Here is a 57,671-nt window from a genome sequence, read left to right on the forward strand (position 1 = left end):
GGACCCCATGAACTCCAACTTCCCCTGCAATCACGGACTCCACGCTACGAGGGGAGGGACAAGCTCTACTTCCTGCAGACGCGGTTCGCCTCGATCAAGGAGGCGTACAAGCGGGGCGACAACGTCCTGGACCGGTCCATCTACGAGGACTGGTACTTCGCCAAGGTCAACCACGACCTCGGCCGCATCAGCTCCCTCGAGATGCGGGTGTACGAGGGGCTGCTCGACGAGATGATGCGCGAGATCGACGGCCTGCCCTACCGCAAGGCACCGGACCTCATGGTCTACCTCAAGGCGGACTTCGAGACGGTGCTGCACCGGATCGGCCTGCGCGGACGCGATTTCGAACAGGACGAGGGCCTCGTCGAGTACTACCGGACGCTGTGGTCCGGCTACGACGACTGGGTGCACAAGCACTACTCCGCCAGCGAGGTTCTCGTCATCAACATGAACCGCACAGACGTGGTGAACAATCCCCAGGACGCTGCCCGCGTGGTGCAGGAGATCAGGGACGCCCTGACGGAGGCCCGCCTGCGGGCCTAAAGGCCGTCTCCGAGTGCGCCCCCCGTCTGGCACGTACTCAACGTCATCGGAGTAAGCGAACTCTTCGCCGGAGCACAGGAGCCGGACAAGCCGCAGCGCCACCAGCACGATGACCCAGCGGACACGCCCTAACACTTCGAGCGGGAAGCCAGGGTTGTCTCATGACCCCTTGCGGGCCACGACCGTGATCCGCTCGCCAAGAGCCTTGGTGAGCTGTCCCGAGTCCGCGGTCAGTCCCAACTGAACAGCGAGGGCAGCGCCGTGGAGATCGACTGCTGCCTCCGTCAGCATGGCGAGCGACGCCACAGCAAGGCGCCCGCGCCGGCATGCGGCGAGCAGGGTCGCCGCACCGATGAGGGCGGCCGGCCACCACAAGATCCCGATGGCCATGTAGCAGAGTCCCCAGCCTGCCAGGGCCGTCGCGGAGTTGAAGGTCCCCCGCACAGTGTCCAGTTCGGCCCGTGCCGAGTCTGGCAGGGTCAGCCACAGGCGGGGCCAGACGAAGGGAAGGTCCACGCCGTACTCCACGCGCACACGTGTCTCCACCGCCGCGAGCCTGTCGCCCATCCATGTCCCGTGGCACGGCTCCGCGAGACCGATGCGGTTGCGCGTCGCGGCATGGCGAACGAGCACCGCTTCGTCCCGTTCGAACGGCGGCTTGGCCGCCTCTGCCTCATAGTTCTGAGTTGCTCTCAGCCAGCGTTCTCTCCGGTGGGACGCCTTGAGGGCGCACGCCGTGAGGCGGCGGGGCCACTCGCCGACCCACACGGACGTCACCATTGCCGCGACGGCCTTGGCCAGCAGTCCCGCCGCCGCGGCAGCCAGCACAAGAGCCGCAGTGGCAAGGGCGACTTCAGCCGCCGGGCGAGAGGCGGCCGTGTCCAGGCGCTTGAGAGCGGAGCGCAGTTTTGCGAGGTCATGCCAGTGCCCGTGGCCGAGGGTCAGCCCCATCATCAGCGTGCCGAGGAATAGGGCTCCAGGCAGTACGAGCACGGAGAGCCACTTGTCCGCGAGCTTCTTGCCGAGTTCGGTCAGGAACGCCGTCATGCTGTCGGGCTCCGTTCAACGAGCGGGCAGCCGTCGACCTGGCACACCGGTATGTTCTTTCCGGGCCGTCGTACCCACAGGCGCGTACAGCCGCGTGCGGGGCAGCCGAAGACCTGCGGCAGGGGCTCCCCCACCGAGGTGCCCGGCCAGGTGGGGCCCTCGGAACGGATCGTAGGGCGGAAAGGGATCTCCGCTTGACGCAGCAGTTCGGTGAGCAGGTAGGCCGAAGAGGCATCCTGGTCCAGGGAGTCGGGTGGCACCACCGTGCCAAGGATGCGGCGGAGTGGTTGCGTGAAGTCATCCCCGCTCCTCGCGGCGGCGAGCACCTCGCCCAACGCGGCCCGCTGCTCCGGGCGCACCAGTTTCCGGGCCAGCACCTCGTAATACGTACAGAACGTTTCCAGGTCTTCCGGCTCGTTCATAGGTAGTTCATTCCCCATGCCGTGTATGCCCCGAACACCGTCACACCGGTGGGAGAGTGGATATCCTGGACAGGGATGATGCGGCACCGCGGTGTCAGGGGGCTTCCATGGACGTTCACGAGGCGTGCGAGCGCCTGGAGCGGCGTGTAAGGGACTGCAGCGAGGGCGCCGACGCGGACCTCTCCTCGGACGCGGCCACCGAGGAACTGGAGACGCTGTGCCGTCACATCCAACTGAACTTGGCGACCCCGTCGGTAGAACAGCCCTTGGATCAAGTCCAGGTGGCCGGCTGGGCACACTGGTATCGCCATCTGGCGGCGGCCGCCGGGTCCCGTGCCAAGACTGAGGAGCTGCAGGAGGCGCTGTGGCTGCTCGACTTCGTCTACGACTACGACCCGGTGCACGTGCCACGGGACGCGAGGGTCTTCTTGGAACGGCGCGCACAGATGGGCGAACTGCGGCTGATCCTGGCGGACGAGAGCGAGGAGACACACGCGCGCACAGTGCAAGCGCTTCTGCCGCTGATCCAGCTCCTGGAAGATGAATTGGCCACGTACGTGATGGAGGACACTCTCGCCGAATACGTGGAGCGCCATGAACAGTGGGCGGCCTTGACATCCCATGCCATGGCGCTCATGGGCTGGGGCAATGCCCTGTTGATGCAGTTCCTCGAATTCAGCGGAGAGACGGAAACGCTCGACAAGGCCGTCTCCTACCTCCAGCAGGCCGTTGCCCGTGCAGCAGAGGGAGCCGAACACGACCTGGCTGCCTCGACCTTGGCGCGCGCGCTGGGCAAGCGCAACGCGTTGCACCGCGCGCTCGTCATGGAGGCCCATGACAGAGAAGAAGGAGCAGCAGGCGACCGGACAGCTGAGACCGCAGAGGGGGACGAGAGCAGGGGCTCGCGCGAGGACCACCCAACGCTGAGGACCGAGGACCTGGCTGCCCGCGGCCGCCAGCTGCGCAGAGCCTATGAACACACCGGAGATCCGCAGCGTTGGACCGGGCCGTCGAGCTGCTGCGGCAGGCCGCTGCAGCACCCTCGGACGATGGGTGCGCGTCGGCCGAGCTCGGCATCGCCCTGCGCTGTGTCTTCGAGCGACGTCGAGACCGGTCGTTCCTCGATGAGGCCGAGGAAGCCGGCCGACGGGCCGTGGCGAGGGCAACGGGACACCTTCGCCAATATGCCCTGGACGCGTTAGGGGCCACGCTCCTCGCCCGTTGCTCTCTCGACGAGGACCGGGCGGTCCTGGACGAGGCGATCACGACGCTGCGGTCCGCCGTCGCGCTGCTGACCGAGGATTCCGGCAACTGGGCCGGCGCGCTGACGAACCTGGGTAGTGCACTCGCGCAAAAGGCGCTTCTCAGCGATGACGACGTCCTGTTGGACGAGGCTATCGAGCTGCTGCGGTCGGCCTGTTCCAGTTCACCGCCGAATGACCCCTATCTGGCGGTTGTTCTTGGAAACCTGAGCCGTGCACTCCGATCCCGCGCGGCCTGCTTGGGCGGTGACACAGCCGACCTGCGGGAAGCGATAGAGCTTGGATGGCAGGCCGTCGCGCATCCGGGCGGCCGCGCAGTGTGGGCCGCACAGGTCGCGGGCCTAGCGGACGCCCTCGTGTCCTGGTTCTCGGTACGCGGCGAGCCGGCCGCGTTGGACCAGGCCGTGGAACTGCTCCGCCAAGCCCTCGACAGCGAGGACATCGACCCCGATTTGCGCGGCGAGATGGGCTTCACCTTGGCCTATTGCCTGGTGGCTCGGTGGCCCGCCGCGCGGAGCCCGGACGACCTGGCCGAGGCCATCGACATCTTGGAGGGGAAGCGAGCATCAGCCCCCATGTCCACGCGCACACCAGCGGTGGACGGCCTCTTGGGAGGCGCACTGTGTTCCCGGAGCGAGCTGAACGATGATCTCGATGATCTGGACCGGGCCGTCGAGCATCTGGAGGCCGCCGTGGCCGGAGCACAGGCACACGGGGAGGACGCCTCCACGCACGAGGCGTCACTGGGCCGGATGCTGGGAATCCGTCACATGCGGCAGCGCCGCGCCAACGACTGCACCGGAGAGCACGCGAGCGAGCGTGGGGAATCCGGCGACGGACGGCGTGCGATCAGCCTCCTGTCCGCGGTAGCACGACGCAGCAGGGTCCCGCCTTCCCTGCGGAGGCTTGCCGGCCAAGGATGGGTGGTCACCGCGCTGAACATCGGTCGGCTGGATGAGGCCCTGGCGGGGTACGAGGTGCTGTTTGACCTGCTGGAAATGTCCGGGCCGCGCCAGCTGTTCCGGCAAGACCAAGAGCACCAATTCCAGCTCATGGCAGGGATGGTCTGTGACGCCGCTGAGTGCGCGCTCGCGGTGAACCAGGTGCCGGCGGCGCTGGCGTTCTTGGAATGCGGGCGCGGCGTGCTGATCAGGGACGCGCTGAATCGGCGTCTTGACCTCGACGATCTCCGCCGCCATTCCTCGGACCTGGCCGATGCGTTGGCACGGGTCAACACGGACTTGGACGGCTACCCGGCGGACCTGCCACTGGGGATTCCCGGCGAAGTGTTCAGACGCTGGACGACCGACCGACGGCACCGGCTGCTGACCACGCGACAAGAACTGGTCCACCGCATACGGAAATCAACCCCGCTCAAGCGCTTCGAACTTCCAGCAGAGCTAGAAGAGTTGTCGCCCCTCGCCGCCGAGGGACCCATCGTGGTGGTCAATCTCGGAGCGGGGCGCAGCGACGCCGTGATCCTGGTGGACGGCGGTCCCGAGGTAGTGCGCCTTCCTGGCCTCTCCCTCACCGAGACAGAAGACCGTGTGGCCGCCTTCCACCGCGATCCAGGAGTCCTCGAACCGCTCGGCCGACCCGGAAGAGCAGGAGGAGGCAGAGGCCACCGTCGTCGCGACGCTGGCCTGGCTGTGGTCGGTCCTGGCGGAACCCGTCCTCGACCGCCTCGGTCTCGGCCCGCGGCCCGACGGGGACACCGCCGCAGACCCGTGGCCGCGCCTGTGGTGGTCCCCCACGGGGCTGCTGAACTTCCTGCCGCTGCACGCAGCCGGCACCTTCGAGACAGGCGCATCAGCACTGGACCGCGTCGTGTCCTCCTACACCCCCACCCTGCGGATGCTGGGCGAGTCCCGCCGGCCTCGCGTCCCAGCGGCAACGGAGCCCCGTTTGCTGGTGGTCGCCCTGCCCAGGACCCCGGGCATGACGGCGCTCGACGGAGTCAGCCGCGAGGTGATGACGCTTGCCAAGCGCTTCGGCAAGCTGACGCCCCTGATCGGCCCGAACGCAACCACGGAGAACATCCTCCGCGTGTTGCCCAGGCACCCCTGGGTGCACATCGGCTGTCACGCACTGACGAACCTCGCGCAGCCTTCCGAGAGTCATCTCGTCGCCCACGACGGTCGCGTCAGCATCCGTGACCTCGCCGGGGTCCGTACGGAACAGGGCGAACTCGCCTTCCTCGCAGCATGCGACACGGTACGAGGCGCACCGGGAATCCCCGACGAGGCGATACACCTGGGGGCAGCATTCCAACTCGCCGGCTACCGCCATGTCATCGGCACCCTGTGGGAAGCAGCCGACGATGTAGCGGCCCGGATCGTCGAGGACGTCTACAAGGCGGTGCCACGGGACTCTCCGATCGCGTCCGGAATCCCGATCGCCCTCCACACGGCCGTCTGCGCGCTGCGCCAGCGCTACCCCCGCGTGCCGTCCCTGTGGTCGGGGTACGCACACTTCGGGCCGTAAGACAACGGCCCTCCTTCAGGCTCCAGCCGTCGTTGAACCAGCGCCAGGAGTGCCACCTGTCACGCCATCGGGGCTGGAGTTACGGGCCAGCAGTGCCCACCAGAGCCGCACACTCTTCTCCGGAGTGGCCCGGCCGGGCCTCATCCACGATCAGACCATCACGCGCACCGAGGGCATCGCCGAGCAGTTCCGCCTCTCTCCCCCCAATGTCAAGGCTCTGTCGCGCAGAGCCTTCCCTCGCTCACCGCCTCGAGCGAACTCCTGTGGGCGCCGATAATTCTGTCACCTACGCTGAGCTGCGGCTTAAGGGTCACGATGTGATCACGTCGAGGGTGTTCATGAGCCCGTCGGCGCACGCTGGGGAACCGTGACGTTCCGCCTGGTCTATCGATTCGGTTGCCTGCTGCTGGGCTGGCTGCGCCTGCTGGTGCGGTCCTCCGCGGCCAAGGATGTCGAGATACTGGTGCTCCGGCAGCAGTTGGCCGTCCTGCAGCGCAGCAGCCTCAAGCCCGCCTTCACGCGCGGGGACCGCGCGGTGCTCGCTTCCCTGCTCCGGCTTCTGAGCAAGCGTCACCGTTCAGCACTGAAGCTGCTGGTCACCCCGCGTACCGTGCTGGGCTGGCACGCGAGGCTGGTCGCGAAAAAGTGGACCTACCCGCCGCACCGACCGGGCCGTCCGGCCAAGCCCGAGGCGCTGCGTGCTCTGGTGCTGCGCCTGGCCCGCGAGAACGACGGATGGGGGTATCGCCGCATCCACGGCGAACTGCTCAACCTGGGCTGGACGGTCGCCGCCTCCACCGTCTGGGAGACCCTGCGCAAAGCCGGGGTCGATCCGGCGCCCCAGCGTGCCGACCGCTCCTGGGCGAAGTTCCTCACCGCCCAGGCCCAGGGGATCCTCGCCGTCGACGTCTTCCATGTCGACACCGTGTTCCTGCGGCGCCTGTTCGTCCTGTTCTTCATCGAGCACGGCACCCGGCGGGTGCACATCGCCGGGATCACCCGGCACGTCACCACCGAGTGGGCCACTCAGCAGGCCCGCAACCTCCTGATGAAGCTGGACGACACACGCACCGTCGGCATCCGGTACCTGATCCGCGACAACGCCGGCTACTTCACCGAGGCCTTCGACGCAGTCTTCACCACCGCCGGCGCCCGTGTGGTGCCCATCCTGCCGGGCGTGCCCCGGATGAACGCGATCGCCGAGCGGTGGGTCGGATCCTGCCGCCGCGAGGCCACCGACCGGGCCCTGATCACCGGCGAGCGGCACCTGCGCCTCGTCGTCGAGGAGTACGCCGGCCACCACAACGAGCATCGCCCTCACCGATCGCTAGGACAGCGATGCCCCGATGCTGTCGGCGCGCCCGAACCACCCGCCGTCGGTAACCCATCGGGTGTCATCCGACGCGACCGCCTCGGCGGTCTCATCCACGAATACACGCAGGTCGCATAGGGTGACGGAGGTTATCGGCACCCACAGGGCGCGGGTGAAGGAACTCGAGCTCGAGCGGGAGATCCTGCGGAGGGCCGCGAAGTATTTCGCGGCCGAGACCAGCTGGTGAGCAGCCGCTTCCAGTTCGTCGCCGACAACCGGGACGCCTTCGGCGTCAAGCGGCTGTGCCGGATGCTGCAGGTCTCGCGCTCCGGCTTCTACCGGCACCTGGCCGGCGAGGACGCGCGGGCCGGCCGGGCCCGGGCCGATGCCGAGCTCGCCGGGCGGATCACCGAGATCCATCAGGAATCGGACGGCACCTACGGGGCCCCGCGCGTCACCGCCGAACTCCGGGACGGCGGCGAGCGAGTCAATCACAAGCGGGTGGCACGCGTCATGCGCAAGTTCAACATCGTCGGTCTGCACCTGCGCAAGAAGGTCCGCACCACCATCCCCGAACCGGCGGCGACGCCGGTGCCGGACCTGCTGCAGCGCGACTTCACCGCGGCCGAGCCGAACACCCGCTATGTCGGCGACATAACCTACCTCCCGATCGGAAGCGGCCGATTCCTTTACCTGGCAACGGTGTTGGACCTCTGCTCGAAACGGCTGGCGGGCTGGTCGATCGCCGATCACATGCGGACCGAGCTGGTCACCGACGCGCTCAGGGCCGCGGCTGCCGCCCGGGGTGCCGGCGGCCTGCGCGGCGCGGTGTTCCACAGCGACAACGGGGCGCAATACGGCTCGAAGGAGTTCGCCCAGGTCTGCTCGGAGCTCGGCGTGATCAGATCGCGCGGCGCGGTGGGCACGAGCGCGGACAACGCTGCCGCGGAATCGCTGAACGCGACCATGAAACGCGAGACGCTCCAGGGACGGAAACAGTGGAACGGGGCCCGTGAGGCCCGGCTCGCGGTCTTCCGGTGGGCGACCCGCTACAACACCAGAAGAAGGCACTCCGGCCTCGGCCAGATCAGCCCGAACACTTACGAACAGCGATCAACTACGGTGATGGCCACCGCCGCATGACAACCGGTGTCCACGGTCAAGGGTGAAGCCCCCCTCTCAACGACGAGCGGCTACACCCAAATCGAGTCGAAGAAAGCGATGAAGGCCCGCGGGATGAAATCACCGGACCGCGCGGAGGCGATACTCCTTGCCCTGTACGAGCCTGAGCCCCTGCACAAGCCGCGCAGCCGTGGCCTTCTCAGCTGAACGGCCCGCACTGTGAGCAGCTGCGGCACCGAGTGGCAGGGCAGCAGGTGCGCGTTCACCACGCCGCGGGGAAGAGCCATCGACCCGACCCACCTCCCTGAGACCTCCACTGCGTCCCTCTGCAAGTTTGGTCTCCGCCGCATCCGCTTCCACAACCTCCGCCACTCGACCGCCGACCTCTACGCCCACATCTTGCTCCGCCTCCAGCACCAAGCCATCGACACCTTGGGGAATGCCCTCGGCACCGAGGACGATGGCTCTGACGACCCACCCGCCGCAATCGTTGTCCGCTGACGTTGCCATCAAGACACCCGAAGGCCCCACCGGCACCATCTTGCCGGTGCGGCTTTTGAATTCACACTTCCAGGCTATGCCCGTGGAATCAGAAGAACGTTCCGAGCGCTGCCTTCAGAGAGCCATTCCTCGGATTCATGGAACTCCACAAGTTCACGAACCGAGACCCGAACGTCCGGATCGGAAGCCTGAATAGCTTCATTGAAGGCATTCACTGCCGCAGGACCAGCATGGGTCAGGATTAGCAGGACGTTTCCACTCTGATCCTGGGGGATGGAAAGGAGTTCCCTGGACGCATCGGCCACTCCCTGACCGAGGTCCGAATTAGGAAAGCGACCCAAAGCCGCATGCGCCGCCTGGTAGGCCCCGTAATCCTCCTCAGCCTTCAGGGAGGAAACGATCGCAGCGACACCAGAGGGTCCTTCGCTTCCAGTCACCGAATCGGCCAGCTCGACATAACGATTCCAGCGGCGCTCAGCCTCGCCGGGCGGGGTGACCTCATCATCGTCTTGCACGAGGTCACCGCACTCCACAATCTCCACTTTCCAGTCTGACGACACGCGAGTCTCATTTCGTTCCGTGCGATTTCCCAGCTAGGGGTTTTGCCCTGCAGCCCACTTTCGAAGGGCCTTGTTCTGACTGAGGCTCATCCACATTTCCGTGATCGCCTCGTCGTACTTATTGCCGAACCGGGACCGAATATCGTTCACGTCCATCTGTATAGCCCCCCGGAAGTCACCACCGTCTATCAGCTCCTTCTGCCGCATGCGCCACGCCTTCGACTCAAGCGAGGATCCGGTGCTGTAGACGGCGCGGTGGTCGGCATAATCCATCCGAACTGACGGTCCGCTGTACTTGCTGAGAGGGCTGGACGAATTTGCAGGAACGTGATTGATCTCGTTTCCCGCACCCGCAGGTTGCAGATCTCCGTATTTCCCACCGTTCGCGACAGGGCAATTGTGAACCAGGACCGGCGTGGCCCCCGCAACCACATAGTACGTGTGGATGTGGTCAACCGTCAGGTTGTACGTCGTGATGGCACGGTGGTAGTTCCGCACGCTGACGACCGTGATCGAAGTGCCATCGGGCTGGCGGAGTTGTTCGCCCGGCTTCAGTTCGGCTGCGTCGACCCACTGCTTGCGGCTGGCGTCCCAGTACGGGTGGTGCTGGGTGGACGTGACCGTCTTGTCGCCGGTCTCGGTGTGGACCGTGGTGTCGGTGAAGTCCTTGTCCGTCAGCGTGACGACGACGTCGGTGACCTTCTCCGGCTTAGTCGTGTTGGTGAGCGGATCGGTGGCTTCAACCGTGTCGCCGACCTTGACCTCGTTGATCGGCCTCGATGAGCCGTCGGCGAAGAGGACAGTCGTCGCAGCCGGGAAGCTGTTGCATCCAGGCGAGGTACCCGATTCCGCCCCGCTACTGGCGGAGCTTGATTCCGCCCGACTGCTGGCAGTCGTCTCCGCCTTCGTGGCCGCCGTAGCTGCGGCTTCGGCCTCCGACCCACCACCTGACTTGGTGAAGGCTTTGGCCGCGCGGGCAGCACCGCCCACCACTGCGGCGCCTACCCCGGTGGCTAGTACCGCCTCTCCAGCTCCGGCGACCGCAGCGCTTGCCACGGACGCTGCGGCGCCTAGTGCCATGCTGTCTGCGAATCCGTTCACCCCGGCCATCACGATGCCGGCGCATGCAACCCCTGCGGGCGTCATGCACGCCGAGACGACTGCCACGACCACGACCGTGATCACCACGACGACGGCGACCACCTCAACCGTGTCGAGCACTTTGCTCCACAAGCTGTGATGCTTCTTCTTCGGCTTCGGCTTACTCACCGGCTTCGGCTTGTCGTTAGTCGTGCCACGGTTGCCGTCGTTGTTGGCCGTGCCGTCGTTGTTCCAGTCGTCGGCATAGCAGGCGGCGCCGCCCTCGCCGCACATCTGCATCAGGCCAGTCGGGTCGCTGCTGGTGACCGGGGTGTTGCCCGAGTAGGCGTAGCCGTTGATGGACTGCGGGTTGGTCGGGTCGAGGATCGGGTCGACGGAGAGGAAGCGGCCCAGGTTGGGGTCGTATTCGCGGGCGCCGAGGTTGGTGAGGCCGGTGTCGGTGTCCGTCGTTCCGCCGACGAAGCCCTTGTCGCCCGGCCAACTGGTAGGCACTGGTGCGCCGTTGCGGTTCTGACCGAAGGGGGTCATCGGTCGGCGCTGGACGGACAGCGTGGCTGAGTCGATCGCGACGTTGTCGGTGCCGTTCGGGTCGGAGGCCAGGTATGTCAGGTGGCCGCCGGTGCTGCGGGCGACGGTCAGCCCGCCAGGTGCGGTGTAGTAACGGGTGGCACTGGTGGTGTTGGCCGCCTTGTCGAGGACGACCTCGGTGCCGGCCAGATACAGCGTCGCCGTAGTTGGGTCGTGGCGGAGGAGTTGGTAACCGTCGGCGTCGTAGACGAAGTCGGTGCCCTTGTCCTGCTGGGTCTTTGTGATGGTGTCGAGCTTGTCTTCGTCGGTCCAGGTGAAGTTCTGGGTTCCGGCGCCGGTGGTGTGGGCGGTGGTGTTGCCTGATGCGTCGTAGGCGAAGGTGTCTGTGCTCGTCCCGGCTGCCTTGCTGCCCGTGGTCATGGACTGCACGGCGTGCGGGTGCGGCTGTCCGGCAGCGGGGTAGGTCTCGGTGTGTGTCGTGTCCTTGTCGGTGTTGCCCGTTACGTCGTGGTCGACTTCGCTGGTCCGGTTGCCGGTCAGGTCGTAGCCGAAGGACTGCCAGTACGGGTTCGGGCCACCCAGGTTCGCGGCGCTGGGCTTGGTGTTAGTGCAGCCTCCGATTCCGCCGGCCTTCGGGGCTGGTTCGGTGCTGGTACCGCCCTTGTCGGTCCAGGCCTCGGTCAGACGGTCAAGGTAGTCGTAACTGAAGCACTGGGTGTCGGTCTGGCCGGTGTCCTGGACGTCGGAGACGGACGTGACGGCTCCGGACGGGGTGTAGGTGTAGTTGGTGACGTCGACCGAGGAGGTGGTATTGGTCTCCTTGTCCAGGGTCGACTTCAGGACCCGCCCGGTGGCTGCGTCGTAACTGTTGGTCTGCACGACCTGGTTGGGGACGTCGCCGACGGTGCTCCGCTGGACCTGGCCGAGCGGGGTGTAGGTCATGCCGCTCAGGTAGTCGGCGTCACCACCGGCCAGGAGGAGCTGTCCCGCGAGGTTGTACGAGTAGTACACCGTCTCGCCGGTCAGGCCGCCCGCGGCCGGCATCGTCGTACTGTCGAGCAGTCCGACGTTGGGCGTGTACGCCATGCCCGTGTTGTAGGTGCCTGCCAGCTTCCCCTCGGAGGCGGGGATGGTGACCGACGATCCGGTCGGACGGTAACCAGTGTCGTAGCCGGTTACCGACGTCGTGTACGCGTTGCCATTGACGTAGTGAGTCGACGAGGTGGGGTAGCCCTTGGCCAGCGTGTCGTACGTCCACGATGCAAGCTGGGTACCCGTGGTCGACCCGGAGTACTCGGCGGTCTTTCGGCCGAGGGCGTCGTAGGTGTAGGCCAGGGTCTTGCTGCGGGCGTCCGTGGTTGAGGTGACCTGGTCGAGGTCGTTGTAGGTGTAGGTGGTGGTCCCGGTGTCCGGGTCCGTGGACGAGGCCTTGCGGCCGCGCAGGTCGTAACTAGTGCTCCACTTGTTGCCGGAGCTGTCGGTCACCAGGTCCTGCTGGCCTGCCACGTTGTAGTGGTACTGGGTGCTGTCGGCATCGCCGGTAGGCGTGGGGCCGTGGTACTGAAGGAGCGCGGTCGTGCGGCCACGCGCGTCCATGACCTTGCTGCTCGCGGATGCTCCGGACGGCGGGGTGACGTCGACCCGGTCGGCTCCGGGGTAGGTCGTGGTGCTGCGCCATTGTTCGACGGCGTAGCTGGAGAGCGCCTGGGCGACGGGTCGGCCCATTCCGTCGAAGTAGGTGCCGGTCTGTGAGGGAACCTGGTCGTCGTTGACGACGTAGAGGGTGGTGGAGGGGTCGGCCGTGTTGTAGTACTCGGCGTTGGTCTTCACCGTCCGGCCGTGGCTGTCGTAGTAGGTGTCCGAGATCAGGCGCCCCGAGCCGCCGTCGCCGCTGCTCTGCTGCTCCTGGCGCAGTCGGAGCAGCCCGTCGTAGAGCTTGTAGTCGACGCCGTAGGACTCGTCCTCGCGGAGGGTCTGGGTCGTCACGACGCTGGGCGTGGTGTTGTTGAGCGCGTAGGTGAACTTGTTGTTGGGCGACTTGGTCGCCTTGGCCCGGCCAGGCAGCCATACGGCGGAGATCCGGCCGAGCGGGTCATATGTGACGTCGGTGATGCGTCCGTTGGCGTCCGTCGTGGTGAGCGGAATGGCACGCAGCGGGTCGTAGGTCGTGGTGCTCTTCCACCCTGTGGTGGCGGGGGCGACGGCCGGCTGTGTGCTGGTGATCGAGGTCGGCAGTGCCCCAGTGGCCGGGGTGTAGGCGGTGGAGGTCGTGGCACCGACCGCGTTCGTCACGCTGGTGGTACGGCCGTAGTCGTCGTAAGTCGTGGTGCCGACGGTCTTGAGCTGTGCGGTGCCCGAACTGTCGAAGTGGTCGAGCGCCTGGGTCTCCGAGATGTCGCCGGTGGCGCCGAGTGTGCCGAAGCTCTTGCTGTCGTAGATGTTGCGCGTGTCGGCCAGGGTGTGGGTTGCGTCCGCCGTGGTGTCGCACCCACCGGCGACCTTGATGGCTTCGGCGGGGAAGGCCAGCATGTTCGCCGCGGTGTTCTGGGCGTAGCTGGTCGTGGTACAGGTTTCCGGGGTGGCGGCTGTGCCGTCGCCCTTGTCGTCGACCGCGGTGACGAGTCCGTCGGAGTTGTAGGTGGTGTCCGTCTCGGTGGTGCGCCAGGAGCCGTCCGCGAGCAGTGCACGCTGGTGTACGGCGGCGATCCCGCCCAGGCGAGCCGTCAGATCGGGCAGCCCGGTCCGCTTGTGGGTCGCGGTGATCCGGCCTGACCACGGATCGTTGAGGGTCGCCGATTTCAGCGCGCCGCCGATGGTGTCGTACGTACGGCTCTCGCGGGCGAACCCGGCGAGCTGGTCATCGTCGGCGAGTGTCCCCCCGGCCGAATCGGTGACGGCGACGGAACGCTTGGAGCCGTCGGCCTTCACATCGCCGTTCATTCCGCGCATGTAGAGCGTGGAGGACTGGGTGAGCGTCTGTGGGGCGGCACCGGTGTGGGTGATGACTTCGCCGTAGCCACGGAACTGGCCCCAGGTGCGGTTCTTGGGGTCGGTGAGTTCCTCGTCGTCGTGGTGCCAGGCCGCGCCGCCGAGGTACTCGTACGAGGTGGACTTGGTGGCGGCGCCGATCCCGGTTTTGTCGACCTCGGTGACTTGCTGGACGAGGTACTTGTGGAACCAGTCGAGGACCGGGTCGCTTGCTCCCTGCGGTGTCCAGTAGACCGGATAGCAGGACATGGTGTTGCTGTCCGGTGTCGCGGGCATGTGGGTGCCCTTGACGCACTCGGGATCCTTGTAGACGACGTTGATCTGGCCGCCGGACTCGGTGTTGATGGCGTTGATGCGCAGCCGGAAGATCGGCGGGATGTTGTCCACGGCTCCGACCCGGTTGGCCATCCGCTGGCCGAGGAAGGTGACCGTGGGGGTGGCCGCTGTGCCACCGTCGTTTCCGGTGTGGGTTACCGAAGCCAGCCACAGGGCGGGCTTGTTGGTGTCGCCGGAGGCCGGGAACTGGTGGGTGAGCGTGTAAGTGTCGGCGGTGGAGTAAGCGGTGCCGACCAGGACCTGGGTGGTGATGGTCGTGAGCCGCTTGGTGCTCCAGAACGACGGGGCGTGGTTCGAGCAGGTGCCGGTGGAGGGGCAGTTCTGGTCGAACGGGACGTCCGGCCAGTGCGCCGCGTTCGCCGTGGTCAGCAGGTTCGGGGCACAGGTGAAGTTCGCGTCCGGGACGCAGCGCTCTGCGGTTGTGAAGATGACCTGTGCTGCGGCCTTCTTGCCCGCGATGACGTCCGGCAGTCGCTGACCGTAGGTGATGGTGGTGAGGTAGCCGCCGCGTATGTACGGGGTCAGGGTGTTGGCCGTGCCCCTGGCGTAGTAGTTGGACTCCGTGTTGTACGCGTATGTGGTGACGTTCTGGTTGGTGTCGACGACGAAGTCGAGCGCCCAGCGCCATGCCTGCTGGCACCAGGAGGTGTCGAAGGTCGTCCCGTGGCAGGGTTCGCCAGCGTCGTTGCCGAAGACAGGTGCGGTCCAGGCCGAGTTGGTGGCGGGGGTGGTGGTGCTGCCGGGGGCGTGGTTGAGGCCGAAGTAGTACTGCACACCGTTGGTCGTGGTGATCCGCCAGTACTCGCCGTTCTGGGCTCCGTTCGCTGCCCCCGTGAGGTGCTCGACCCGCGAACCGTCGTCGCTGTTCTCCCGCCAGGTGCCGGTGGTGTCGTCCTTGACCAGCTTCACGGAGCGGCCGCCCAGCGACATGGTCATGCTCTCGCCCGACCAGCAGTTGTCGCCAACGGTGTTGGGCTGGCCGTCCTTGGAGCACGGTTTGTAGGAGCGTTCGATGAAGCCGGGGTCGTAGTCCCAGCCGTCACCGATCCAGGATGCCTGGTTGTTGGTGGCCGAGGTCCGGCCGTCGAGGCTCGCCGAGTCATAGGAGAGGGAGACGGCGGGCGCGGATCCACCCAGCGGCGACGGCACGCTGACGGGGTACGTCCAGTTGAAGTCGCCCGTTGACGTCCCCGCGCTCCAAGTCCCGGACGGGGCAAGGGCGGTGGCCGAGTAGGTGCCTCCGGCTCCGCCCGGGGCGGGTGCGGCTGCGAGGACCATGGGCTGCGCGCCGCCAGCAGAGAAGGCCTGCGGGGTGGCTGCGGCGCCGTTCAGTTGCGCCGCGGACGGCGAGGCCGTACCAGGGGGCGTTCCGGAGGTGGGGAGGGCAACGTCAGCGACCAGTCGGTGGTTCGCGTAGTCGTTGTGGAAGGGGATGGGCTTGGCGGTGCGGCACTGGGCTGCCTGCGGCGTGGTCAGGGCGCATGCCGGGAGCTGGACCAGTTGGAGCCGGGAGGTGTAGTCGCCCCCGTAGGCGTTGGCGAATCCGGAGTACTCCAGGCCGACCGAGACCTTGCCGTCCCCCTTGGTGGTGGCGTTGTTGGTCAGGGACACCAGGACGCCGTTGATGCCGGCTCGCTGCGCCTCGTCGCGTCCCGCGACCGTGACGGCGACCTTGTCCGGCGTCTGACCGGCTGCTGTCGTGGCCTGGTGCTGCTTGGTGAGAGACCCGGGACGGCCCAGCCAGACCGGGGTGCCGATGACGGAAGCGGGCCCGGGCTCCACGGAGGGAGCGGTCTTGGGTGAGAGCGACTGTGCGGATCCAGGGTTGCCCACGGCCGGGTTCGCCAGCGTGCGGGTGGCCGCGGGCCACACCACGGGAGCCTGTGCAGGCGCTGCCTGACTCGGTCCGTGCAGCGGCGAGCGCGACGGAGGTGCCGCTGATACACCGTCATGTCCGGTAACCGAGTGCTGTTTGTCGAGCGGCCGTGGCGACCACAGCTTCGGCAAATCGTGTCCCCGGGCGAAGACCGGAGCCCCTGAGAGCATCGTCAACGTCAGCGCCAGACAGGTCGTCAAAGCGACCGTATTGCGCCGTGCGCAGGCACGCCGGATCCAGCCAAAAATCAGCGAGAAACTCCCGCTTTTACTCTTCACTAAAGCCCCACCCCTGGAAACAAAATAGACGGGAAAGCTATCAGCGAGTCTCTAATGACTTACCCAAGCAGGAAGAAAGCATCAGAAAATAGTGAGCCACGAAACAGCAATGGATCGCGCACAATCGGGCACACAAGGCATCAGAACTCACAGAACAGGCACGATGTCTACACAGTTGAGCACTCTGCTATCAGCACAAGAGAGACATAAGTCCTTATGCCCGATAGTTGATCATAACGCCAATCGGAAAGCCCTCCGCATGGCCACCTCGCAGCTCCCACCGAGAACCCTTGAACCTGCATGCCGGATATGCTCCGGAAAGCTCGCAGAATCCGCGGCAGAAATCGATAATTCAGAGGCACGTCAGGAGCAGCATGAGGACACAGAGCCGATATAGACGCCGAGGCATGGCCTCCGTTTTGAGTGTGGCCCTCGGCGCCGCGTTCATCCCTCTCACCATCGGTACGGGCGTCGCGGTGGCGAACGTCGCGGCCGACTCAACTTCCGCTCAAGCCAGTGGGGTTGTTCCGGCTGATGCTCCGTCGTCTCCCGGCCAGGCGGAAGCAATCTCAGCTTCGGCCAAGGCCAAGTCCACGGGTTCCGTCGTCCCCGTGAGTGCGGCGACCACGTCGATGAGCACCCTGATGGCCAATCCGGACGGAAGCTTCACCCAGACCCAGAATCTTCAGCCCGTGCGGGTCAACAAGAGCGGCACTTGGACGCCGGTCAACGCCACTCTCCAGCGTGGCGCGGACGGGGCCATCGCCACCATCGCAACCCCCACCGCCTTGGTCTTCTCTCCTGGGGGCAGCGGCCCGCTCGCCACGATGACCGCTCCTGACGGCAAGGAACTCGCTCTCAGCTGGCCCGATCCGCTGCCCGCCCCCACTCTTTCCGGCGCAAGCGCGCTGTATGCCAATGTGCTTCCGGACGTCGACCTCCGCGTCACCGCACAGGACCAGGGCGGATTCACGCAGGTACTGGTAGTCAAGACCCCGGATGCGGCCCGCAACCCCAAGCTCGCCACCGTGCGCCTCGGCACAACGACGAACGGCCTCACGCTGACGAACGACAGCACCGGCGCCCTCGACGCCAAGGACAGCTCGGGGGCGACTGTCTTCTCCGCTCCCACCCCGGTCATGTGGGATTCGAGCACATCGACCGTTGCACCGGCCAAGTCTCGGTCACTGTTCATGAAGAGCCCGGCCGCAGACAGTGCCGCCGACGGGGCAGCCACCGGCCCGTCAGCCGGCGCCAAGCAGGCGGATCTGCGGGCGTCCGCAGGCCGGGACGGCATCACGCTGACACCGGACCAGAAGCTCCTGACCGCTTCCGACACGCACTTCCCCGTCTACATCGACCCGAACTGGATACCCCGCAACACGGGCAACACGGCTTGGGGTGGCATCTGGGAGGCTCACAAGGACGAGGCCTGGGACACCGCCAAGTGGGATGACCCCGGCGTCGGTTACCAGGGTTGGCAGGCGGACACAGGTATCGAGCGCGTCTTCTACAAGTTCGACACCTCCTTCTACTCCGGCAAGACCATCGGCTCCGCCACGCTGAACATGCTGGAGACCTACTCGGCATCGATCGGCTGTGATAAGTACGCCGTCAACGTCTACCGCGCCGATTCCTTCAACTCCGGCGTAACGTGGAACACCGCGCCGTCGACGCACGAACAGATCGGGAGCGCGTCCGTCACCGGTACCCGCAACAACGACTGCCCCGGCAATCAGCTGGCGGTCGCGGACATCACCTCCGCGGTCGCGAACGCCGGTAGCAGCCTGTCGGTGGGTGTCTTCGGCGCAGACGAATCGGACCGGGACAAGTTCAAGCGTTTCTCGACGAACCCGACCTTGACCGTTCAGTACAACTCCGTTCCTCGGGTTCCTAGTTCACCTGCCACTGTCCCGGCCGCGCAGTCACCGACGACTCCGGACTGCGGCGTGAACGCTCCCTTCGGCTGGGTCGGCTCGACCAACGTCGCCAGCGACGGTATCCACCTGCGGGCCAACATTTCGGATCCGGACGGCAACCAGCAGGTGCGCGGACAGTTCGCGCTGTGGGACTACGTGAGCGGCGCCGGGATCATCTCCACGGGGGACGCGAACTCAAGCACTCCTTGGGTCGGCAACAACACAACCGTCGACAAGGCCGTCGGTCCACTGGAGGACGCGCACACCTACGGCTGGAACGTACGCGCCGACGACGGCATCAACCATTCCGCCACCAGCGCCGGCTGCCACTTCCAGATCGACAGAACCCCACCGAGCCAGCCCACCGTCACCTCGACCGACTACCCCGCCGCAGGTTCTTCGACCGCCCCTACGCACGTCATGGGCGACGGATTCCAAGGCCAGTTCACCTTCACGGCAACCGACGCCACCAGCGGCGTCGACCACTTCGAGTACTCCTTCAACACCTCGCTTCCCGTCGGCGGCGCCAGCACCGTCACCGCCACCAACGGCTCGGCCAGCATCAAGCTCGCGCCCAGCCACTGGGGTACGAACTTCCTCGACGTCAGCGCTGTCGACAAGGCCGGCAACCACTCACAGTCGTACGAGTACGCCTTCTACGTCCCCGACAACCTCACCGCCCACGCTGCTCCGGGCGACTTGACGGGTGACGGTGTCCCCGACACCGCGATCGTCGACAAGGACGGTCAGATCCGCTTCTACACAGTAGGAACCGATCCTGCCCTCGGCGTCCCGGTCGCAACCTCACAGGCCCCTACGGCCGACAAGACCTGGAAGGGCGCGACCCTCGCCCACCGGGGCGCCATGCACGGCGCGGCAAATGTGGACGACCTGTTCGTCCTCAAGTCCGGCAAGCTGTACATCTATCTCAACCCCGGCCCGGGCAACTTCATCAAGGCACAAGCAACGGCAGTCACCCGGCCGTCGTGCAACGCCACCATCACTGACTGCTCCACCTACGCAACCGACTGGTCTCAGGCAAGCCAGATCATCGCCGCCGGAGACGTGGACGGCGACAGCGCCCACCACAACGACCTGATCACCGTCGAGGGCGACAGGCTCTGGCTGTTCCCCGGCAATGGCAGCGGGCGCCTCCTTTCCCCCATTCTGATCGGAGCGAGCGGCTGGAACGGTTTGACGGCCGTGGCACCCGGCGACGTCACGGGGGACGGCTTGCCAGACCTCTGGGCCCGCGACAAGGCCACAGGCGCCGTATACCTCTACGCCAACCGTGCAGGCGACCCCAAGGGACTTGGCGACACGGCTACGCGCAAGCAGATCAACAGCGGTCTCATGCCCCTCTCCTATCCGGCGCTCACCAGCGATGGTGACATCGACGGCGACGGGGTTCCGGACCTGCTCGCTGTCAGCTGGGACGGCCGCCTGACCGAATTCCCCGGACAGAAGGACTCCAGCGGCGCAGTATCCCTCGGCACCCCGGTCGACCTCAGCCAGCGCGGCTGGACGGCCACTGCACAGTCCATCGAGGGCTCGCCCTACCTTCCCTCCAGCCGGAGCGACTTCAACAGCGACGCCCGGCCGGACATCGCCGCCGAGTGGCCCGACGGCACCCTGCACCTCTACACCGGTGACTCAGGCGGACGACTCGCATCCGGCCCACAGATGTGGGACAAGACGTGGGGCGGCATGAAGCTCATGACCACCGGCGACTTCAACGGCGACGGCAACGCCGACCTGGTCGGCGAATGGCCCGACGGCACCCTCCACCTCTACCTCGGCAACGGACAGGGCGGGCTGGACGGCTCAAACGTCACGCAGCTCCCCGAAGGCACCACCTGGGGCACCGTCAAGCAACTGACCACCGGCGACTTCAACGGCGACGGCAAGACCGACCTGGTCGCCATCTGGGGCGACGGAACCCTGCACCTGTACACGAACAACGGTGCCGGAGGCCTCAACTCCGCCGTCCCCATGTGGCCCGACAACAGCTGGGGAGGAATGAAACTCCTCGCCGCAGGCGACTACAACGGCGACACATTCGCCGACATCCTCGCCGAGTGGCCCGACGGCACCCTCCACCTCTACTTCGGCAACGGACAAGGCGGACTGACCGCCGGCCCACAGATGATCGGCGGCAACACGTGGTCCTCCGTCCAACACCTCATAGCCGGTGACTTCTCCGGCGACGGCAAGACCGACGTCGCAGCCGTATGGGGCGACGGAACCCTCCACCTCTACCCCGGCGACGGAGCCGGCCACCTGAGCGACCCCGTCACCATGTGGCCGGACAGCACGTGGGGAGGAATGAAACTCGTCAGCTAGCCAGAGCACTCTCATTCCGGTGCCTTGGCCCCGCTGGGCGGGGCCAAGGCACCGGCGCGGCATCAGCCGCACTGCCGCGGCACCCGTAAGGAGGCCGCCCCTGCCGTTTCAGTGGACGTTAAGTCCGTTTCTGGTAGCGGCCTCGTCCGGGCTGGGTGAGGAAGCCTTGGCGAACGAGGCGGCCGAGACGACTGCGGGTGATGTTGACGGCAGCCTCGTGGGTAGGCATGCCGAGGAGTTCGTGCAGCTCGCGGGCTCGGAATGCCTGGTCGGGGTGCTGGTTGAAGGCGTTCACGATGGCCTGGTAGGCAGTGTTCATCTCGGATGGTTCGGGTTCGGCTCCAGCCGGTGCGAGTTCGGCTATGACCTTCTGGGTGGTGTCCAAGTCTGCGAGTCGCGCTTCGGTCTCGGCCAGGGTGGCGGTCAAGTGCTCGATCTGGTCGCGCAGTTCCCTGGCCCGGGCTGCGGTCTGGTCGTGCTGGGCCTGGAGGCAGGCCAGGAGCTTGNAGCCATGTTCGCGATGGAGGCCCAGTAGACGCGCGAGGCGGAGGTGTCGGGCCGGTGGTCGTACTCGCGGGCCAGGCGGCGGTGCAGCATCAATGCGCCGTTGACCTGCTCCACGATCCACCGCTTGGGTTGCGGGACGAACCCTTTGGCCTGATCTTCGGGGTTGCGGCGGACGACTTCGACGTCGATGTCCAACAGGGCGCCGTGGATGATGACTTGGTCCTTGAAGCCCTGGTCGACCAGGGCCTTCTCCAACCGCATCCCGCACCGCTCGGCCACCTGGTCGAGCAGGGCGGTGCCGGCGGTGTTGTCGTGAGCGGAGGCGGCCAGCACCACGACGCCGATGACCAGTCCCAGAACGTCGACGGCCAGCCCCCGCTTGCGCCCGGACACCTTCTTGTTCGCGTCCAGTCCCGTCGTGCCCTTCGGGACACCTGCAGCCGCGCGGACGGACTGGGTGTCGAGGATCACGAGGGACGGGTCCTCTAACCGGCGGGCCTTCTCCCGTACCTGGCAGCGCAGGAGTTCCTGGATCCGCTGGTCCAGCCCGTCCTGGCGCCACAGACCGAAGTAGTAGAACACCGCCGACCAGGTCGGGAAGTCGTGCGGCAGGAGGCGCCACTGGCAGCCCGTCCGGTTCTGATAGAAGATCGCGTTCACGACCTCCCGCAGGTCGCAGGCCCCGGGATCGCCGGTCGCCGACCGTGCCACCCGGTCCTGTTTCCAGGCCGTGATCATCGGCTCGATCAACGCCCACTGCTCGTCCGATAAGTCACTGAGGTACGGCTCTCTCTTCACGCCCCGCATCTCAACATGGACATGCCGAACAGGAAGCCCGGACGACGTTCAGTACCACGATCGAGCGATCACGAACCAAGGAAGATCGGACTTAACGCCCACTGAACCTCTTTCATCCTGTGTCGCAGGGGTGAAATGGGCTGGTCAGCGGGCGTGATGACGAGGCAGGGCCCCTCGTCGTTGGCGTGGTGATTCCACTCATCACACCGGCGACACGAGGGTCGCTGTTGGTTCCGTATCCTGCCACGATCGACGTGTCGCACGAGCTCGTCGAACACGTGGCCTGGCTTCTGTATGACCGCCGCCGAGAGATCAACTCCCGCTGGCGCAAGCTCGGTTGCTTCAAGCAAGCGCTGCTGGCTCTCGCGCATCTACGGAAGAATGAGACATTCGCGCAGGTCGGCGCGGGCTTCGGTGTCTCCGAGGCAACCGCTTGGCGCTACGTCGACGAGACCCTGGACGTGCTTGCCTCATGGGCACCCGGCCTGCACGAAGCACTCACCGGTCTCGGCGAAGGCGACCACGTCATCGTTGACGGCACACTCATTCCGACCGACCGCGTCCGGGCCGACGAGCCGTACTACTCCCAAAAACACAAGAAGCACGGCATGAACGTCCAGGTCATTGCCCGCCCGGACGGCACCCCGCTCTGGTTCTCACGGGCCACCCCCGGACGGACCCACGACCTGACCGCGGCCCGAGCCCACGGCATCATCCAAGCGTGCCTGACACGGCAGATCCTCGTACTCGCGGACAGGGCCTACCAGGGAGCCGGCGCCACCGTCCGCACCCCCTATTACCACCACCGCGAACAACCGCAGCACTACCAGGAGTTCAACCGTGATCACGCTCGGCTTCGGGCTCCTGGAGAACGTGCCTTCGCGCAGCTGAAGGCCTGGCGACTACTCCGGCGGGCCCGATGTTCCACCCGGCGTATCGGCACCATCGTCCAGGCCGTCCACGCTCTCATGACCTGCACATATTCAGGATGAAAGAGGTTCACTGTCAGCTGGTACGGCCCAAACTTGCCGAGCATCACTGGTGAAGAAAGTCTGGGCGTCCATCAACAGGCGTCGGCCCCCGAGAATCCTCGGGGGCTGACATTAGACTCTATCGAGTGCGCCTTCGCATCGAGACGTCAGGTGCGAACCACATTGCATCCAGGCTAGGCCAGGCGCACGAGGTCAGTCACCGATGAACCGAATATAGCCGGTCCTATGGATGGCCTGATTCGCACCATCGACCACTTTTTGAACGACAGGGGTTATTTCGCTCTCTGGTAGCGCTTTCAACTCCGCGACGAGTCGGGGCAGCTGAATGCAGTTGAACCAGGTTTCTCCATATCTGTTGACTCCATGACGCAAGCTATCTTCAGGCGCACGCTCACACATGCCCCTGAAGGAGTCTGATGAGTCGTCGGTGAAGGAGCTCATGGCGTCACGGCGGAGATCCAAGACGTAGATTCCTAGGCCCATTTCGCCCTCTCTTTCTGTCTACACGGGATACATCGTCACCACATCAGCAGCCGTATTGATTACCACGGTGCACGTGCTGGCCGACCCTCCCTTGTTTGGCCCCGTCACAGAAGACGTCCCCACGTTCTCACATGGGAATGTCTTCTCGAAGTATCCTCCGCTGTTCCGGGTGAAGGGAGCCGGGTCTTTGAGCCCTTGGTCGAGCAGTTTATGCAGCTCACTGTCTGTCATGTTTCGACGGAAGAGACCCTTTGAGGGGTCCACTCGGCCTCCTCCGGGGAAGTGGACGTCCCGGAGGTCGCTGATCGAGCGAGCGTCGAGTCCAGGCACACCCTTCACCTGCGGGGGCAGCTTATATGTGCAGTAGTCGTCCCAGCCGCCCGAGGCGGACATAGCGACCACAGAAGCCTTCGGTGCAGCCTTTGGCTTCGTTGTGCAATCGGGAAGCCTGTCGCCCTTTTTGAGCCTTCCCAGTAGCTCCCGGTATTTCTGGAGAACTCTTTTGGCCTGGTCTGACTCTTCGAAGAACTTAGTGATTCCCGCGACAACCCTGCCGATGGCAGCCGAGACCCTGGGCAGCTTGCCGACAACGAGGACGATGGTGACAACATCAACGACTGACCATAGACAGCTCATCACGTCGTGCTTGGACACGCACTTCTTGATGTCGTTGACCCCGATGACTTCAAGGAGGACGTCCGCGCCGTTTTCCTTGATCCAGTCGATGATGTCCTTGTTAGCAAGAGCCCAGACCGTGCGCCATTCGTCGACGCACTGCTGACCGCACTCCTGGCGAAGCAGTTCCTCTTCTTGAGCCGTCAGGTCGAAACCGATATCAGAAGAGCCGTTGTCGATGGCTGACGCGCGTTCAGCTTCGACCCGCTTTCGTGCTTCCTCTTCCGAGCGGGTGGCGGAGGCGTCCGCTTCCTTGGCCGCACCGTCAGCGTTGCTGGAAGCCGTCTCGGCTGCGGTGGCGTCCTTCTCCGCCTGCGTAGCGGTGGCGTCGGCGCTCTTGGCGTCGGTCTCAGCGTCGCTGGCGGCCTTGTTGGCGCTGGCTGCGTCCTTCTCCGCATCCGTCGCGTCGCGGTCGGCCTGGCTAGCAGCGGCAGTGGCGTCGTTTGCCGCGAACGTCGAGTACATGGCGTCAGTGCCAGCGTCTGCCAGGTACTTCTGAGCATTGGCATCGGACTTTTTCGCAGCCCTCGCCGCGGTGTCTGCCTCAGCCGCTGAGACGCGGGCGGCTGCCGCAGAGGCTAGAGCGCGTCGGGCGTCAGCGGCTGCGTCGGCTGCTGCTTGGGCTGCGATCTTCGCATCGCCCGCGGCCCTATCGGCAAGCTTCTGTGCGTCGTCCGCGGCTTTCGCGGCCTCCTTGCCCTTCGCTTCGGCTGCGGATGCCTGCTGCTCGGCGAGGGGTTTGGATATCTGTCCCACCAAGGTAGCGAAGGCGGCTGAAGCGTCCGCTTCGCGGTAGGGAGAGCCGAGTGCGACGGCCTCGTCGGCTGCCTTCGTGACCGTTATCGCGGCGTCTCTAGCGCCTTGGGCAGCTTGACCGGCGGCGTAGGCGAAGCCGGCGGTCTTCGCGGACCAGGCAGCGGTCTTGGCTGACTCGTCTTTGGCTCCCTGTGCTTCTGTCTGCGCCTTCAGTGCGGCAGCTTGTGCCTTCTTCGCCTCGGCATCGGCTCTATCGGCGTTTGCCTTTGCAGCGGCTGCGGCGTCGATGGCGACGGCGGCTGCGGCGTGGGCCGTCGCTGCTGCCGCGCTGGTGGTCCGGAATGCAGCCCAGGCCGCATCAGCTGCCGCGTTGGCCCGTGATGCTGCCGCCTGAGCGCGAGTTGCTGCAGCACGCGCGTTCACGGCGGCGGTACTCGCATCGTTGGCCGCGCTGCGAGCCCGCGTGGCCGCGGCGCCTGCTTCGTTTGCCGCGGTGCGCGCCTCGGTGGCCGCAGTACGGGCTTCAGCAGCGGCTGGCTTGCCTTCAGCTGCCGCCGCTGCCGCTTCGAGGGCCTTGGCGCGGGATTCCTGGGCGTTGTGATCGCGCTCGGCGGCGGCAGCCTTGTCTCGGGCCAGGAATGCTCGGGTCTCAGCGATCTCCGCTTTCTGGCGTTCGCTGGCTGCGGTTGTGCCGGCGGCTTCGGCGAAGGTGCGTTGGCGTCCTGCGGCGTCGCGTTCGGTCTGGGCGCGCTGCTCGGCTGCTGCAGCCTTTCCGCGCTCGCTGGCCGCGGTGTCGCGTTCGCGTTCGGCGTTGGCCTTCTCGGTCTCGGCGATGCCTCGTTGCTTCTTGGCTTCGGCAGCACCTGCCTGTGCGGTCTTCTCTGCCGTCTCGGCGGTGGCCTGGGCGTTCTTCGCGGTGGTCGCGTTGGCTGCGGCGTCCTTGGCGAGTTTGTCCGCGGAGTCGGCCGCTGCCTTGGCCTGGCCGCGGGCTTCGAGGGCGGCAGCCTTGCGGAACTCGGTGTTCATGGCGTGCGACTGCGTCTGGGCCAGGGCGTAGAGGGCCTGGCTGTCGGCCATGTTGGCCAGGGTGGCCTTGGACGCGGTCAGGATGGTCTTGGCGGCTGCCTGGGTGGCGGCGTAGGACGCCTTGGCGATCTGTACCGATGTCTGGGCGTACATGAGACCGCGGCCGCGCGGCACGTTGTTCTGGTCCGCGATGGTCCAGGCCGCCGACTGGGCGGCGGTGGCCTGGTCGGAGGCGGTCTTGGCGCGGGCGACGGCGGCGTCGGCGTCCTTGACCAGCCGGGCGGTGGTGTCGCGCGCGGTGACGAGCCGGCGGGTGGCGTTCTTCTGCTCGGTCAGGCTCGGCTTGTCGGTGGCGTCGGGGTGATCGCGCCACCACTGCTGCCAGAACAGGATCTGGTCGGCCTGCCAGGACTGCCGGATCGCCTCGACCATCAGGTCGGCCGTGGTGCGGGCCTCTTTGGAGGCGCCGGCCTCGGCGGTGACGATCTGCTGGCGCTGGGTGGTTTGGGAGGCGTATTCGGCCTCCCATTCCGTGTAGGCCTGGACGGTCGGGCCGGTCAGGACCCGGTAGTGATCGATGGGATTGCGGCTGTCACAAGCGGCCCACGCCATCTTGAGGGCCTCGACCTCGGTGCGAAACCCCAGCGAGTCCGGCTCGGGCGCCTTGGTCGGGAAGCCGCCGAACCGCAGAAACGTGGCGATGTCGTTGGCCGAGTTCGCCTTGCCGTCCGCGACGCCCAGACCGCCGACGTCGCCTCTGCCGGCCCAGTCCTTGTACTGCTTGGCCCAGGCATCGGCCCCGGTGTCGAAGGCGTCGTAGACCTCTTTCGCCTTCGCGACCGATTCCGTGCCAGGGTGCGGGGTCGGGTCGGTCCAGACGTCACCGGGTATCTGCTTGCGCCCCTCCATCGTGAAGGCCACGATGTCCCCGCCGATGAGGGGGGCGTGCCAGGGGCGGCCGCCGCTGTAGTTGGCGCTGGCGTAGGGCTTGTTGTCGATGTCCAACTGGTCCTGGCGGCGGTGGAACTCGGTGCCATAGGCGTCGACCGCGTCCAGGTCCTTCTTGGAGGCGTCGCTGTACTCCTTGCTGGGGTAGCCGCCGGGGCCGTGCAGGGCGGCTGAGATTCCACTGTCGGGTCCGGCAAGGGTCGTGTTGGCGAAGGCCTTGAGTTCCGGTCCGCCGTAATGGACGGCCAGCCCCAGAACGCACCGGTCCGTGCGGGCCTGTTCCCCGAGGCTGATGCGGAGTGTCCGCTTGTACGGGTCGGCCGGGTTGTCACCGGGTTCATCGGCCTGGGCCGGCATCGCGCCCAATACACCGGCCAGGACGGCGGCGGCCGTTGCCAGGGCGGTGCCGCTCATTCCTCGTGCCAGGGCGGCACGTTTGCTGCGCCGTGTTCCGAACAGAGTTCTTCGTTGCACTGTCGGGTCTCCTCGCTGTGGCGGATGGCCGACGAGGAGAAGAGCAGGACAATTCCAGCCGTCAGGGCATGCCAAAGAAGATGCGGCAGAGGATGGTTGTTGCCATGACGGAATTGCGGCGTGCGGGCCTTCCCCCCGAAGGCCCGCTGATCCTTACATGGTCCACACCTTCAGGGAAGAGCAAAGGGAACGTAAGTTCGAAACCGTGTGGGTAATGGCCGGAAAACGCCGGACTAACCCGCGTGCCTGAGGAGCGAACCGACAAGGAGTCCCGGTGAACTACCGTGCCAGCCCGCCGCGTTGTGGGGCTCCGGCGACCGAGGAGCCCCACAACGATGGTGGCTAATAAAGGGCCTTGAAGGTGTTCCAGCCGCCACCCAGGGTGACCCGGGCCTTGAAATTGCCCAGGCCGTCGGCGTCGTAGCGCCAGGCGGTCCCAGCGGAGTCGACGCCGATCAGGTCGGTACGTCCGTCGCCATTGAGGTCACCGGGCGCGGCGAGCATGCTGAACGTGTTCCAGCCGGGGCCGATGTCGACGCGGTCACCGAAGCCGCCCCGGCCGTTGCCCGGATACAGGAACAGGTGCCCGCTGCTGCCGTCGCGGGCGAGCAGGTCGGGCAAGCCGTCACCGGTGACGTCGCCGGCACCGATCAGGGCAGTGAAGGCGTTCCAGCCGCCCCCCAGGTCGGTGCGGTTACCGAAGCCGTGGCTGCCGTTGCCGGGGTACAGGTAGAGACGGCCGCCGGTGTCGCGGGCCAGCAGGTCGCCGTTACCGTCATTGTTGACGTCCCCGATGCCCGCGAAGGCGTTCATGGTGTTCCAGCCGCCACCGACATCGTCCCCGTCGACCAGCAGGTGCCCATCCGCGCGCACCATCGTCATCGACGACCAGCGGGAGGCGTTGTTCAGCGACGACGCGGACGACAGCTTCTCCAGCGGGATTGAGGACATGTCGCCGTCGATGGGCAGCGGGGAGGCGAACTGGCCGTCCCCTTGCGGCAGGTAGTAGCTGAGGGTGCCGGCCGCGTCCCGGCCGATCAGTTCGTTCTTGCCGAAGACCGGGTTGCCCCCGGCGTTGCCCAGAGTGGTTCCCTGCCAGCCAGTACCCAGCTGGACGCGCGCGCCGAGGCCGCCCTTGCCGTCGGTGGGGTAGAGCCACAGAGAACCGGCAATGTCGCGGGCCAGCAGGTCGACGTGGCCCGTGCTGTCGTCCACCGCCAGGATCTGGTTGTAACCGCCCCAGCCCGTCGCCATCTTGACAGGCTGTTTCAGGGGCGATGCCGCCTGCCCGGTTCCGGCATAGAGCCACAGGTCGCCGCCGGGCGTGCGGGCCACGATGTCGCCGTACCCGTCGCCGTTGAGATCCCCTGCGCCCACCAGCTGGTCGAAGGCGTTCCAACTGCGGCCGACCTGCGTCCTGGGCAGGTAAGGGAGCTCCGTGTTGCCGGTCCCGAGAAACAGGTACAGCTCCCCGGACGGCCCCCGGGCCATCAGGTCGTTGCGGCCGTCACCGTTCATGTCGCCGGGCACGAAGACCTTGTTGTAGATGTTCCAGCCCCCTTCCGACCACCCCTTTGCTCCCCACTTGCTGGGTGTGAGGGTGAGGGTCCCCGAGGCAGAGAGCGTGAGGAGCTCGGGAGCACCGTCGCCGTCGATGTCACCGGGTTCGATCAGGTCCTTGAACGCGGTCTTGTCACTCGTGTAGAGCGCTGTCTTGTCGTCCTTCCAGCCCTTGACGTACAGGCTGTCGTCCAACGTCCGCACCAGCACATCGCTGACGCCGTCCTTGTCGACGTCGAACCGCGGCGTGACCGTGCCGGCAGCCGCCGCGGCTGAGGCCCGGCCCGAAGACGCCACCTGCGGCAGACGGCCCGCCGGCAGCTTCGCCGAGGGCGGGACCGACTTGGGAATGGCCGGCTTGACCGGTGCCCTGTCCGGCAGCCCGGCATCGGCCCACGCCAGCCCCGCAGACAACCCCCCGGCCACGACGGCCACAGCAGCGTATGAAGCAAGACGCTGGAATCTCCCAGCATTTACGGATGGCAAAGTTCCCCCCACGGGAATTGAGGTTTCGAGTCCAGGCCGGGTTGACCGCCGCATCGCCCCCAGCACAGCGCGATTTGCTGCGCAGCATCTCCTCGGCGCGGACCGAGAGAGTCCGATTACAAGGAGCAGTGCAAGATCCCCCCGGATGTTCGCGAAGCCTACATACGATCTCGCAGGACCTGAAGCACCATCTGCACGACGCCCCTCCGCAACCAGGCAGCGGAGAGGCACTCTTTTGCAGATCGAGATGGGTTGACCCAGAACATGGGACCGGACTGCCAGGTACTTAAGCTGCTGCCCGGGACCACCAGGGTTTCCAACCTGGTTCCTGTGACGCGACTTTGAGGTTGCAGCTCCGAATCACTGACAGCCACCGCGGCGTCGACGACGCAACATCTCTTTTCACAACATCCTCGGGCCGCCCGTTCCGAGGCGGCTTGAGGATGTTGCGGTCAGGTGTCGTCGCCGAAGCCGCAGGTGTCGGGGTGGTCGGGGTCGTGGGCAATAGTGCCGGGGATAGGACCGTCGCAGCGCAGACTGGGCCGGCGACGAGGTAGGTACCGAGGTTGGCGCGGCCGCGGATCTCCTCGACCGGCACCGTTCCTCCGCATTCGAGGCAGAGGCCGAGGCGTTCGAGCGCTTCGTCCTCGCAGCTCGGCATCTGTCGCACTCGCGGCGGCGGGCCAAGCCCTGCCCTGGGGCAACATTCGCTCGGGCAAAAGCCACGCAAGGTGACTGGCAGGTTCACGCCATTTTCATTGTGCGGCACTCCGCCGTCATTTGTTTGGCCAGGGGCTATGCAACCCATCGTCGCAGTCTTAACAATCGCTTTCAGACAACCCGCCAGTCACAGGTTCCTCCATGGTCCCATCAGTCATAGGTTCCCTGGGTTACACCGTTCACAACTTCATCACGGGGGATCCGAAGTGCGCACACGCACACAGAGATTCGTTGTAACGGCCCTGACGCTAGCTCTGATCGCCGTCGCTGGCGTAACTCCGACGTGGGCGCTTCCGGGAAGAGTCGCCACCCTAACTGCGCCCTCAGTGGCACAGCCGAGGACAGCGGCTGGTCTTCCGAAACCGCCGAGGGCGATGACCCTTGCTGAACGACGCAGTCAAGTAGCAGGCCACCAGGGCCTGGTGTCGCCCATGCGCGGCTACGTCCAGCCGAGGCCGGTCAAGCCAGGACTGATTGCGCAACCCCGCCCTGTCCCTCATGCGGACAAGGGAGCCAAGGGGCCGGCTGCGCAACTGGCGAGCGGGGGCGGCACCCTGGCACCGCAGACTCCTACCGCGACGCCCGACCCGGCGTGGGTGTCGGCATACGCGACGGCCTATCCGGGATACATGTCGATCGGGGGGAACCTTCAGTTCGGCTCCGGAACGGCGGCCTCGTACTCCGGTATGTGGCTGTACGTCATCGACTCCGCGGGCAACTTCGTTGTCCAGCAGGAGATCAAGCGGGCCACCAGTGACCCGACGGGGAAATACCTGGAGACGGGCGCCTGGTGCTACGGCTGGTGGCCGGCCAACTCCTACCCGGCCAACCAGTGCTTTTGGTGGACGTCGAACAAGCCCGGCGGCGCGCTGCAGGACGGCAAGAAGTATTACGCGTGGATCTTCCTGGAAGGCAGCGACGGCACCAACAGTCCGAACGGCACTACCTCGCCGTACGTGACCGCTTTCTACACCCCGGACATCCCGGGAGTGGAAGCCGGCATCTGCACGTGCTACGCGCAGTCGCACCGTGCGGACCCCGTGAACACCGCAACAGGCACGTACTTTGAGAAGGCCACCGACGCACGTCTGGTCGGTGCGGGCAAGCCGCTGTCACTCGAGCGCTATTACCGCTCGGACTCGACAGCCGTGGGTCTCACGGGGCGGGGCTGGACGACTCCGTTCGACTCCAAACTGACGCTCGGCTCGAATACCGCCACGCTGCTCACCGCGGACGGTTCGCAGATCGTCTTCGCGAAGCAGAGCGACGGCACGTACGCGGCGCCGCCGGGCACATTCCTGAAGCTGGCTGCGTCCGGGGACACCTACACCGTCACCGACCAGGACCATGCGGCGAGCGTCTTCGCCAGCGACGGGCAGTTGAAGGCGCTGAATGATGCCAGTGGTCACGGTCTGACTGTGTCGTATGTATCGGGGCGCCTGTCCTCGGTAACCGATGCCGCAGGACGCTCTACCGGCTTCACGGTGGGTTCGGACGGGCTGCTCAGCAAGGTCACGCTGCCGGATGGCACGACGGTCGGATATGGGTACGCCTCCGGGCTGCTGACCTCTGCGACGGACCCGGCGGGCAAGACCACGTCGTACGGGTACGACGCGGCGCAACGGCTCACCACGGTCGCCGACCCGACCGGCGGAAAGATCGTCAACAGCTACGACGCCAATGGCCGGGTGAACAGCCAGACCGATGCGAACGGCAAGACGACCGCCTTCTCCTGGGACGGCGTCCGTACCTCGAACACGACCAGCGCCGATGGCGGGGTGTGGTCGGACGTCTACGCCGGCAACGTGCTGCTGCAGAGCATCGACCCTTACGGCAATCAGGTCTCCTACGACTACGACCGGTCGCTGCACCCGGTGGACATCACCGATCAGCGCGGTAACACCACGACGATGACCTACGACAGCGCGGGGAACATGCTCACCCGCATGGCGCCGTCATCCGTGGGCATCAGCGAGAGCTGGACGTACGACCCGGCCGGCAATGTCACCACCCACACCGACAGCCGCGGCAACACCAGCGCATACACCTACAACTCCGCCAACCAGGCCGCCACTGCAACCGACCCGGCGGGCGGAAAGGTGAGTTACACCTACACCTCACTCGGTGCGCTCGATTCGGTCACCACGCCGCGAGGCGAGAAGACGACATACCAGTACGACGCGGCCGGCAACCGGACATCGGTCACCACGCCGGCGGGTGAGAAGACGACCTTCACCTATGACAGCACTGGGCACGTTCTGTCCAAGACCGATCCGCGCGGGAACCTCTCCGGTGCCGACTCGGGGGCCTACACCACGACCTATGTCTACGACGCGCGCGGACTGCTGTCGTCAGTGACCGACCCGCTGAGGCATGTGACCAGTTACGACTATGACGACGCCGGGCTGCTCACCTCCGTCAAGAACGCTGCCGGCCAGACCACTTCATTCACCTACGATCCTGCCGGGAACGTCCTGACCACTACGGATCCTGCAGGCAAGGTCGTCACCCGCACCTACGACGCGGCGGGCAACCTCACCTCGGTCACCGATCCGCTCGGCAATGCCACAACGAATACCTACGACAAGAACAGGCATCTGCTCAACACGGTCTCACCGCGTGGCAACGCCGCAGGTGCCAACAAGGCTGCCTACACCACCAGTTATGCCTACGACGCCAGCGGCAATCAGACGCAGGTCACCGATCCGACCGGAGCGGTGACCAAGACCGCCTTCGACGCCCTGAACCGCGTCGTGTCAGTAACCGATCCGCTCGGCCGCGTCACGAAGACCACTTACAACGGCAACGACAACGTCGCCACCACCACCGACCCGCTCGGCAAGGTGACGACATACACCTACGACGCGGTCAACCGGCAGACATCGGTAAGGGACCCGCTAGGCAAGGTGACGTCGTACGGATACGACACGGACGGCAACCGCACCAGCCAGACGTCACCGCTCGGATTCGTCACCTCCTGGACATTCGACGCCGACCGACGACTGCGAACCGAGGTCGACCCCCGCGGCAACGCAGCCGGCACAGATCCCGCCGAATACACCACGACGTACGGCTACGACGCGGTCGGCAACCGGACCGAGGTCACCGATCCGCTCGGCAAGAAGACGATCACCGCCTACGACGCAGCCAACCACGCCACGTCGGTAACCGATCCGCTGGGCCGGGTCACGAAAACCGCCTATGACGAATTGGGGAGGATCTCGAAGGCGACCGGGGCGGACGGGGCCGCGACCACCTACTCCTACAACGCCGTCGGCACCCTGGCGACCCGCAAGGACCCCAACGGGCACACCACGACATACGACTACGACGACGCCGGGCGCCAGACGAGCATTACTGACCCGCTGGGCCGCAAGAGCTCATTCGGGTACGACGCGGACGGCAACACCACCACCGTGACCAATGCCCGCGGCGTCATCGCCACGACCGCCTTCGACGCGCGGAACCTGCCGTCGGGGACGACCTACAGCGACAACACCCCAGCTCTCGGCTTCAGCTACGACGCGGCCCGGCAGCGCAAGACGGTCACCGACCGGACCGGTACACGGACGTTCGGGTACGACCTGGGTGGTCACCTCACGTCGGTGACCCCGTCGGCGGGCAAGGGGGCCTTCGCCTACACCTATGACGACGACGGGCGGATGACCTCCCGCGCCCAGGATTACACCGCCGGCGCCGCGCTGGACTGGTCAGGCACCGTCCAGACGGTCTCGGCGGATCTGAACAGGGACGGGATCACCGATGTGGTCCGTACCGACGGAAGTGACGGCATTCGCAGCTTCCTCGGCCGCCAGGACGGCACGTTCACCACGGGCAGCGCACTGACCGGCACCGGGACCGGCTTCCAGCAAGTGCTGCCGGTCGACTTCAACGCCGACGGCAAGACCGACCTGCTGGCCATCGACAAGTCCACCGGCCACCTCTACCGCTACAACGGCGACGGGTCCGGCAACTTCGCCGCACCTGCCGACCTCGGAGGCGGCTGGGGCGCGATGACCCTCACTGCCGGTGATTTCAACGGCGACGGCAAAACCGACTTCCTCGCCATCGACGCGTCCGCCAACCACATGTACTTCTACCCCGGCCAGGGGGACGGCACCTTAGGCACCCGCACCGACCTCGGCGTCGGCTGGGCCACCTACCGGCTGGTCGCTCTGGACTTCAACGGCGACGGCAAGCTCGATGTCCTGGCCATCAACTCCGCCGACGGACACCTCTACTCCTACCCCGGCAGAGGCGACGGCACCCTCGGCACCCGCACCGATCTCGGCGCCGGCTGGGGCAGCATGTATCTCACCTCCGGCGACTTCAACGGTGACGGTAAGACCGACTTCCTCGCCCGCAACACTGCCAGCAACCAACTCCGCTTCTACCCGGCCAACGGCGCGGGAGGCTTCGGCACCTACATCCTCCAGGCCGACGACTGGAGCTCCTACGGCCAGCCGCAGAAGGGCACTTACGACGCCGGCACCACCCAGGACATCGTCGCAGCCGACACCTCGGGCCATCTGCGCCTGTGGCGCGGCGACGGCGCGGGCCACCTCGGCGGCGCCGCCATCGCCACCGCTCCGGCCTCGGGGCAGAAGACGACGTACGGCTACGACGACGACTCCCGCCAGACCTCCCAGGACAGCCCGGCCGGAAGCCTCGCCTATGCCTACGACCCGGCCGGCAACTTCACATCGACCGCCCTGCCCGCCGCGAACGGGTACACGGAGAAACGGTCCTACGACCGCGCCGGGCGCCTCACCTCCATCGGCAGCATCAAAGGCAGCACCACCCTGGCGAACCGGCAGCTCACCCTCGACGACGCCGGCCAGCCCACCCGCGTAGACACCACCCGGCTCGGCAAACCCACCTCGTACGACTACTACACCTACGACAGCACCGGCCGGCTCCTGACCGACTGCAACTCCGCCACCGCGGCCGCCCAGTGCCCCGACACCACAGCCGGCACCACCTACACCTATGACGGTGTCGGCAACCGCCTCACCGCGACCACGGGCGGCACCAACACCGCATACACCTACGATGCGGCCGATCAGCTGGCCACGACCACTACCGGCACCACCACCCGCAACTACAGCTATGACAGGGACGGCAACCAGACCGGCGACGGCACCAACACCTTCGCCTACGACGCCACCAACCACCTCGTCTCACTCACCACGCCCAACGCGACGTACGCCTATGGCTACGACGCCGGCGGCAACCGCACCACCGCATCCAAGACCGGCAGCGGCCCGCAGCGCACCACCGTGTGGGATCCCAACAACGACCTCCCGCAAGCAGCCGCCGACTACAACAGCAACGGCACCCTGACAGCCACCTACCAGTACAACCCGCTGGACCAGATCCAGTCCCAGACCGCCCCCCAGCGGCGCGGCGTACTTCCATCACCACGATCAGCTCGGCTCGGTCACCGGCCTCACCGACGCGGCCGGCAACGCTCAGTCGAGCTGGACCTACACCGCCTACGGCCAACTCACCCAGACCGACACCACCACTAATCCGCCCGCCAACCCCTTCACTTACACCGGCCAGTACACCGAACCCACCACCCCGACTGCGGGCTACAACCTCCGCGCGCGGAACTACGACCCCACGACCGGCCGCTTCACCACCACCGACCCCATCCAGCTGCGCCAAGCCGAGCCCTACACCTCCGCCTATGCCTATACCGGTGACCGGCCGACCTACGCCGTCGACCCCTCGGGCCAGAGCTGGTGGGATCCCATCAGCGGACCTCTCAAAGATTTCGCCACCGGATTGAAGCAGGGCTTCGCACTGCCCTTCACCCTCATTGGCGACCTCGCCGACGCCGTCTCCGGCCGCAACGGAGGCGCGGGAGCCTTCCTCGACAAATACTTCCCCATCCGCCCCGCTTACCAGCTCTACCGAGCCTCCTTCATGTTCTTCGAGCAGGGATGCAAGGAACTCTCCGACCTCTACTCCAAGGCAGGCGACCAACTCGCCCAGCAGATCCTCCTCGTCGGCCTCGGCGGTCTGTCCGGATGGATGCGCGGCGCCACCGGAGCGGCAGGCATCGCAGACGAAGAAGCCGGAGCAGCTGCCGCTGCCAGTGTGGACAGCGCCGCCGCCGGCATGGCCGATACCAGTAGGCCGGTGGCGCTCCTCGGGCGTGTCGACGACATCGACGACTACATCGCCGCAAACCCTGCAGAAAAGCTCGACCGCCTCAGCGTCCAAGGCAATATGGCTAAAGGTAAGAAAGGCGTCGGAAGCTGGAACTGGACCCGCAACAAGCGCTACATCGACGACGCTCTCGCCAACGGGGAACTACGCCTGGTGACCAACCCCGACGACCTGAGCTGGCGGTGGGAGGCTGGGGCAGCTGGGAACGGATTCCAACGAGAGCTGAAGTACCTTCAGGACAAGGGGTACACGTGGCTGCCCGTCCACAACTACTGGCTCGTCGTGCGAGCCAGACCCTGACCAACACAGAACGGAGGCAGCGGTGGCAAAAACAGGCAAAGGCAGCGTCCCCGATGAGTTCGAACCAGCAGCCCGCAGCACGTTCGCATTTTTGACGGACGAGCTCGGCTTCGACAGACCCCTGCTGTCGGTGGACGTCCAGCGCACCCTGACCTACACCCGCGGGCAGCAGAAGATCCAGGTGCGTTACAACCTCTGGGCAAACAGCCTGATCACCTACGTAACCAGCGTCTGGGAAGGAACCCAATACCGGACATCACTAGCAGATCTGGTGGTCGCAGCGGGGCTGGGGCATCGCAGTACTCTGACCGTTTCCGCGAACAATCTCCGCATCATGGGTAAATCGCTAGAGTCGCAGGCGCACTACCTGCGCCTACTGGCGCCAGTACTCCAAGAGCCGGCGGAAGCCGCTGAACTCATGCGCAGGGCCGATGCCAGACAGTGGCCTGCGTGAGACTGTTTCAGACAGCGGTCCGCCTGGCCGCGGGCGGAAGCTGATAATCGCGTAGAGGCGGAACCAGATCCCCTTCGTCCGGACCGCAAAGCTTGGTGATGACCCAGGTCAGCACCAAGCACGGGCCCATGGCCCACAGTTAAGGGACGGTCTCGGCCGGGTACTCTGCCTGGCGACAGTCGCCGTTCTGCCCGGCCGCGTCGAGAATGGGATACATGGTTCGCTCAGAGCGCCAGCCCCGTCCGGCATCCAGTTCACACGCCCAGACCTGTGTGGGCGGCAAGTCGGCGCACTCGGAAGAGTTCGACAGAGCCAGGACCTCGGCTCGTTCAGCCTGCGAGAGCATCGCCGAGGCGGGCGACGGCGCGCGGCTCCTTTTCCTTGACCGCGGCCGGGTCCAACCGCCGGTAGCGCGTCGCCCTCGAACGGCCGCCATCGGCACGCGGCCGTGATCCCAAGCTCTGTCGAGGCACCGGTGAACGCTTCATTGACGCCTCGGCAGCGTGTCAGCGCTCTCTCAGAGAGCAGCTCCAAGAGCCCGCTGGCTCTTCCCATGACCTCCAGTGCCGCGTGGCGCCGGGCCAGTTCCTTCGAGACTGCCAGAAAGCGGCGTTGTCAGTGGCGGGTGCCAGACTGCAGGCATGACTGACACCGCGAAGGGTCCCGCCAGCTATTTTCCGTCGATCGAGAAGAAGTACGGCCGCTCGATAGCCGAGTGGAAGGACCTCATCCGTACCTCGCCGTTGACCAAGCACATGGAGCTGGTCGCCTGGCTCAAGAGCGAACACGGCCTGGGGCACGGCCACGCCAACGCCCTCGTCGCCCACACTCTCGCGGAGGCCAGCTCCGTATGTGGCGAAGGTAGATGACGGCGCTGAGAGCGGTTGGCTGGTCCGCCAAGGCGCGCATGCCGGATGAGCGGCGGCGAGCCGCGTCCCTGCCGCTTAGGCCGCTGGAAGATCAGCGCGTTGTAGAAGAGGTGGTCACAATGACCACCAGCCTTGGGCGCCACGTTCGCGAGCCCAGTACAGGGGCGTGGCTTGACTTCGCGGGCTTGGCGCGGAACCGCGTTGCGTTTGCAACGTCCGTTCGATAGAAATTGACCTGCCCGGTGGGGCGTATGAGGCGCAGGGGGCAGTACGTGGAAGCCCGGAGCCCGCTGGAGATGACGATGACGGGGGTGTGTGCGTGAAGTTCGACATGGGGTCCACGACGCTGTCCGATCTGGGGAAGAGCACCGAGGGTTCGAGTGGTGATCTGGGGGCGTTGATCCGGCAGTTGATTGCTGCGGCGGATCCGTTGGAGGGGAAGTTCAACGGGGCGGGGAAGGCCGCGTTCGACTCGTTCAAGAACCATGCGGACGAGATCACGAATGATCTGAACGGGTCGCTGCAGGACATTCTGGGTGGTCAGTCCGGGATGGACACGGCGTTCGGTACGGGTGATCACGAGCAGGAGTCCAACGCCCACCAGAACATGTCGGCGGCCAATTTCGACGCGGCCCGCTTCGGCGGACGCCACTAAGCACGGGGGAGAGACAGACATGGGTCAGAATCTGGACCGGCTCAGCTACGACACCGGCGCCTCCACCAAGGTCCAGGGCGGGCTCGCCGGGATCGTCGGGCACCTGGAGCGTGTCCTGAACGACCGCGACCGCGCCGTGAAGGCCGCCATGGCCGAGTTCACCGCCGACGGCGTCTCCGACGAGTACCACGGCAAGGAGCTGCGCTGGAACAAGGCGGCGAATGAGGTCCGCGAGATCATCCGCCTGGTGCGCGGCACGCTGGAGTTGAACGACGGCACCGCCCAGTCCACGCTGTCCAAGGCGAAGGCCGCCGTCGACGCCATCGGCTGACCACAGCACAGCAGTAGTTGATTCACGGGGATGCAGGGAACGGGGATTTGGTATGTCAGGGTGGGACGTCTCGCAGTCCGGGGTGGAGTCGGTGACTTCGCTGGTCGGGGTGGCGATGGACGATGTGGCCAAGTCCGTCACGTCGTACGGGACGAACGTGACCAGCGCCGCGGGTTCCGCCGGCACGATCAGCGGCACCTACTGCGGGGTGAAACCGATCGGGCCGATCGGGGCGGCGCTGGAACTGTTCGTGGAGAAGACCGCGGGCGATGTGCTGTTCCTCGGGGCCCGCGCGGCCAAGTCCGTGAACGGCGCGCGCCAGGCCACCGCGTACTACGTCGTCGGGAACCTTGAGATGGCGGCGAACGCCGAGCACACGGCGCTGTCCGCGCCAGAGGTCAAGCTGCCCACGCCGGGCGGTCCGCAGGACGGGAAGAAGTAGCACATGATCGAACCGTCCGGCATACCCCAGTTCCTCGGCAACCTGGACCAGTTGGACAAGGACATCTCCGCGCTGCGCACGGATGCCACGGGCATCCGCAACGGCGGCAAGGACGTGCACTCCCGCTTCCAGGCCCTGGCCGGTGTGTACAAAGCGCCCGAGGCCGAGCAGCTCCTGAGCACCACGCGGCCGGTGATGGACAAGGCTGAGACCTTCGCCCAGAACCTGGAGACGGTGGCCGACGCACTGGAGACGTTCTCCGTCGAGGCCCGTCCGCTCGCCAAGCAGCTGGCCCAGCTCAAGAGCGATGCCCTCACGTTCGTCGACAGCGTCGACGGCAAACATGACTGGACGTACGACGAGGACAAGGTCAACCGGCACCAAGAGCTCATGGACGGTGTGAGCGCCGCCGAGAGCGCCTTCAGGGACGCCGAGAACCGGGCCGCGAGCAAGATCTCGGCGATCGTCGGCGGCCCGAAGTTCGCGTACGACGACGGCAGCCACACCTCCAACGCCCAGACGGTGATGTACGGCTACTCCCCCGACAGCCTTCAGCACGCCGAGAAACTGCCCTGGGGCACACCCGAATCCGAGTCCCACCACCTCTGGGAGATCGACTACTTCGCCAAGAACTACGTCTGGGACGGCTTCCTCGCCGGCGGCGCCGGAGACATGTTCGAGGGTCTGGGTCACCTGTTCGGCATCGGTGGCTCCGCCAGTGAAGCCTGGGGCGGCATCAAGGACGCCGTCACCGGCATCGGCCTGTACACCGCGGCGCCGTACGACTGGGTGATGGACCACACCATCGGCCCGGCCGACCCGGATCCCGACGAGGAGCACGCCAAGGCGGCCACCCGTGAATTCTTCAAAGGGTTTGTCGCCTGGGACGACTGGAAGGACAACCCCAGCAAGGCTGCAGGCATCGTCACTTTCAACTTCGGCACCGGCATCGTCGGCGGGGTGCTGCGGGGAGCGGGCAAGGCGGGCGAGGCCGGCGAGGCCGCTTCCAAGGCGAGCCGAGCGGCCACGGCCGCAGCCAACCTCATCACCTACCTCGATCCCGTCGCGGCCGGCCTGAAGGTAGGCGGTATGGCGGTCAGCAAGATGCCCAGCGTCGCCGAACTCGCCTCCCGCATCCGCATCGGCTCCGGCGCGGACCACATCCACAGCGTCTGGGAGCTCAACGACGGTTCCAAAGTCGTCATCAAAGACGGCGAATTCATTCCGTACGGCAAAGACGGCAAGCCGATCACCCAGGCGGCGCCGTCGGACGTGGACGCGCACCAGCCGATTACGTCGGATACCCGGTCCGGTGTGCCCGAACGCCATCCCGTCGGGGTCGGCTCGCGCACGCCTGAAGCCAGTGCGCACGCTGGGGAACACCTGCCCCCGCAGGCCACTCACCCTGCGCCAAGCGGCGGCGCCGGCAGCGGTGCGGGTTCGCACACGCCTTCCGGTGGCGGCGGCCACGGCAACATCCCGGGAACGGGCGCCGGCGGCCACGGCTCGTCCGGCAGCAGTGGCCACGGCACCGGTCCGCACGACCCCGCAGGTCACGGTTCCGGTCACGGTGGCGACCCCCATCGCCACTCGCCCCAGGACCCCGCCGACCCCGGCACGGGTCAGCCGACCACGGGTTCGGGTCATGGCGGGGACACGTCCACCCCCCATCAGGATCCGCCGAAGGTGGAAGAGCTTCCTCGGTTGCCGAAGGGCGGTCGTATCCCTGAGCACACCTTCGACCACGTGCTGCAGGGCGAGCTCAAGTATGATCGCAATGGCAACCCCAAGGTGTCCGGATATCATTTCCGACCCGGTGGCCGTGACCTCGACCCTCACATGGTGAAGGTCCCGAAGATCATCGAGATCGATCACAAGACCGGACTGACCACGGGCAATGTGTGGAGGCGTGATCCGCGCACCGGGTTGATGGTGATGAAGCGGGCCAAGTCGACCTTCTTTCCCAAGGGTTGGACAGAGAAGCAGGTCAGGCGCGCCATGGAAAAGGCCTTCGAGAACGGCCGGGTGGTCAACCCCGTCAAGAACAGGTGGCGTGGAGAATGGAAGGGCATCACGTTTGAAGGCTATTTCGACCCGATCACGGGTGATGCGAAAACCATTTACCCGATCATGCCGGAGTAGGAATGAAGGAGAACAGAGCAGTGATCCGCACGCAGTACTACGTTAAGGACGCGTTCGGGGTGCCGGAGTTCTCCGGGCCTGACGAGCTGAGCACCCTGGGAGAGTGGGTGGCGGCCGACATCCAGCTCTCGCCGCTGTCCGTCCTGGAGGCGATCGACCTGGTGGCCGAGGCCAAGGCCAACCCGGGCTTCGCGCCGGAGGATCTGGACGGAAACGCGCACACTGTCACCATCAGCCCGCAGGGCGTGAGGGTGGAGAACTTCTTCGTCGAGCACGTTCAGGGTGAATACACCCTCGACGACGCGTTCCGCGTGCTGGTCGACTTCTGGGACTACTGCTGCCTGGCTATTCCCGAAAAGGTCGACGCGCGCCGACGCCAGTACGCCGAGGAGAACGGGCACGACCCGCTGGCCGGAATCCGTGACTTCCTCGCGGCATGACGCCCCCCTGAGCCGCCCGCGCCGGTCGCGACTACGGGTGGCTCAGCGGTTACGGAAGATCATCGAGATCGATCAGAGGACCACGGCCCCGGCGTACTCGTAGTTGGTTGCGGTTTCGGCGTCGGGTGGCTTCACGGTGCAGTCCTGGCCTTCATTGTCACCTTCTGCGCGGCAACTCCTTCGAGCGCTGCAGGAACCGTGTTATCCGAGATGCTGCGCAGTATCGTCAGCACCGCCCTCCTCGTGATCGGCGACAGCGCCGACGGCCAGGTCCTGGTTGGCCTCTACGCGCCCCGCTGGCCGGGCGATGACCCCCCTCATCCGCTGTTGACGCCGGCGCCAACAGCTCACCCAGGCCCTCCAACCACGCAGCGCCACCGACGGAAGAAGCAGTCGTGACCAAGGACGTCATCGCCCTCACCCCGACCATGCCCGACCCGTCCACCGTGCTCGCGGGCCTGTACGCGGGCGGTCCCGATCTGCGCGTCAACACCCTCGCCGACGGGGCGGTCCTCCAGCTCTGCACCACCGACGGAACCCCCCTCGTCTCCGTCGAAACCCCGCACCTGGTCCATCACCCGCACGAGGCCCGCCGTCTACTCGGCGACCAAGTGTCACTGCCGGAGGGCCCGTTCTGGTGGACGGAGGCCCGTGCGACCACCGCCGTCCCCGAGGGCGAGCGCCTCGCCGCGTCCTTCGCCGGACGCTTGACCACCGTGCTGGGCGGCATTGTCTGGCCACCCCATGTCGCCCTCACCGACGTCGTCCCCACCACCGGCCTCACCCCGTCCACACCACTCGGCAGCCTCCCGCCGGCCGTAGACATCCAGACCGACCACGCCTCCGTCATCCTCCAGGACCGCCCGGTCATTGCCCTGACCACCTGGCTCTCGGATGCTCTGAGCACCGCGGCAGCCAGCGGACGGGCCCTGCAACTCGTCACCCCTCCATCTTGCCGCCTCACCCAGCCCGCCCGCGCCGCACTCGCCGCCCACCCCAACCGCTGGATCATCCAGCACCCCGAACACGGCTACTACGACGGCCTCTCTGGTTTCCAACTCCGGTGGCACAACGGCGCCTTCGCGCCCGCACTCGACGAAAGCGGCAATGCCTGCATCGCCGAGCCCTTCAAGTCCGACCAGGACGCCGCAGCTGCCCCCGGCGAACAGCAACTGCTGCTCTCCCTACGCACCATCCAACCCGCTACCGAAGGCCTGCTCCTGGGCGGCGCCATCGAGGCCGCCTGGCAACACCTGACCGGGACCCGCCCCGCCGGCTGGGGCACCGCCGAACCTGTCAACCTCCCCTGGTCCAGACGGCAGTTGACCGATCTCGCCCGCACCCGCGCCCAGAAGTCCGCACCCACCTGGCTCACCACCATCGGTGACCCGGAACACCCAGCCATCGCCACCACGCGAGTCCGGCACACCCCCGCAGGCATCGAGGAACACATCGCCGTTGCCCTCGGCTACGCCCCCGGCAGCACCCCACCCCTGGCCGCACTCCCCGAATTGGCCCTCCTGCTCACCACCCGGCACAATCTGGCCACCATGCTCACCACACTGCGCACCGGCCGCCGTGACCTGACCGTCCCCTCACACTTCGAGGCCCTGCCCGTGCCGGTGTCCTTCACGCTCGGCTCCGACGCCGTACGTCAGACCGGCCTCGCCCACGCTGAAGCACCCTCCCCGCAACTGACACCGGCCCGGCTCGGCCCCACCACCGCCCCCGCACTCCACTACACCCTCGGCGACGGAACGGGCCCCGAGTCATGGCCCGTCCTCCAGCAGCTGATCAAGCATTTGAAGAGGGCATAGACCGGGCAGCGACCGGGGCGCTCCCCGTTGGGTTCTCAGGGCACAGGTCGGGGCGCGCGGGCGCTACGGGTTAAATGGACTCCTCTTCCTCGCGCGGCGGTGAGGGAAGACGTATGGCGTTTCACTGCCGTCCTGCGCAGCCGGCATGCCCGCAGCCGCCGCAGCAGCCTCCGCTGTTGCATCCGCAAGGGCAGGGCCCTGTGATGCGGTGCCGGGCCGGGAACCGCCCATGTGGTGGGGCGTCGAGCAATGGAGCACCTTCGGGGCAGGGTGCGGTGTGCCGGGCGGCGGCGGTGAGCAGTCCGGTGCGGGCGGGGCGGGGCAGTTGGTCGAGGGCATCGAGGTAGTACTCCAGATGCGGATCCCGCTTTTGGAGGGGGATGTGGGTGCAGGCCACCAGCTGTGCGGCGGCTTCCGTCACCGCCTGGGCCAGGCCGTGCAGATCAAGGTCCAGGCAGCCGTCGGCGCGTAGTTGGTCGGCCGCGCGGGTCAACAGCTGGGCGAAGCTGGGTGATTCCTGTTCTCCGGCGGCGTCGAGGAGGTCGTGCGCCCGGTTGAGGATGTGGTGGGCGGCGTCCGGGTGGTGGGGCTGGGTGATGTCGGGCATGGGCGGAGTTCCTTCCTGGTGGCGCGGGTCGGTCCGGTGCCTCGTACAGGTTCGGCAGCTGGTACGGGCGGGGCCCTTCGCCGGGCCCCGCATGGTCAACGGCGTCCGGTTACGGGTGCGGCGTGGTGTGGTCGGCGGCGGTCTTCACCAAAGCGAGCAGTTCGGGCTGAGGCAGGCTGCGGCCAAGTTCATCCAAGCGGCGTGGCAGGTCGTCGTCGAAGGGTCGGCTCAGCTGGTCAGGCGTGGCCAGGTTGAGCAGGCAGGCAGCGGCTGCGTCGGCGGCATGGCCCAGTGAAGGCGGGTGTGGGACGAGCTGGTCGGTCTCACTGAGCTCGATAAGGAGCCGGGCGAGTTGCTCGTGCAGCCCTACTGCGGGTGGCTCGGGTGCGGCTGCAACGAGACGGGTGCAGAGCGTGGCGAGCAGCAGGTGGACTGCGTGGCTGTAGTGGTGGTCCATGGTCATTGCTCCTGATTCGAGTGCGCATTGGGATGGGGGTGTGAGCCGTCCGCCTGGAGGCGGGCAGACGGCCCGAGGGTGTTGTGGGTCAGGCGGTTTCGCCGAAGCGGCAGGTGTTTGTGTGGCCGGGGTCGTGGGCGAAGGTTTCGGGGATGGGGACGTTGCCGCGCAGGGTGGGGCCGGTGGCGAGGTGGGTGCCGAGGTCGGCGAGGTGGCGGATCTCTGCAACGGGTACGGTTCCGGCGCATTCGGGGCAGGGGCCGAGGAGTTCGAACGGCTCGTCGTCGTAGATGGGGTGGCGGGCGAGGAAGACAAACTTTTCGGCGGTGTCGGGGCAGGTGGCGGTGGCCAGGACGGGCTCGCCGGGGGTGGTGCGCCGTCGCAGCCAGTCCGGCTGGGTGGTGATCTGGTCGAGTCCGAGGCCGAGGGCGGCGCCCAGGCGGATGGCGGTGCGGGCGTGTTCTTCGCCCCGGTAGGGGCCGTGCTGGCTGATGGCGGTGCGGCGGCGGATGTACACGGCGGCGGCGTGGGCGCGTTCAGCGAGCGATGCCATAGGAATCGGTCTCCTTCACTCCAAGAGGTGTGTGCGGGGTGCCGCCCCGAGATCGGGAGCCGGGGCGGCGAGGGATCACGGGCGGTTGGTGGTGGCCAGGGCGGCGATGGCGGCCTGGCCGATCGCGGTGGCGGCCTGGGCGGGGTCGGCGAGTTCGAGGAGCGCCGTGCCGGGCAGGGGGTGTGGGTCGGGGGCGAAGGCGAGCCACAGCACCGCGCACCCGTCCGCGCGCAGGGGGGTGATGCGCTGGCTTGCCCGGGCAGCTTCGTCGGGGCGGTAGTAGCCGTCCGAGGCGATCACCAGCAGGCGGCCCGCCCCCGGCCGGTCCAGACCGAGCGCGCTGGTCAGGGCGTCGATGGCCTCGGCGAGGCTGTGGCCCCCGCCCCTGGCATCGAACTGGGTAACGCGCGCGGGTGCGCGGCCGGGTGTGGTGATGGCGGTCACCGACCGGTCATAGGCCACAGTGGCGCTGCGCGAGTCGGGGTCGGTGAGCGCGGTGGCTTGGGCCATGATCCAGGCCGCCGAGGCGACGGGGGCTGCGGCGATGTCCATGGAGCCGGAGACGTCCACCGCGATCCCCACGCGCAGCGGCGGTGCGGCGTTGGGCCGGTAGGTGGTACGGGTCCACGGGGTGGCGGTCAGGGTCGCGCCTGCGGCGAGCTGCGCCTCCCGGGCCAGGGCCTGACGCATGTTCAGACGTCCGGGCGGAGCCGCCGAGGCGGTCACGGTCGGGGTGCGTTCGCGGTAGGCAGCGGCCCGGAGCGCGCGGGCCAACTGCCCGGCCGCTGCCTTCTCCGCCGGGGTGGGCGGCCGGGTCCCGGACACCGGGGAACGGCGGCGCCCCGGGACCGCCTTGCCCGGGGTGTAGGGGCGGCTGCCCGGTGCGAAGACCTTCTCAGCCAGCCGCGCGGCCTGGCGTTGCCAGGCTGCGCGGGCTGCCCTGGCCTCGGCCCGCGCCGCGCGGGCGGCATCCACCCGGGCCTGCGCAGCGTTTTGCGCGGCCTCGTTCGTCCGCACCCGGCCCAGGACCGCACCGATCGCCGTGGCCAACCCGCCGGTGTGCTCACCGGGTTGGGAGTCGGGGGCAGGTTCGAGGGCTGCCGGGTTTGCGCTGAGCGCCTGGCACCAGGCCTCGGCGTGGTTGAGCATGGCCTGCCCGTCGGTGTCGCCGGTGGTGTGGGCGGCGGTCCAGATCGCGGTGAGGGTGGCCAGGAGGTCGGGGCCGAGGATCTGGGTGACGCTGTCGTGGACGGGTTCGGTTTCGTCGGGGTCGAGGATTCCGGCGTCCCGGCGGGCGAGGATCAGAGCGGCTACCGTGGCCGCCTGCCAGCGGTCGCTGACACCCTTCGCGGTGCAGTCGGCCAGGATCAGGGTGTGGGCGGCACTGCGCAGAAAGCGGCGATCGCCCGGGCGGCGGTTGAGGTGGGCGTGCTCGGCGCGGGATTCCTCCAGCAACTGGGCCGCCGCGTCCAGGGCCGTGCCACGCAGCTCGGGTGGGGTGGTCCAGCGGCTGTGGGCAGCGTGCGCAGCCTCGTGGGTGAAGGCACCCCAGGCCACCGGATAGTTCTCCTCGTCGCCCGGCTGGGAAGGATCGATGGTGTGCGGGCGCAGGGGGGCGAAGAGCGCCCGGTCGATCTCCAGGCGGGCCAGGGCCGGGTAGAAGGCGGCCGGGGCGCCGGAGCGGGTGGTCTGCTCGCAGGTGACGAGGACGTCCTCGCGGTCGGCGAGTTCGGGCAGCCGGTCGGTCAGGGCGGCGGCGATCCGCAGCCAGTGCCCGGCCTGCGGGCCGGGAGGCGGCTCGTAGATAGGGCCGCCGTCGTCCTCCCAGCGGGCGTGGGCCCATTCGGCCTCGGTCAGGGCGGGCGGGGCATGCTGGACGTGGGCGTGTGCAGGCATGGCGGATCAAGTCCCTTCCAAGGGGTGGCGGGTGGGGGTGCTGGCTGGTTGGCGGCAGGCGCCGGGTGCGTGGGAGATCAGAGTTGGCGGCCCAGCGCCAGGGCGGTGACGGGGCGGCCGAGGGCTTTGGTGACGATCTCGGTGACCGTGTCGCGGTCCTCCAGGGGCGCGATGCCGACCAGGTTGGCGAAGGCCGTCTCGGCCCCGAGGACATCGGCGATCTTCTGGAAGGCGATCAGTTCGCGTAGTTGCGGGGCCCAGCCGACCTCGCCCGCGAGCTGGCTGGTGGCGAGGTGGCGGGCGATCCGCACCGCCGTCCGGTTGATCTTCAAGGCGGCGGCCAGGTCGTAGTCGGAGCCCACCTGGATCTGCACCGAGAACCGGGACGCGAGGGCCTCGGTGAGGACCGCGCCGTGGACGCCGGGGTTGTGCCCGGCGATCACATAGAACCCGTCGGCGGCAGTGATCGCCTCGCCTTTGTGGGCCTTGACCTGGATCTGCCTGCGGCCGTCCATCGCCGGGTACAGGGCGGCCAGCACCTTCGGGGCGATCAGCGTGGCATCGTCCAGAAGCAGGGCCTTGCCCTCCTGCATGGCGGTGACCAGCGGGCCGTAGATGAACTCGTAGCCCCCGTGTCGGTCCTGGGTGTACTCGCCTACGAGGTCGCCGACCGTGGTGTCACCGTCACCGGCGACCGTGATCAGGTCCGGGAAGGCCGCCTCGATCAGCGAGGTCTTGCCCGTGCCCGGCGGCCCGTACAGCAACACCGCCACCTGCGCCTCGCGCAGCCGCCGCAGCGCCTCCACATCCGGTAGCTGGGCCAGCGACCTGGGGTGATACTGCTGCCCGTTCGGCCGGGTGACCGGCCCCGGCCTCCCGCCCGTCGGCGCAGCCGCCTGTCCCTGCGGGGCGGCCGATCGCTGCGCCGGAGGCGTCGGAGTTTTACTCGTCGGCGGCGATGCGGCGCGCTGTGCTGCGGCGGCGGTCATCGAAGTCGCCCGGTACATACGCGGGTTGGAGCCGACCCGCTCCGCCTCCCCCCGGCACGCCAGCGTCTCGCACGCGTTGCCGACCGCCCCACCCGAATGCCCCAGCATCCTTGCCAGCTCCGTGACACTGAACTGCACCGTCACGTTCGCCACCAACAGCCCAGCCACCCTCGCGCGCAGCTCCCCCGGGCGGGCCTTGCCACCCGCCCCGGGCGGCGAACCGGCAGGCACCGTCGGGGAGTTCGCCGCGCTGGAGCCGGATGGCGGCGGTACGGAGCTGGGAGGCGAGGAGGCGGGCGGGGCGTTACTGGTCATCGCGCAGCCTTTCATCGATCACCGGGGCAGGCGCGGCGCTCTCCGAATTCGAAAGCCCTACTTTTGACCGCACTTCACCCGTTGCCATTATTCGAATCGCCCCCTCGACCGGAATCCCCCCGGCCTTTTCGAGAACAATTCAAATATAGCTCGACCAGCACCCGACCTGAAGCCGAAATTTGGCTTGACAATGCTGGACTTCTCGCGAATTCGCGACGGGAATTCAGGGGCATCCCGGAATACGCTATGTCTTGTATCGTCTCCGGCCTGTTTCGCGACGCGATCGCAGGCGGCCTGCGGGCGCCGGCAACCCCGCATTCGAGCGCGTGGACGAACGGGCGGCACGGACCCAGCGGCATGGACCCAGCGGCACGGCGGGCGCCCTCGGCTACGCCTGGGCACCCGCCTGCCCCTGAGGCACCGGCCAACTGCACTCAGGCAGGGAAAGAGAGAAGGGAGGAAGAGGGAGGGAGGTGATGAGGTAAGGAGTCACAGCACGCGAGAGCAGGCAGTTGTAAGCAGAGGGGTGTTGGGGGCCGGGCCGCCGGTGTGAGCAGATCGGGACAGGTGCTTGTACCGATATGCAGGCTGGCCCGGGCCGCGGTGGCGGATCGGGCCGTGGCCTGGGGGTATGGCTGGTGGCGGGTGCTCTTGTGCAAGCGGGACGGCGGGGTGGACCCCCGTGGCAGGACGCCAGTGGGGACGGGTGGGAGGACTTCAGCGTCGGACCGCGGTGCGACGTACCGGAGCCCGGGTTCTGGAGGGTGCTTGTCCGAGCAGGGCGAGGAGTGCGGGCTCGGGTTCGGCGTCGATACGGGCGAGGCGTTCGGTGAGCAGGGCGAGGGTGCGTTGGGCTGCGTCGTCCCGGCCGAGGGTGAGCTGGAGTTCGATGATGCGGCGGTAGACGCGTTCGTTCTCGGGGTCGAGGTCGGCGGCGCGGTTGAGCAGGGCGAGGGCGGGTTCGGGGTCGGCGGAGTGCTGGCCTGTGTGTTCGGCAAGCAGTATCAGGGCGTCCATGGCGCTGCGGTGCAGCTGGGTGCGCAGGCCGTGGGCCCAGAGGTAGTCGGTCCCATCGCAGAGCGGGCCGGTGTAGGTGTCGGTGGCGCGCTGGAGGATGGCTGCGCGGGTGTAGGGGGAGTCGGCCGTGGCGATCTGTTTGAGGATGCCGGTGAAGGCGGCGACGTCGGTGGAGATGTATTGCGGGTCGAGGCGGTGGACTTGGCCGCTGAGGACGACGAAGGCGACCTGTTTCTTTCCCGTGGCGTCGCGGAAGACGCGGCGGGCGGCGCGGCGCAGGTTCTCGATGTCGCCTTTCGCTGCGGCCGGGTCGTCGACCAGCTGTATTTTCTCGGCGATTTCCTCACCGCGCAGACCGTCCGGGTGGGCGGCGAGCAGCGCGATGAATTCCCGGGTTGCTTCTTTCCGGGTGTCGGCGAGTGTGCATTCCTTGCCGTTCACGACGAGTTTGAATCCGCCGAAGAGGCGGATGTGTACCGCCCGGGAGGGCGCACCGTCTGCTCGCGGTCCCCTGATCGGGGAGGTCGCTGTGCTGGGCAGGCTCGCATCCTTCGGCGCCCGGACGGGGGCGGCTTCGGGTTCTGGGTCTTCTGGCTCGTCGGCCGGGTCCAGACTCTGGTGCCGTCCGTGCGCGGCATACAGGGTGTGGAGGATCTCGGCGGCCGCCGCGGGCGCGAGCAGGAACATCGAGCAGTTCTGCAGAGGGGCGAGTGTGCCGGAGGCGGTGCCGTCGGCATCGACCATGAGCCGGTGCCGCACGGTGTCGCCGTGGGCCCCAACGGTGAGCACGGCGAGTTGGCCGGGGGTGGCTCGCGCGGCGAGGGTGGCCAGGCGGGCGGGATCACCGCCCACCTGGTCCAGGAGCAGGACGTGCAGGGCGGGCATGCCGCCTTCCAACGGCCCGGTATCCAGGTGCTGTTCGTGTCGGGCGTGCTCCAGCAGGGTGTGCTCGGCACGCTCCAGAGCCGCGGTCGCTGTGTCGGCGACCGTCCAGGCGGGCAGGGACCGGTGAGCGTCGGGCAGCAGGCGGTTCAGGGTGGCCTGGTCGGTGATCAGCTGTACGCGTGGCGGGTTGGGGCGCAGGCGCTGTGCGGCGCAGGCGATCGCGATGGCCAGGTGGCGGGCTGTGTCCTGGGCGCCCAATCCGGTCAGGTGCACTCCCCCGCCCTGGGCGAGGGTGTCGATGCGGACTTCGCAGCCGGCGCGTTCGGCGATGGGAACGGTTCCGGGCTGGCCGGGTTCGGCCGGGGCCGGGCGTCGGGCCAGGGTTTTGGGGTCGTGCTGGCGGGCGGCGCGGGCTTTGAGGTGGGCCTGGTTGCTGTGGCTCAGGGCCTCGCTCAGGTGCCCTTCGTGGTCGTCAAGAGGTGTGGCGAGCGTGTCGAGTGAGGGGGTGCGGCGCCGGGCGGCGTGCCAGCGGGCGAAGCCGATCGCGGCTGCGATGCCCGCCGCGGTGGTGATGCCGATCGTGGAGGCAGTGCCAATCGAGATCGTCACTGGGCACTGCTGCGGAGCGGGCGCGTGCTCACGGTGGTCTGCGGGCTCCCGCTGATCGCGGTGCTCACCATGTGGGGAGGGCTGCGGTTGATCGGGCACCGGAGCCGGTGCGGGGCTACGCGGCGGATGCGCGGGAGCAGGTGGGGCCGGGGCCTGGGTGGCAGGCGGGTTCGCGGCGGGCAGGTGCAGGCGCCAGCCGGGCAGGATCAGATCGGGGTCGGAGAGCAGACTCCCGTCCGACTGCCTGATCATGCAGGACAGTTGGTAGATCTTCGGCCACTGGAGCGGGTCGCCGAGGTGCTGGGCGGCGATGTCCCACAGGGTGTCGCCCGGCTTGACGGTGTAGGTGGTGTATCCGGGTTCGGGCGTCCGGGCGGGCGGCACGTGCTGGGGCGCGGTAGCGGCAACCGCCACCGGGGCTGCGGGACTCGCCAACGGCACGGCGGCGTGCGCGGCGGGCAGGCGCCACATACCGATCAGTGCCAGGAGCAGGGAGCCGACCAGGAGGGCTGCGGCAGCCTGGTGGACAGGCAGCGTCTGCGTGCGCCGGCGCAGGAGGGTCGCATCGCGGACGAGGGCGGGCAGGCGTGCCAGCAGCCAGAGCGTCTCGCACGCCAGTACGGCCATGAAGTAGGTCCAGCAGGCCCAGCCCACCAGGGCGCATACCTTCAGCACGAAGGGGTCGCTGACCGGCTGTGCGAGCCGGTTTCCCAGGTCGCTGAGCGAGGTGACCTGTTCGGGCCAGGGCGCGCCGATGGTGGCGAACAGGACGTACGGGATGCCGGCCACCGCGGCGGTGAGCACGCTGCCCAGGGCGAGGATGCGGACGGCGGCGGCCAGCCGGTGGGCGCGGCGGCGGGTGGAAGGGGCTGTGGCCATCACGGGCTGCTCGCCTCGTCGGCGCCCCAGGGGGTGGTGGCGCCGCGTTCGATGTGGGCGGTGGCGGACGCGGTGGTCGTGAGTGAGCCGAGGCCGACCAGGGACAGCACTTGGGTGCGCTGGATGTGGGTGACGGTGACGTGCGTCCGGTCGTCCTGGACCTCGATGCGGGCCTGGTCGCCGTCGCCAGCCGCAGCCACCCGAGCATGAGCCGTGGCGTCGGCGGCGGCCGCATCGAGGCGCATGTGGTGGGTGCCGCGCAGATAGGGCAGGTCGACTTGCTGGCAGGCGGCGCGGGCGGCTTCCTGGGCGGTGTCGGCCGCGCGCATCTTGCCCGCCAGGGCCAGGCCTCCGTCGATGACGAGCCCGGCGAACAGGAAGAGCCCGGCCACCGACACCACCACGATCGCGGTCACCTGCCCCGAGTCCTCGCGCACCGCGGTCCGCATGCGGGTGTGCCTCATGACTCGACTCCCCGGTACAGGTCGACTACGGAGGCGGCCGATGCCGTGATGTCCATGCCGCTCGCCATGCCGGGCACGCCCAGGGCGACGCGGCAGGTCACCGTCACCCGAACCACTCCCCCCGGGCTGAACCCGCCCAGGGCCAGAGTCGTGCGAGGGCTGGTGCAGGAGGAGCCGGCCCCGGCCAGGCTGAGCACGGCGGCCTGCTCGGCAGCAGCACCCGCGGCTGCGGCATTCCGGGTCAAGGAGGCGGCACGGGCGGCCTGGTGGGCAGCCTCGTCGGCATCCAGGCGGGCCCCGGCGAGCTTGCCCAGAGCAACCGCGACCAGCATCAACAAGAGCAACAGCGGCGTGACCAGGACCAGTTCTGTGGTGGCCGAGCCCCGTTCCCGCCCCGTCCGCAGGGACGCACTTCTGTTCATCCCGGAACCCCCTGGGACCAGCGCTCGACAGGACCTGCGGCATGGCCGGCCACCCGCAGGTGGAGCCCCGGCACGAGCGCAACCACCTCGCCGTGCACATCCACCACCACGTGCTCGCCGCCCCGGCTCACCTGCACCGCGGGATTCAGGAGCACCCGGCTGCCCAGCAGGCGCAGCGTGGCTGCAGCGCGGGCATCCCCGGCCTGGGAGGTGGAGTCCTGGGCTCTGGCTGTGGCCAGGGCGCGGGAGGCCGCGGCCTGCGCGATGTGCTGGGCGTGCTCGGCGAGCGCGAACTGCACGATCAGGAGCAGCAGCACCAGCAACAGGGGCACGGCCAGGACCAGTTCGGTACTGGCTGCTCCGCGATCGTCTGCTCTGCTGCGGTTGCGGCTAGCCAAGGTCTAGGCCGTTGGCCTTGGCCAGCACCTTGGAGGCGATGACGCCGATGGCCGAGAGCGTGAGGATGACGAGGAGGGCGGTGACGATGACGGTCTCCGTGGAGTAGCCGGCGTCGTCGGCCATCCATGCCCTGGCCCGGTGTGCCCTGGCCCGTGCGCGGATGATGAAGGTGCGGAGGTTCATGGCAATCGCCTTTCGGTGGAGGGATGTTCGGTCACAGTCCGGCGAGGACGTTCTGCATGGCCGGGTAGCCGATGAAGAGCAGGAATCCGGCGAAGAGCACGACGACGGGCAGGGACATCCGTTCGGTGGCGGACTGGGCGGCGCCGTCGGCCTCGGTGAGGCTGCGGGTGCGCATCGCCGCCGCCTTGGCCTCCAGCGAAATGCGGATCTTGGCGCCCTCGCTGCCGGCCAGCGAGATCGTCGCGGCGAGCTCCTGGAGTTCTGGGACGCCGGTGCGGGCGCCGAGTTGGCCCAGTTCGTGCCAGACGTTCGTGCGGCCCACCTCAGAGGCGGTCAGGGCCCGGCGCAGTTGGCCGGCGGCCCAGCCGTGCGGGCTGGAGGCCGCGTCCGCGAGGGCCTGGTGGACGCCGGCCCCGCCGGCCAGGGCGATGACGGTGAGGTTAAGGAAGACCGACAGGGTGTGCCGCAGTTCCTTGCGCCGCTGCTGCGCGGTGGAATGCACCGCAAGGTCCGGGGCGAAGAACAACACCGCCCCCAGCGCGAGCGATCCGAGGGCGGACATCTGCCAGCCGAGTCCGTGTCCGGCTACCGCCCACAGCAGCAGCGAGAGGAGGCTCGGTGCGAGGAGCCCGGCAAGAGCAGCAGCTGCCTTTTCCGCCAGGAATCGCTCAATGGGGACGTCGGCGACGGCCAGGTCCCGGCGCAGCCCGCGGGTGGGCAGTCCGCAGGCTTTCAGCGCGGGCACGGCCCGCCGCCCGGCCCGCGCCGCCCACCCCTCCCCGTCTCCGGCCGTCGCCGTCGCGGCAGGCGGGGGTGGGGTGCCGAGGTGTGCCAGGCGGTGGGTGAGGGAGGCGCGCGGTGGGTTGATGCCGTACACCACCAGCGCCAGGAAGGTGCCGAGCCCGAGCCCGAGAAGGATCGCCGTCATACGCGCACCCCCTCTGCGGTCGCGGGGCGCACACCCTTGAGGACTCGGGGGTCCTCCTCCAGGGCGGCGATCTTCATCAGCCACCACAGGGCGAAGGCGAACAGGCCGCCCACGGCGGCCAGGGCGAACTGCCCCTGGGCGGTGGCGTACGGGGCGAGGTAGGAGCGGTTGAGGATGACCAGTCCGCCGGCCAGGCTCAGGGTGGTGCAGGTGATGACGCGGACCGAGGTCCTCACCCGGCCGCGTCCGGCCTCGATCTTCAATCTCATGGTCACCTGTTCCCTGGTGGCAGCGGCCAGCTGGCCGAGCAGGACGGCGAGTTGGCGGGCCTGGCGTTCGGCGGCCATCACCAGGGCGGCGGTGACCATGTCGCAGGTCGCGTCGTCCACCTCGTCGGCGAAACCGCGCAGCGCCCGGCCCAGGGGCTGTCCCGCTTCGATGCGGGCCGCCAGGCGTGCGGTCTCCTCGCGCAGGGCGGGTGGGGCGACGGGGGCGGTGGCCAGGATCGCCTGCTCCAGCCCGGCCGCCGCCGACAAGGTGTCGCGCAGCATCTCCGCCCACACCGCGACCGCCTCCAACGTCACGGTCCGGCCGGCGGCCTGACGGTCGGGTCCCAGCAGACGCGGCAGCGCCAGCACCCCCACCAGCGTCAACAGGGCAGCGACAGGCCAACCGGTGACCGCTCCGGTCAGAGCAGCGGCCCCTGCGGCCGCCGTCCAGTGCCGGCCGCTCGCTTCCACCGGCAACCGCCACCGCCACACCCGATGTTCGCTGTGCGGGCGGGGCCGGGCCCCGTAGAGAGTGAGTCCGGCCGAGAGCGCGAAACCGGCGCCCAGCAGCAGGCCGATGAGGACACTGTGCGTCATGAGCGCCCCCCGTACTCGCCGAACAGCAGCGCGGCATCCAAGCCCACGTCGACCAGGTCGTTGAGGGTCTGGGTGCGCAGCGGCGCCCCGGGCACGGCGCGTCCGTCGGGGCCGGGTTTGTAGACCTCGTTGGAGACGATCTGCGGGCCGTCGGCGTCCACGACCTCGCGGATGGAGTCGATCGCCCGGCGGCCGTGGGCGTCCCAACCGAGGTGCACCACGAAATGCACCGCGGAAGCGACCATCAGGTTGGTGGCCTCCAGCGAGAGCCGCTCGGGCGACTGGGCGGCGTAGGCGGCGAGTTTGGTGAACACGCCGCGCGAGGTGGAGGCGTGGATGGTGGAGAGCGAGCCGTCGTTGCCCTGGGACATGGCGTTGCACATCGGCACCACCTCCGGTCCCCGGATCTCCCCGACGATCACCCGGTCCGGCGACATCCGCAGCCCCCAGCGCACCAGCTCCGCCTGGTCGACGGCGCCTTCGCCCTCGAGATTGGCCTCGCGGGCCTGCAATGCCATCACGTTCGGATGCGCCTGGGCGTCTTCGTGCAGCCCGAGTTCGAAGGTGTCCTCGATGGTCACCAGCCGCTCCACCGGTGGGATCACCGACGCCAGGCCGCGGGCCAAGGTGGTCTTGCCCACGTTCGTGCCGCCCCCGACGATGATGTTCTTGCGGGCCAGCACCAAAGCGGTCAACACCCCGGCCAGGCGCCGGTCGCACACCCCGAGACGGTCCACCAGGTCATCCATCGTCACGCGCTTAAAGCGGTGCCGACGGATCGTCAGCCCCACCCGGTGGGACAGCGCCATCACCGCGAACAACCTTGATCCGTCCGGCAGGCAGATGTTCAGGCTAGGCGAACCCCGATCGAAGCGGCGCTCCTCCAGCCCCGAGCGGGCCGCGATCTGCCGCACCAGATCGACCAGTTCACCGTCGGACGCAGCGACCGGAGCGCGCTGCTCTTCGCTGCCGTCGGCGTAGCGGACGAAGACCTGGTCCGCACCGTTGATCTGGATATTCTCGATCCGCTCGTCCTCCAGCAGCTCCTGAAGCGAGCCAAGCCCGAACAACGCCTCCATCACCGTCCGCTCAAAGGCTTCCCGCTCGCCGTCGCTCAACGGGGGCCTGCCGAGCGTGAGCCGCTCCTGGTTGTGGGAGGCCATCTCATCGGCGAGCAGCCGTTTCGCCAGCGTGCGCCGCTCACTACTGCTCTGCACCGGCAGACCAGCCTCACTGCGCGAGTGTGCAAAACCCGTCAACGTCGCGGCAATGCTGTCCCGCAGCCGCTCCACCGCATGCGATCCCTGGCCCGTACTCGTCTTCACCGGATGCCGCCCGTCTCCAGTGTGCGCACCGTTTCGGGATGGCTATGGCGCGCACCGGCCAGGGCCCGTGAGCTGAGTTGGGCCAGCTCGCCGCACAAGCCGCCCCGACCCGTGTCGCCATCGGCGCCGGCCAGCTGCCGGGCCAGAGCGAACGCGGCCTGCGCCAAGGGCAGGCGAGTCCACCGCCGCTCGGCCACCCGCGCAACGCCGGACAGCGCGGCCGCGGCCCGCGGATCCCACGGCAGCGCATGGATCTGGTCCCGCCCCACCTCCAGGGCTTGGGCAATGTCGGATTCCGTGTACCGGCACTCCCCCACCACCGCCAGCTCCACCCGCGCTCCCTCCAGCCACTTCGGGCGCGCCGCGACATGAGCCAGCGCGTCCGCACTGCCCCCGGCCACCAGCACCAGCTGGTCGGACAGCCCGGCGAGCTCCCGCGACGGGCCAGCCCCCAGATGTCCCAGGTCCAGCAGCACGATGCCTTCGCTGCCGGGGTCACCGCGCAGGATCGTCGGGCAGGCGGCAAGTTCCGCGACGCTGGCCAGCGCCTGGTCGCAGCCCGTCGGCGCCACCACCACCCGCAAGCCGCCGGCCGCCTCCTGCGTACAGGAGCCGAGGTCCGCCTCCGGCCCGCCGTGGCGGGCTCCGGCCGCCAGTGTGAGCAGCCCTGTCATGTCCGACAGCCCGAACCGCACCGCAAGATCCCCGCCCGCGGCATCCGCCTCCACCACCACCGGCCGCACCCCACCCACCGGCCACACTGCGGCCAGGGCCAGAGCCAGCGTGCTCGCTCCGGGCGCTCCCTTGAGCGAGCCGATCGCCACGATCTGCCGCATCACGACACCTCCTTCACCGATTCACTGAGCACCGCGATCCGCGGCTCGGTCATCTGCGCGATGCGGCGCACCGCCGCCGCATCCACCAACACCGTCACCGCGCCCTTGCCGGACGCCGACTGCGGCGTACTCACCGCGCTCACCACCCCCAGCACCGGATCCGGCAGCTTCGCCTCGGCGTCGCCGCCCGCATGCCCACCGGGAGCCGTGCCGGGCACGACGGCGATCCGCTGCCCGGCCGCCAATCCGGCGGGCAGCATCCCCGGCTCCACACCCACCACGATCAACGCCCTCCCCGACGGCGGAAACGCCGCCGCATCCCCCACCTGCCCGGGCGCGAGCAACTGCCCGGCCAGCAAAGGCACCA

The 57,671-nt window shown here is 67.7% G+C and carries 40 protein-coding genes and 2 pseudogenes (1 of these 42 running past the window's edge); 18 read left to right on the forward strand and 24 right to left on the reverse strand.

What is annotated here, in order from left to right:
• Positions 1–543, forward strand: a 543-nt coding sequence (locus ABD346_RS34470) for a deoxynucleoside kinase (protein WP_344380255.1), incomplete at its 5' end; no start/stop codon positions are given.
• A 159-nt stretch (positions 544–702) separates the two neighbouring features.
• On the opposite strand, the gene ABD346_RS34475 is transcribed toward ABD346_RS34470, so the two are convergent.
• Both ABD346_RS34475 and ABD346_RS34480 read right to left on the reverse strand, forming a co-directional pair.
• A complete protein-coding gene (locus ABD346_RS34475; protein ID WP_344380256.1) occupies positions 703–1,590 on the reverse strand; it encodes a hypothetical protein in 888 nt (295 codons plus the stop codon).
• Positions 1,587–2,012, reverse strand: coding sequence for a hypothetical protein (locus ABD346_RS34480; RefSeq protein WP_344380257.1), 426 nt, complete (start codon positions 2,010–2,012; stop codon positions 1,587–1,589). The genes ABD346_RS34475 and ABD346_RS34480 overlap by 4 nt, the downstream gene beginning before the upstream one ends.
• A gap of 107 nt (positions 2,013–2,119) precedes the next feature.
• Here ABD346_RS34480 and ABD346_RS34485 point away from each other — a divergent pair, with 107 nt between their 5' ends.
• Positions 2,120–3,214 carry a hypothetical protein gene (locus ABD346_RS34485; RefSeq protein WP_344380258.1) on the forward strand — a complete coding sequence of 365 codons (1,095 nt, stop codon included), beginning with the start codon at positions 2,120–2,122 and terminating at the stop codon, positions 3,212–3,214.
• Between the two features lie 800 nt (positions 3,215–4,014).
• Here ABD346_RS34485 and ABD346_RS34490 read toward each other — a convergent pair.
• Positions 4,015–4,473, reverse strand: coding sequence for a hypothetical protein (locus ABD346_RS34490; protein ID WP_344380259.1), 459 nt, complete (start codon positions 4,471–4,473; stop codon positions 4,015–4,017).
• 346 nt (positions 4,474–4,819) lie between these two features.
• Between ABD346_RS34490 and ABD346_RS34495 the strand changes: the two genes are divergently transcribed.
• The 3 genes and pseudogenes from ABD346_RS34495 to ABD346_RS34505 form a co-directional block, all read left to right on the forward strand.
• Positions 4,820–5,758: a CHAT domain-containing protein gene (locus tag ABD346_RS34495; protein ID WP_344380260.1), complete on the forward strand. Its 939-nt coding sequence runs from the start codon at positions 4,820–4,822 to the stop codon at positions 5,756–5,758.
• A 367-nt stretch (positions 5,759–6,125) separates the two neighbouring features.
• Entirely contained in the window at positions 6,126–7,208 is a 1,083-nt protein-coding gene (locus ABD346_RS34500) for an integrase core domain-containing protein (RefSeq protein WP_344380261.1), read from the forward strand.
• A 43-nt stretch (positions 7,209–7,251) separates the two neighbouring features.
• Positions 7,252–8,213 (forward strand): annotated as a pseudogene (locus ABD346_RS34505) (IS3 family transposase); the annotation flags it as partial.
• Positions 8,214–8,767: 554 nt separating this feature from the next.
• On the opposite strand, the gene ABD346_RS34510 reads toward ABD346_RS34505, so the two are convergent.
• A complete protein-coding gene (locus ABD346_RS34510) occupies positions 8,768–9,253 on the reverse strand; it encodes a hypothetical protein (protein WP_344380262.1) in 486 nt (161 codons plus the stop codon).
• A 33-nt stretch (positions 9,254–9,286) separates the two neighbouring features.
• Complete coding sequence (locus ABD346_RS34515) at positions 9,287–16,081, reverse strand: RHS repeat-associated core domain-containing protein (protein ID WP_344380263.1); 6,795 nt, start codon at positions 16,079–16,081, stop codon at positions 9,287–9,289.
• Positions 16,082–16,734: 653 nt separating this feature from the next.
• On the opposite strand from ABD346_RS34515, the gene ABD346_RS34520 reads away from it, so the two are divergent.
• Positions 16,735–20,622 carry an FG-GAP-like repeat-containing protein gene (locus ABD346_RS34520; RefSeq protein WP_344380264.1) on the forward strand — a complete coding sequence of 1,296 codons (3,888 nt, stop codon included), beginning with the start codon at positions 16,735–16,737 and terminating at the stop codon, positions 20,620–20,622.
• 118 nt (positions 20,623–20,740) lie between these two features.
• Here ABD346_RS34520 and ABD346_RS34525 read toward each other — a convergent pair whose 3' ends face one another.
• A complete protein-coding gene (locus ABD346_RS34525) occupies positions 20,741–21,049 on the reverse strand; it encodes a hypothetical protein (RefSeq protein ID WP_344380265.1) in 309 nt (102 codons plus the stop codon).
• On the reverse strand, positions 21,046–21,936 hold the full coding sequence (locus ABD346_RS34530) for an IS5 family transposase (RefSeq protein ID WP_344380266.1): 891 nt from the start codon (positions 21,934–21,936) through the stop codon (positions 21,046–21,048). The genes ABD346_RS34525 and ABD346_RS34530 overlap by 4 nt, the downstream gene beginning before the upstream one ends.
• A 176-nt stretch (positions 21,937–22,112) precedes the next feature.
• On the opposite strand from ABD346_RS34530, the gene ABD346_RS34535 reads away from it, so the two are divergent.
• Positions 22,113–22,919, forward strand: a complete 807-nt coding sequence (locus tag ABD346_RS34535) for an IS5 family transposase (RefSeq protein WP_344380267.1) — start codon at positions 22,113–22,115, stop codon at positions 22,917–22,919.
• Positions 22,920–23,420: 501 nt separating this feature from the next.
• Here ABD346_RS34535 and ABD346_RS34540 read toward each other — a convergent pair.
• Positions 23,421–27,221, reverse strand: a complete 3,801-nt coding sequence (locus tag ABD346_RS34540; protein ID WP_344380268.1) for a hypothetical protein — start codon at positions 27,219–27,221, stop codon at positions 23,421–23,423.
• Positions 27,222–27,623: 402 nt separating this feature from the next.
• Positions 27,624–29,276: an FG-GAP repeat domain-containing protein gene (locus ABD346_RS34545; RefSeq protein ID WP_344380269.1), complete on the reverse strand. Its 1,653-nt coding sequence runs from the start codon at positions 29,274–29,276 to the stop codon at positions 27,624–27,626.
• A gap of 1,400 nt (positions 29,277–30,676) precedes the next feature.
• Here ABD346_RS34545 and ABD346_RS34550 point away from each other — a divergent pair.
• The 11 genes and pseudogenes from ABD346_RS34550 to ABD346_RS34595 all read left to right on the forward strand — a co-directional run bounded on the left by ABD346_RS34550 (position 30,677) and on the right by ABD346_RS34595 (position 43,674).
• Positions 30,677–35,578, forward strand: a complete 4,902-nt coding sequence (locus ABD346_RS34550) for an FG-GAP-like repeat-containing protein (protein WP_344380270.1) — start codon at positions 30,677–30,679, stop codon at positions 35,576–35,578.
• Positions 35,579–35,594: 16 nt separating this feature from the next.
• Positions 35,595–35,729 (forward strand): annotated as a pseudogene (locus ABD346_RS38705) (RHS repeat-associated core domain-containing protein); the annotation flags it as partial.
• Between the two features lie 108 nt (positions 35,730–35,837).
• Positions 35,838–36,524, forward strand: a complete 687-nt coding sequence (locus ABD346_RS34555; RefSeq protein WP_344380271.1) for a hypothetical protein — start codon at positions 35,838–35,840, stop codon at positions 36,522–36,524.
• Between the two features lie 22 nt (positions 36,525–36,546).
• Positions 36,547–36,978, forward strand: coding sequence for a hypothetical protein (locus tag ABD346_RS34560; RefSeq protein ID WP_344380272.1), 432 nt, complete (start codon positions 36,547–36,549; stop codon positions 36,976–36,978).
• Positions 36,979–37,619: 641 nt separating this feature from the next.
• Positions 37,620–37,847, forward strand: a complete 228-nt coding sequence (locus tag ABD346_RS34565; protein WP_344380273.1) for a DUF4287 domain-containing protein — start codon at positions 37,620–37,622, stop codon at positions 37,845–37,847.
• A 319-nt stretch (positions 37,848–38,166) separates the two neighbouring features.
• Positions 38,167–38,502, forward strand: a complete 336-nt coding sequence (locus ABD346_RS34570) for a hypothetical protein (RefSeq protein WP_344380274.1) — start codon at positions 38,167–38,169, stop codon at positions 38,500–38,502.
• Positions 38,503–38,521: 19 nt separating this feature from the next.
• The gene (locus ABD346_RS34575; RefSeq protein ID WP_344380275.1) at positions 38,522–38,833 is read left to right on the forward strand and encodes a pore-forming ESAT-6 family protein; all 312 of its coding nucleotides are present in this window, start codon (positions 38,522–38,524) and stop codon (positions 38,831–38,833) included.
• 52 nt (positions 38,834–38,885) lie between these two features.
• Positions 38,886–39,275 (forward strand): DUF6507 family protein, encoded by a 390-nt coding sequence (locus tag ABD346_RS34580; RefSeq protein WP_344380276.1) that lies wholly within the window; start codon positions 38,886–38,888, stop codon positions 39,273–39,275.
• 3 nt (positions 39,276–39,278) lie between these two features.
• Positions 39,279–41,417 (forward strand): EndoU domain-containing protein, encoded by a 2,139-nt coding sequence (locus ABD346_RS34585; protein WP_344380277.1) that lies wholly within the window; start codon positions 39,279–39,281, stop codon positions 41,415–41,417.
• A gap of 20 nt (positions 41,418–41,437) precedes the next feature.
• Positions 41,438–41,857, forward strand: coding sequence for a hypothetical protein (locus tag ABD346_RS34590; protein WP_344380278.1), 420 nt, complete (start codon positions 41,438–41,440; stop codon positions 41,855–41,857).
• Positions 41,858–42,252: 395 nt separating this feature from the next.
• Positions 42,253–43,674, forward strand: a complete 1,422-nt coding sequence (locus tag ABD346_RS34595; RefSeq protein ID WP_344380279.1) for a DUF6177 family protein — start codon at positions 42,253–42,255, stop codon at positions 43,672–43,674.
• A 121-nt stretch (positions 43,675–43,795) separates the two neighbouring features.
• Here the strand turns inward: ABD346_RS34595 and ABD346_RS34600 are convergent, their stop codons facing one another.
• The 15 genes from ABD346_RS34600 to ABD346_RS34670 all read right to left on the reverse strand — a co-directional run.
• Positions 43,796–44,281 carry a hypothetical protein gene (locus ABD346_RS34600; RefSeq protein WP_344380280.1) on the reverse strand — a complete coding sequence of 162 codons (486 nt, stop codon included), beginning with the start codon at positions 44,279–44,281 and terminating at the stop codon, positions 43,796–43,798.
• Between the two features lie 109 nt (positions 44,282–44,390).
• The gene (locus ABD346_RS34605) at positions 44,391–44,738 is read right to left on the reverse strand and encodes a hypothetical protein (RefSeq protein WP_344380281.1); all 348 of its coding nucleotides are present in this window, start codon (positions 44,736–44,738) and stop codon (positions 44,391–44,393) included.
• 88 nt (positions 44,739–44,826) lie between these two features.
• Positions 44,827–45,291, reverse strand: coding sequence for a hypothetical protein (locus tag ABD346_RS34610; protein WP_344380282.1), 465 nt, complete (start codon positions 45,289–45,291; stop codon positions 44,827–44,829).
• Between the two features lie 75 nt (positions 45,292–45,366).
• Positions 45,367–47,187 (reverse strand): VWA domain-containing protein, encoded by a 1,821-nt coding sequence (locus tag ABD346_RS34615; RefSeq protein ID WP_344380283.1) that lies wholly within the window; start codon positions 47,185–47,187, stop codon positions 45,367–45,369.
• Positions 47,188–47,264: 77 nt separating this feature from the next.
• Positions 47,265–48,344, reverse strand: coding sequence for an AAA family ATPase (locus tag ABD346_RS34620; protein ID WP_381226422.1), 1,080 nt, complete (start codon positions 48,342–48,344; stop codon positions 47,265–47,267).
• Between the two features lie 864 nt (positions 48,345–49,208).
• Positions 49,209–51,881, reverse strand: coding sequence for an AfsR/SARP family transcriptional regulator (locus tag ABD346_RS34625; RefSeq protein WP_344380284.1), 2,673 nt, complete (start codon positions 51,879–51,881; stop codon positions 49,209–49,211).
• Positions 51,881–52,345 (reverse strand): TadE/TadG family type IV pilus assembly protein, encoded by a 465-nt coding sequence (locus tag ABD346_RS34630; RefSeq protein WP_344380285.1) that lies wholly within the window; start codon positions 52,343–52,345, stop codon positions 51,881–51,883. Before ABD346_RS34630 ends, ABD346_RS34625 begins: the two co-directional genes overlap by 1 nt.
• Entirely contained in the window at positions 52,342–52,767 is a 426-nt protein-coding gene (locus ABD346_RS34635; RefSeq protein WP_344380286.1) for a TadE/TadG family type IV pilus assembly protein, read from the reverse strand. The genes ABD346_RS34630 and ABD346_RS34635 overlap by 4 nt, the downstream gene beginning before the upstream one ends.
• Entirely contained in the window at positions 52,764–53,165 is a 402-nt protein-coding gene (locus ABD346_RS34640; protein WP_344380287.1) for a TadE/TadG family type IV pilus assembly protein, read from the reverse strand. Before ABD346_RS34640 ends, ABD346_RS34635 begins: the two co-directional genes overlap by 4 nt.
• Positions 53,158–53,349, reverse strand: coding sequence for a hypothetical protein (locus ABD346_RS34645; protein WP_344380288.1), 192 nt, complete (start codon positions 53,347–53,349; stop codon positions 53,158–53,160). Before ABD346_RS34645 ends, ABD346_RS34640 begins: the two co-directional genes overlap by 8 nt.
• A 31-nt stretch (positions 53,350–53,380) precedes the next feature.
• Positions 53,381–54,277 carry a type II secretion system F family protein gene (locus ABD346_RS34650; protein ID WP_344380289.1) on the reverse strand — a complete coding sequence of 299 codons (897 nt, stop codon included), beginning with the start codon at positions 54,275–54,277 and terminating at the stop codon, positions 53,381–53,383.
• Positions 54,274–55,143, reverse strand: a complete 870-nt coding sequence (locus tag ABD346_RS34655; RefSeq protein ID WP_344380290.1) for a type II secretion system F family protein — start codon at positions 55,141–55,143, stop codon at positions 54,274–54,276. The genes ABD346_RS34650 and ABD346_RS34655 overlap by 4 nt, the downstream gene beginning before the upstream one ends.
• Positions 55,140–56,435, reverse strand: a complete 1,296-nt coding sequence (locus ABD346_RS34660) for a TadA family conjugal transfer-associated ATPase (protein WP_344380291.1) — start codon at positions 56,433–56,435, stop codon at positions 55,140–55,142. Before ABD346_RS34660 ends, ABD346_RS34655 begins: the two co-directional genes overlap by 4 nt.
• 29 nt (positions 56,436–56,464) lie before the next feature.
• A complete protein-coding gene (locus ABD346_RS34665; protein WP_344380292.1) occupies positions 56,465–57,304 on the reverse strand; it encodes a MinD/ParA family ATP-binding protein in 840 nt (279 codons plus the stop codon).
• Positions 57,304–57,671, reverse strand: the 3' portion of a protein-coding gene (locus ABD346_RS34670) for an SAF domain-containing protein (protein ID WP_344380293.1). The gene runs 166 nt beyond the window's last position; the window shows 368 of its 534 coding nt (coding positions 167–534); its start codon lies beyond the right edge, outside the window; the stop codon is at positions 57,304–57,306. Before ABD346_RS34670 ends, ABD346_RS34665 begins: the two co-directional genes overlap by 1 nt.

This window comes from Streptomyces mauvecolor, from assembly GCF_039532965.1.
GTDB classification, from domain to species: domain Bacteria; phylum Actinomycetota; class Actinomycetes; order Streptomycetales; family Streptomycetaceae; genus Streptomyces; species Streptomyces violascens.

Excerpts from the sequence above, each read along its gene's own strand:
- ABD346_RS34475 (WP_344380256.1), bottom strand. The coding sequence starts at position 1,590 with ATGACGGCGTTCCTGACCGAACTCGGCAAGAAGCTCGCGGACAAGTGG.
- ABD346_RS34480 (WP_344380257.1), bottom strand. The coding sequence starts at position 2,012 with ATGAACGAGCCGGAAGACCTGGAAACGTTCTGTACGTATTACGAGGTG.
- ABD346_RS34485 (WP_344380258.1), top strand. The coding sequence starts at position 2,120 with ATGGACGTTCACGAGGCGTGCGAGCGCCTGGAGCGGCGTGTAAGGGAC.
- ABD346_RS34490 (WP_344380259.1), bottom strand. The coding sequence starts at position 4,473 with ATGGCGGCGGAGATCGTCGAGGTCAAGACGCCGATTCAGCGCGTCCCT.
- ABD346_RS34520 (WP_344380264.1), top strand. The coding sequence starts at position 16,735 with ATGAGGACACAGAGCCGATATAGACGCCGAGGCATGGCCTCCGTTTTG.
- ABD346_RS34540 (WP_344380268.1), bottom strand. The coding sequence starts at position 27,221 with ATGAGCGGCACCGCCCTGGCAACGGCCGCCGCCGTCCTGGCCGGTGTA.
- ABD346_RS34550 (WP_344380270.1), top strand. The coding sequence starts at position 30,677 with ATGTCGATCGGGGGGAACCTTCAGTTCGGCTCCGGAACGGCGGCCTCG.
- ABD346_RS34565 (WP_344380273.1), top strand. The coding sequence starts at position 37,620 with ATGACTGACACCGCGAAGGGTCCCGCCAGCTATTTTCCGTCGATCGAG.
- ABD346_RS34575 (WP_344380275.1), top strand. The coding sequence starts at position 38,522 with ATGGGTCAGAATCTGGACCGGCTCAGCTACGACACCGGCGCCTCCACC.
- ABD346_RS34580 (WP_344380276.1), top strand. The coding sequence starts at position 38,886 with ATGTCAGGGTGGGACGTCTCGCAGTCCGGGGTGGAGTCGGTGACTTCG.
- ABD346_RS34585 (WP_344380277.1), top strand. The coding sequence starts at position 39,279 with ATGATCGAACCGTCCGGCATACCCCAGTTCCTCGGCAACCTGGACCAG.
- ABD346_RS34600 (WP_344380280.1), bottom strand. The coding sequence starts at position 44,281 with ATGCCCGACATCACCCAGCCCCACCACCCGGACGCCGCCCACCACATC.
- ABD346_RS34605 (WP_344380281.1), bottom strand. The coding sequence starts at position 44,738 with ATGGACCACCACTACAGCCACGCAGTCCACCTGCTGCTCGCCACGCTC.
- ABD346_RS34610 (WP_344380282.1), bottom strand. The coding sequence starts at position 45,291 with ATGGCATCGCTCGCTGAACGCGCCCACGCCGCCGCCGTGTACATCCGC.
- ABD346_RS34615 (WP_344380283.1), bottom strand. The coding sequence starts at position 47,187 with ATGCCTGCACACGCCCACGTCCAGCATGCCCCGCCCGCCCTGACCGAG.
- ABD346_RS34625 (WP_344380284.1), bottom strand. The coding sequence starts at position 51,881 with ATGGCCACAGCCCCTTCCACCCGCCGCCGCGCCCACCGGCTGGCCGCC.
- ABD346_RS34630 (WP_344380285.1), bottom strand. The coding sequence starts at position 52,345 with ATGAGGCACACCCGCATGCGGACCGCGGTGCGCGAGGACTCGGGGCAG.
- ABD346_RS34635 (WP_344380286.1), bottom strand. The coding sequence starts at position 52,767 with ATGAACAGAAGTGCGTCCCTGCGGACGGGGCGGGAACGGGGCTCGGCC.
- ABD346_RS34645 (WP_344380288.1), bottom strand. The coding sequence starts at position 53,349 with ATGAACCTCCGCACCTTCATCATCCGCGCACGGGCCAGGGCACACCGG.
- ABD346_RS34650 (WP_344380289.1), bottom strand. The coding sequence starts at position 54,277 with ATGACGGCGATCCTTCTCGGGCTCGGGCTCGGCACCTTCCTGGCGCTG.
- ABD346_RS34655 (WP_344380290.1), bottom strand. The coding sequence starts at position 55,143 with ATGACGCACAGTGTCCTCATCGGCCTGCTGCTGGGCGCCGGTTTCGCG.
- ABD346_RS34665 (WP_344380292.1), bottom strand. The coding sequence starts at position 57,304 with ATGCGGCAGATCGTGGCGATCGGCTCGCTCAAGGGAGCGCCCGGAGCG.